Here is a 55,899-nt window from a genome sequence, read left to right on the forward strand (position 1 = left end):
ACGGCGACGGAGCGCTGACCGTCTCCGGCTTCGACTACGAGGTCTCGGCGACGGTGAGCGTGTCGGCCACCATCGCCGAGGGCGGGAAAGTCCTGGTCTCCGGCCGGTTGCTGGCCGACATCACGAAAGCCCTGCCTGACCAGCCGGTGGACATCACCGTCGACGGCGCCCGGGTCGGCATCACCTGCGGCAACGCCAGGTTCAGCCTGCCCACCATGCCGGTGGAGGACTACCCGCAGCTGCCCGCCCAGCCACAGTTCGTCGGCGAGCTCGACGGGCACGCGTTCGGCGAGGCCGTGGCGCAAGTCGCGGTCGCATCCGGCAAGGACGACACGCTGCCGATGCTGACCGGCATCCGGCTGGAGATCTCCGGCGAGACGCTGACCATGGTCGCCACCGACCGGTTCCGGCTGGCGCTGAAGGAGTTCACCTGGAAGCCGGCCGACGGCGTCACCGGCGCGGCCGTGCTGGTGCCTGCGAAGAACCTGGCCGACGCGGCCCGGTCGCTCGGCGCAGCGGGTTCGACCGTGCGACTCGGGCTGTCCAGCGGCGAGGGCATGCTCGGGCTGTCCGGCCCGGACCGGCACACCACGACCCGGCTGCTGGACGCCGAGTTCCCGCCGTATCGCAAGCTGCTGCCTTCGCAGTACACCTCGCGTGCCGTGCTGGACGTGCCCGCGGTCACCGAGGCGATCCGGCGCGTGTCACTGGTCGCCGAGCGCGGCACCCAGGTGCGGCTGGAGTTCACCGAGGGGTCGTTGCGACTCGCCGCGGGCGGGGACGACGAGGGCTCGGCCGAGGAAGAGCTGCCGGTGACCTACGAAGGCGAGCCGGTGGTGATCGCGTTCAACCCGAACTACCTGCTCGACGGCCTGACCGCGCTGCCGACCGACCAGGCCGAGCTCACCTTCACCACGCCGAACCGTCCGGCGTTGATCAAGCCGCTGGACGACGAGGGCAAAGTCGCCGCCGGGTACTTGTACCTGCTGATGCCGGTTCGCCTGCCGGGCTGACCGGCGTCCGCCACCGCCGGGCTAGGGTCGGGGCTGACCGGCCACGAACGGAGGTTCACATGGTGCAGCTGGGCATGATCGGCCTCGGCAAGATGGGTTCCGGGATGCGTGCGCGGCTGGAAGCCGCCGGGCATCAGGTCATCGGCTACGACCGCGATCAGTCGGTGTCGGACACCTCGTCGCTGGCGGACCTGGTGGCGTCGCTGGACCGGCCGCGGTTCGTGTGGGTGATGGTTCCCGCCGGGGACGCCACCCGCCAGACGATCGCCGAGCTGGCTGATCTGCTGGACGAGGGCGACCTGGTCATCGAGGGCGGCAACTCCCGGTTCACCGACGATGCGGCGCACGCCGAGAAGCTGGCCGCAGGAGGCGTCGGCTACATCGACGCGGGCGTCTCCGGGGGCATCTGGGGTGAGAAGAACGGCTACGCCCTGATGGTCGGCGGCCTGCCCGAGGACGTCGAGCGCGCGATGCCGATCTTCGACGCGCTGCGCCCGGAGGGGCCGCGCGAGGAAGGGTTCGTGCACGCCGGCGGCGTCGGCGCGGGCCACTTCGCCAAGATGGTGCACAACGGCATCGAGTACGGCCTGATGCAGGCCTACGCCGAGGGCTACGAACTGCTGCGCGCGGCCGACCTGGTCACCGACGTGCCGGGGGTGCTCAAGGCGTGGAAACGCGGCACGGTGGTGCGATCGTGGCTGCTCGACCTGCTGGTCAGGGCGCTGGAGGAGGACCCGGAGCTGGCGCAGCTGAAGGGGTACGTCAACGACTCCGGCGAAGGTCGCTGGACGGTCGAGGAGGCGATCAACCACGCGGTGCCCGCACCGGTGATCTCGGCCGCGCTGTTCGCCCGGTTCGCCTCGCGGCAGGACGATTCGCCCGCCATGAAGGCGGTCGCGGCGTTGCGCAACCAGTTCGGCGGGCACGCCGTCAGCAAAGCGGGGGAGTGACGCCGGGCGCGGGGCACGGAGCCTGCTGAGCCGATGTATCTCAGACACCTGCAGGTCGAGGACTTCCGGTCGTGGAAGCACGCCGACCTGGCGCTCACCCCGGGTGCCACGGTGCTGGTCGGCCGCAACGGGCGCGGCAAGACCAACCTGCTGGAGGCGGTCGGCTATTTGGCCACCCTCGGATCGCATCGGGTGGCCACCGACGCTCCACTGATCAGGCAGGGGTGCGACCGGGCGATCGTGCGGGCCGCGGTGGTCAACGGCGACCGTGAGCTGACCGTCGAACTGGAGATCAACGCAGGCCGGGCCAATCGGGCACGGGTCAACCGCGGCCAGCCCGGCCCGCCGCGGTCGGTGCTGGGAATCTTGCGCACGGTGCTGTTCGCGCCGGAGGACCTGGCGCTGGTCAAGGGTGACCCGGCCGAGCGGCGCCGGTTCCTCGACGAGCTGCTGGTGCAGCGTGCCCCGCGGTTCGCCGGCGTGCGAGCCGACTACGACAAGGCCTTGCGGCAGCGCAACGCCCTGTTGAAGACCGCGGGTAAGCGCGGCAGGAGCGGACGCGAAGACCCGTACGCGCTCAGCACGCTGGATGTGTGGGACGCGCAGCTGGCGGATGCGGGAGCCCGTCTTCTGGCCGGCCGGCTGGATCTGATCGCTGCGCTCACCCCGCACGCCGTCGCCGCGTACTCCGCGGTGGCGGGATCTGCGGCGGTGGGCCGGGAAGCGTCACTCGTCTACCGATCGAGCCTCGGTGACGCGCTGCCGGAAGGATTCGGCATGCCGGAAGGCCGGGAGGCCGACAACGAACCGGGAGTCGCGCAGCTGCGCGACGTCCTGCTCGATGCGCTCGGGCGGGCGCGCGACGTCGACTTGGAACGGGGCGTCAGCACCGTCGGCCCGCACCGCGACGAACTCGAGTTGCGGCTCGGTGAAGCGCCGGCGCGTGGTTATGCCAGCCATGGCGAATCGTGGTCGCTGGCGTTGGCACTCCGGCTCGGCGCCTATGAACTGTTGCGTGCGGAGGCGGGCGAACCGGTGCTGATGCTGGACGACGTCTTCGCCGAGCTCGACCGCGATCGGCGTGCCCGGCTGGCCGAGGTCGCCGCGCAGGCCGAGCAGGTGCTGATCACCGCAGCGGTCGACGAGGACGTGCCGAGCAAGCTGACGGGTACCCGATTCCGTGTCGCCGAGGGGGAGGTTTCCCGTGAAACATGAGCCGCACGACGCTCGGCCGACCGGGCTACCCGGGGTGACACCTGGGGAGAATCAGGGTCACCCGCCTGGGGATAAAACTGTGGATAGTGTGGATAACTCGAGGTCTCGCCCCGCCTCGTCGGCCAATTTCGAACGCGGAGAGCGACCTTCTCCCCCTGCCGGGGGTGAACTATCCACAGGCAACAAGCCACAGAACGCGGGTGCTTCCGGCCGGGATCTGGCGTTCGCGGCGCTGGACGCGGCGCGGCAGGCCGCGGGGCGGCGTGGTGCGCAACGGCCGGGCTGGCGGCCGCCCGGGGTCAGCCCCCGCGAGCTGCGCAGCAGGCGCCGGAGATGGTCCGGCCCGGGGCCCGACGATCGCGACCCCCAGCCGCTCGGCCGGGTGCTGGAACGGCTGACCAGGGAGCGCGGCTGGCGGTCCCGGCTGGCCAACGGCACGGTGTTCGGCGAATGGGCCAGCCTGGTCGGCGCGGAGATCGCCGAACACGCCCGGCCGGTGTCGCTGCGCAACGGCGAACTGACCGTGCAGGCGGACTCGACGGCATGGGCCACCCAGCTGCGGCTGCTGCAAGGCCAGCTCATCGGCAAGATCGCCGCGGGCGTCGGCGCCGGGGTGGTCAAGCGGATCCGGATCAACGGGCCGGTCCGGCCGGATTGGCGGCACGGCCGCAGATACATCGCCGGGCGCGGGCCCAGGGACACCTACGGCTGATCGCCGAACGTGGGCCAGGGCCCCGTACGCCGCGAGTGGAGCCAGGGGTGCGGTTCCCTCCCGTCCTGGGTCGAATTCGGCGCTCTGTGACGCCGTGAGGGGTGTCCTTGCCGCCCGTTCGCATAAGCAGGCAAGTAGACTTGCAGTAGTGCGTCGGGCGCTTGCGTGCGATGACCCGCGCCCGTGAACATTCCGCCGCGTTCACCGCTGCGGCGACGACCCAGGGAGACACCGGAGCAGGTGGCAGCCAAGAAGAACGAGTACAGCGCATCGTCCATCACCGTCCTGGAAGGCCTCGAGGCCGTCCGCAAGCGGCCCGGCATGTACATCGGCTCTACCGGTGAACGCGGCCTGCACCACTTGATTTGGGAGGTCGTCGACAACGCGGTCGACGAGGCGATGGCCGGGTACGCCACCCGGGTCGAGGTCACACTGCTGGCCGACGGTGGCGTCCGCGTGGAGGACGACGGCCGGGGTTTCCCGGTCGACGAGCACCCGACGATGAAGAAGCCGGGCGTCGAGGTCGCACTGACGGTGCTGCACGCCGGCGGCAAGTTCGACAGCAAGTCGTACGCGGTGTCCGGCGGTTTGCACGGCGTCGGCGTGTCGGTGGTGAACGCCCTGTCCAAGCGCCTGGAGGTGGAGATCCACCGCGGCGGCGTGATCTGGACACAGAAATATGTCAACTCCGAGCCCGGCCCGCTGCAGAAGGAAGGCACCACCGACCGCACCGGCACCATCCTGTCGTTCTGGCCGGACGAGACCATCTTCGAGACGACGTACTTCAACACCGAGACGGTCGCCCGCAGGCTGCAGGAGATGGCGTTCCTCAACAAGGGGCTGACCATGGTGCTGCGGGACGAGCGCAAGCAGGAGGACGCCGAGGACGCCGAAGGCGAGGAGGCCGCGCTCACCGAGCGCACCTACTACTACCCGGGCGGCCTGGTGGACTTCGTCAAGCACATCAACGCCAGCCGGGACACCGTGCACGACAAGGTCATCTCGTTCGAGGCCAAGGGCGACGGCATGCAGGTCGAGGTGGCCATGCAGTGGAACACCGGCTACACGCCGTCGGTGTACACGTTCGCCAACACGATCAACACCCACGAGGGCGGCACCCACGAGGAAGGCTTCCGCGCGGCGCTGACCAGGGTGGTCAACGCCTATGCCAGGGACAAGAAGCTGCTGAAGGACAAGGACGCCAACCTCACCGGCGACGACGTCCGGGAGGGGCTGGCGGCGATCGTGTCGGTCAAGCTGGCCGAGCCGCAGTTCGAGGGGCAGACCAAGACGAAGCTGGGCAACTCGGAGGCCAAGTCGTTCGTCCAGACCACCACCAACGAGTGGCTGGCGGACTGGTTCGAGCGCAACCCCAGCGAGGCCAAGCTGATCATCTCCAAGGCGATCTCCAGCGCCCAGGCCAGGCTGGCCGCGCGCAAGGCGCGCGAGCTGGTCCGCCGCAAGGGCGCGCTGGACATCGGCGGCCTGCCGGGCAAGCTGAAGGACTGCCGGTCCACCAACCCGGAGGAGTGCGAGCTCTACATCGTGGAGGGCGACTCGGCCGGTGGCTCGGCCAAGGAGGGGCGGGACTCCCGCTACCAGGCGATCCTGCCGATCCGCGGCAAGATCATCAACGTCGAGAAGGCCCGCATCGACAAGGTGCTGAAGAACGCCGAGGTGCAGTCGCTGATCACCGCGCTGGGCACCGGCATCCACGAAGAGTTCGACATCAGCAAGCTGCGCTATCACAAGATCGTGCTGATGGCCGACGCGGACGTCGACGGCAAGCACATCACCACGCTGCTGCTCACCTTGTTGTTCCGGTTCATGACGCCGCTGATCGAGCACGGGCACGTGTACCTGGCGCAGCCGCCGCTGTACAAGATCAAGTGGCAACGGGCCGAGCCGGAGTACGCCTACTCCGACCGGGAGCGGGACGGCCTGCTCGAGCGCGGCCTGGCGGCCGGCAAGAAGATCAACAAGGACGACGGCATCCAGCGGTACAAGGGTCTCGGCGAGATGAACGCCGACGAGCTGTGGGAAACCACCATGGACCCGGCCAACCGCATCCTGTTGCAGGTGACGCTGGACGACGCGGCCACCGCCGACGAGCTGTTCAGCGTGCTGATGGGCGACGACGTGGAGTCGCGACGCGCCTTCATCACTCGCAATGCCCGCGAAGCCGGACTGCTCGACATCTGACCCAGCCGCCTGACGTGCGCATCACTGGACACAAAGGAACGTTTTCGTGACTGAGACGCCGGAACGCAGCCGCATCGAACCTGTTGACATCCAGCAGGAGATGCAGAGCTCCTACATCAACTACGCGATGAGTGTCATCGTGTCGCGAGCTCTGCCGGATGTCCGCGACGGTCTCAAACCGGTCCACCGCCGGGTCCTGTACTCGATGTACGACAGCGGCCTGCGACCGGAGCGCAGCTACACCAAGTGCTCGCGCATCGTCGGCGACGTCATGGGGAACTACCACCCGCACGGCGACTCGGCGATCTACGACACGTTGGTCCGGCTGGCGCAGCCGTGGGTGATGCGCTACCCGCTGGTCGACGGCCAGGGCAACTTCGGCTCGCCGGGCAACGATCCCGCGGCGGCCATGCGGTACACCGAGGCCAAGCTCACCCCGCTGGCCATGGAGATGCTGCGGGAGATCGAAGAGGACACCGTCGACTTCGTCGCCAACTACGACGGCAAGACGCAAGAGCCGACGGTGCTGCCGTCGCGGATCCCGAACCTGCTGGTCAACGGCGGCTCCGGGATCGCGGTGGGGATGGCGACGAACATCCCGCCGCACAATCTGCGCGAGGTGGCCGAGGCGGTCTACTGGGCGCTGGACAACTGGGACGCCTCGGACGAGGAGACCCTGGCCGCGGTGATGCAGCGGATCAAGGGCCCGGACTTCCCGACCAAGGCACTGATCCTGGGCACGTCCGGCATCGAGGAGGCCTACCGCACCGGGCGCGGGTCGATCCGGATGCGGGCCGTGGTCGAGGTGGAGGAGGACTCCAAGGGCAGGCAGGCCCTGGTGGTGTCCGAGCTGCCGTACCAGGTCAACCCGGACAACCTGATCGAGAGCATCGCGACGCTGGTGCGCGAGGGCAAGATCAGCGGCATCGCCGACATCGCCGACGAGTCCAACAAGCGCAGCGGCATGCGGATCGTGATCTCGCTGAAGCGGGACGCGGTGCCGAAGGTGGTGCTGAACAACCTCTATAAGCACACCCAGCTGCAGCACAACTTCGGCGTGAACATGCTGGCGATCGTCGACGGCGTGCCGCGCACGCTGCGGCTGGACCAGATCATCCGGCACTACGTCAAGCACCAGGTCGACGTCATCGTCCGGCGCACCCGGTACCGGTTGCGCAAGGCCGAGGAGCGGGCGCACATCCTGCGTGGCCTGGTCAAAGCGCTGGACATGCTGGACGAGGTGATCGCCTTGATCCGGCGGTCGCCGAACACCGAGGAGGCCCGCACCGGCCTGATGCAGCTGCTGGACGTGGACGAGGTGCAGGCCACCGCGATCCTGGACATGCAGCTGCGCAGGCTGTCGGCGTTGGAGCGGCAGAAGATCATCGACGAGCTGGCCGAGATCGAGCGCACCATCGCCGACCTGGAGGACATCCTGGCGCGGCCGGAGCGGCAGCGTCGGATCGTCGGCGACGAGCTGCGGGAGATCGTCGACAAGTACGGCGACGACCGCCGGTCGAAGATCATCCCGTACGACGGCGACGTGACGGTGGAGGACCTGATCGCCGTCGAGGACGTCGTGGTGACCATCACCCGCACCGGGTACGCCAAGCGCACCAAGACCGACCTGTACCGGGCGCAGAAACGAGGCGGCAAGGGCGTGCAGGGGGCGGCGCTGAAGCAGGACGACATCGTCCAGCACTTCTTCGTCTGCTCCACGCACGACTGGATCCTGTTCTTCACCAACAAGGGTCGGGTGTACCGGGCCAAGGCCTACGAGCTGCCCGAGGCGAACCGCAACGCTCGCGGTCAGCACGTAGCCAACCTGCTGGCGTTCCAGCCGGACGAGGAGATCGCCCAGGTCATCGAGATCCCCAACTACGAGGTCGCGCCCTATCTGGTGCTGGCGACCAAGGGCGGGCTGGTCAAGAAGTCCCGGCTGAGCGACTTCGACTCCAACCGGTCCGGCGGCCTGATCGGCATCAACCTGCGCGACGGCGACGAGCTGGTCGGTGCCCAGCTGGCCGGCCCGGAGGATGACCTGCTGCTGGTGTCGGCGAACGGGCAGTCCATCCGGTTCCACGCCAACGACGAGGTGCTGCGCCCGATGGGCCGGGCCACCTCCGGTGTGCTGGGCATGCGGTTCAACGAGGGCGACGAGCTGCTCGCGATGGCCGTGGTCCGGCCGGGCACGTATCTGCTGGTGGCCACCTCCGGCGGGTACGCCAAGCGCACCCCGATCGAGGACTATCCGGTGCAGGGTCGCGGCGGCAAGGGCGTGTTGACCATTCAGCACGACGACCGTCGCGGGAAGCTGGTGGCAGCACTTATCGTGGACGTCGAGGACGAGTTGTTCGCCATCACGTCCAGTGGTGGTGTCATCCGCACCGCCGCCAAGCAGGTCCGCAAGGCGGGCAGGCAGACCAAGGGCGTGCGGTTGATGAACCTCGACCAGGGAACGACACTGCTGGCAGTGGCGCGCAATGCCGACGAGCCCAACGGCAACGGGCAGGGCGAGACCGCTGACGCGACGAAAGCGACCGACGGAGAAGCATGACTGGCCCGGACAAACCCAGCGGAGGAACCCCCACCCACCAATCGGAGGCCTACCCAGGCGGTGAGGGAGCTGCGGGCGGGGAAGCCGGCTCTCCGCCGTGGCAGCGGGTGACCCAGGAGGGTGGATCCGACGGATTCGGCGGCGGTGAGCTGTCGCCGCACACCGGGAACATCCCCAGGGTCGACGGGGCCGCGGGGCAGGGCGGCGCTCCGAACGGCCTTTCCAACGCCGAGCAGCGCACCGACTACCTCCCGCAGCCGGAGCGGGACAAGCCGCCGCGGGACGTCGAGGGGGTCACGTTGAGCACTCGAGGCCGGGCGTCGTCCTCGTCCGCGCCGTCGGCGCTGCGCCGGCCGGGTCGGGGCCCGCGGCGGGCCAGCCTGATGGTCAAGCGCATCGACCCGTGGTCGGTGCTGAAGCTGAGCCTGGTGCTCGGCGTGGCGATGTTCTTGGTGTGGATGGTCGCCGTCGGCCTGCTCTACATCGTGCTGGACGGCATGGGGGTGTGGGACAAGCTGAACGGCACCTACACCTCGCTGGTGTCCGGCGCGAACGCGGACGCCGTGGCGGAACCGCTGATCAGCGCGGGCCGGGTGTTCGGCGTGGCGGCCATCATCGGCATGGTGAACATCGTGCTGCTGTCGGCGCTGGCGACGGTCTCGGCGTTCATCTACAACGTCTCGGCCGATCTGGCCGGCGGGCTGGAGATCACGCTGTCCGAACGGGATTAGGCCGGCGGTGCGGAGCGGGCCCCCGGGCGCAAGGGCCGTCCACCGGTGCGGTACGCTCTCATACGTCGCGAGGGCCTATAGCTCAGGCGGTTAGAGCGCTTCGCTGATAACGAAGAGGTCCCAGGTTCAAGTCCTGGTAGGCCCACCCAGAACGGACAACCCCCTGACCGGCGGGTCAGGGGGTTGTCCGTTCTCGGAAGCCACAAGGCCGCCACATCCGGGCAAGCTTCCCGGCGTCACGAACGGCCGCGGACTATCCGGCCGAGATCACTGGGAGTGCGTTCAGCAGCTGGCGCACCTTTTCTGCGCGGCTACGGCCGTTGATGAAGTAACTGGGGTAGTGCTTCTTGACGGCATCGATGCTCGGCGCGCCAACCAGAAGGACGTCCACGTTCGAAGGGCCGTGATGGCGACGATCGGTGAACCGCTCTTCCGCTTCGTTCAGCGCTGCGACCGCCATGGTCTGATCGGTGAACTCGCGGATGTCGGTCCGGCCCTCGTTCTTGTGGTTGACGAGGAGGTACCACCGGTTACCTACTGTCACGGTGCGAGCCTCCTTCCTCGTCAAGCCATGCGACCACCTCGGCAGCCGAAGCCTCGAGTGGTGCACGGTCCATCTCCGATTCTGCTACGCCGTCATCCCGTAGGCAGAGATACCGACTTAGTTCACGAAGGTAACGAAGGAGTGGTTCAGGACCTGTCTCGTGCTTGAGGTCGGTACCGAAGGCAGTGTCGAACTGTTCGACGGTGTCGGCCCAGCGCTGCTGACGTTGCGTCCTCAGCTGCACCTCGACCTTGAAGCCGTCTTGGCGGCACCAGAGGTGAAGCGCTCGATAACCCCCAGATTGCTGGCTTGGCGTTGTAATCGCGCACGCGTTCGATCTGCAGTGCACCAGCCAGCTCGAGATGCTCCTTGACCCGCACCACGTGCTGACGTGTCGGGAGAATTGCGCGACAACCGGCAGTGTCTTCCATCTCCGCCAGTCGCGACCGCTCGCGGACGAGCTTGGCGACGATGCTTTCCCATCGCTTCAGTCGCCGGACAACGGGGGAGACAGGCGAACATACCCCTGTCAATGCTGCTTCGAGGGCTGCGCAAGCCCTGGCGAGAGGCATGCTGTGTGCAGAGCGCCACCGCTCTACCAGGACCTCGTCGTGTGCTGCTTGTTCGGCGTCGATCTCCAGCTCGCCGGTTGCGCGCTTGCGGATGCGGCGTCCGGCGGTGTTGAGCTGATTCTTGGAAGGAAGGGACCAGCCGTCGTCCCTGTCATCGGCGCCATGTGTGGAGCCATTGGTTACTTGTACCCGGTAGGTCTCCGGCGCCGGTGCTCGGGGCATCTGCAGATGTTCAGGGAGGACCGTCGGCAGGTTCGACATGGCGCGAGCCCGTGTGCGCAGCACCGAGACAGATGTGTCCGTGAGGTTGGTTTCACGTGAAGCAAACGGGGTTGTTGCCCAACGCCGATCGCGGTACAGGTAGCATCGTGACGGTTGTGAGGCGTTGAGGAGGCATACGGGGATGAAGAAGCTTTTGGCCATCGCAGCCGTGGTGGGTGTCCTGTTCGCGATCAAGCGGAGCCGGGACGCCAAGGCCGACGCTGACCTGTGGCGCGAGGCCACCGCGCCGTCCGGTACCTCCGGCGCGGGCAGCGCTAACGGTTCGACGCCGGCGACCGCGACCCACGGTTCGGCCAGCAAGAACTGACCGACGTCCACGCGGGTCCGCCCGCGTTCCGGGGCCGTAGCTCAATTGGTAGAGCGCTGCTTTTGCAAGGCAGAGGTCAGGGGTTCGATTCCCCTCGGCTCCACTTCGTGACCCGCCGCGTGCGGCGGATCGGATGCACTCCTCGGGCGGCGTGTACCGCGCTGTCTCCTTGACGCCTCATCGAGCCTGCGGCAGCGCCGCTCGACTTGGATTTCTGGCGGCTCTGGCGCTCGGTAGCGACCGTCGACAGCGGGAAATCACCGAGAGTATCCGCGGCCCGTGTCGGCGCGACGAGGCCTTACGTCCCGTTCCTGCGGCCCCTACGGCACGGAGTCCGCCTCTTTCTGCCGTGTGGTGTCGCCCTGAGCGCGATAGCGTCCGGGGGTGACGCCGAAGTGCCGCTTGAAGGCGTGCGAGAAGGCGAACGGCGAGCTGTACCCGACCTGGCGGGCGACAGCTGCCAGCGGCCGGTCCGTGGTGCGCAGGAGTCCCGCAGCGGTCGTCATGCGCCACCAGGTCAGGTACGCCATCGGTGACTGTCCGGTGAGCGCGGTGAACTTTCGCGCCAGGGTGGCGCGGGAGACGCCGACGTGCGCGGCCAGATCCTCCACCCGCCAGGGCGCGTCCGGTTTGTCGTGCAGTGCCGCGAGTGCGGCGGCGACGTAGCGGTTGCGGAGCGCCCGCGGCCATCCGTCGTGGTCGTTGTCGTCCAGCCACGCGCGGATCAGATAGGTCAGCAGCAGGTCGAGCAGGCCGGTGATCACGGCTTCCCGGCCGGGTCGTGCTTCGGCGAGCTCGATGGTGAGCAGTTCGATGGCCGAACTCAGTTGACCATGACGCCGGGCGCGCGCCGGCACGTGGACGACGTCGGGAAGCTCCGCCAGCGCGGGATGCATGCGCGTGTGGTCGAGCCGGTACTTGCCACACAGGAACTCCGTGTCGCCGAGCGGGTCGTCGCTGACGCGTGAATCGAACGGTACGGAGTTGTCCGCGCGCGGGGTGTCGGACAGGACGTGTGCGGTGCCTCGGGGCAACAGCACGATGTCGCCGCTTGCCAGGTAGGTCGGCTCACCGTCGTCCAGGACGAGCCACCCGGTGCCGTGCAGGAGAACGTGGAATCCGGCGCCGTCGTAGCGGTCGAAGCGATAGCACCACGGCGAGTTCACCCGCAGCCGGCTCGACGACGGGCGGCCCGTTCGCATGGCGGCGATGGCGTCGCTCAGCACGTCCACAGCGTCAGCCTATACGAGCTTGAGACGATCGCGTATCAAACTGCGCCATTTCAACATTGGAACGCTCACGCTTTGCTCGTAGGTTGCTTGTGTGGACACAGTGCAGCTCGGTGACGTCGAAGTGACCAAGGTGGTGGAGTGGCAGGGCGAGTTCGGCCGCGCACGGGACGCGATCCCGGACAGTCCGCCGGAGGTGTGGCGGGACAACGCGTCGTGGCTCGACCCCGAGCACTGGAACGCAGAAACCGACGGCTGCCGCGCCGCCGTTCAGACGTGGGTGTTACGCAGCGAGGGCAAGACCATCCTGGTGGACACCGGCATCGGCAACGACCGGGACCGGCCCCAGATGCCGCTGTTCGATCACCTCGGCACCGACTTCCTGGACCGGCTCGCGCGGGCCGGAGTGCAGCCGGACGACGTGGACATCGTGGTCAACACGCATGTCCACTACGACCACGTCGGATGGAACACCCACCTCGTCGACGGCGAGTGGGTTCCGACATTTCCGAACGCCACCTACCTGATCCCCGCCGCCGACCAGGTGTACTTCGACCCACGCAACGAACACCGCCGCCCTGCGCCGGTGAACGAATACGAGCAGCTGCGGCGCAAGGGAAGCCACATCGTCTACGCCGACAGCATCGCCCCGGTGCTGGACCGAGCCGTGCTGTGGGAGGACGACTACCGCATCGACGCAAACCTGAGCCTGGAACCTGCGCCCGGACACACACCCGGCTCGTCAGTCGTTCGCCTGGAATCCGGACGAGACCGGACGGTGTTCGTCGCCGACGTGCTGCACAGTCCGGTGCAGATCCTCGCGCCGCACTGCAACAGCCGCTTCTGTGAGCACCCCGGGCAGGCCGCCGACACCCGCCGACGGGTGCTCGAGCGGGCGGCGGACAACAACGAGCTGGTCATCCCCGCGCACTTCGCGGGGTCCGGCGCGGTGGAGATCCAGCGGGACGGAAGCCGCTTCGCCATCCGCCGGTGGGTGCCATGACGGGAACCGTTCGAACGTCCGCTTTCCCGGCGGCCGGGCACACCAGCGCCCTGCGTCGTCCGGGAAGCCAGGGCGCCGGCACGCGCGGTGACAGCCGTCGTAACAAGACCGCGGATGCAGCGACAATCTGGCGATGAGATCGATCCTGATGGTGCCCGTGCTGCTGCTCGCCCTTGTGCTGGCAGCGTGCACCGCTGGGCAACCTGTGCGGGAATCGGATCCGAGCCGGACGAGTGGTTCGGCCGCGTCGCCGACGACGGCGGCCCCCACGCCAACGACCACCACGACCACCACGAGGACGGCCGCCACCAAGCCGACAACGTCGGCTCGGGCGGTGGTCGAGCAACCATCCAAGGCCCGCCCCACCGAGCAGACCCCGGTTCAGCCCAGATACTCCTGCGAGCCGGGCGCGCCACCCAAGTTCGACGATCCGGCCAACCCGAACATCATCACCAACAGGGACTGCCCGGAGCTCGACGCCGAGAAGGAACGCTCGCACCGCGAGTTCATCAACTGCGAGCCCAGCGGTGGCACCTGGGACATCGACCGGCAACGGTGCGTCTACGGGCAGGACCGGCAGGAGCCCCCGGGGTGATCCAGCCGACGGTGCGATGGTGATTCCGGACCACTCCTGGCAGGGCGGAGCTGGGCCGACTGGGAGGCACGGCGGGGCGCAGGGCGGGCGGGCCGGTAGGTGTGCGAGGTGGGGGTGCGCTGCTTGGTGTGCGGGGCGGGGTCGCGCGGGTCGAGGTCGCGCTGGTCGGGACGCACGGCGGGGCTGGGCCGGTTCGGACCCCGGGCAAAGCCGGGTCGGGGCGCACTCGGGCAGGCCTGGTCCGTGCGCACTCAGGGCAAGGCTGGGCCGCTTCGGCGCGGCCGGGTCACCGGTTCGATCGACGGCCTACCATCGCCATGTGATCCAGCGATCGGCCCTTCATGCCTGACATCGTCGAACGGCTTGTCGAGCGGCTTCGAGCCGCCGGATGTGTCTTCGCCGAGGACGAGGCGCGGATCCTGCTTGACGCGGCACGGCGGCCGGACGAGCTGGAAACCATGGTCGCCCGCCGGGTCGCCGGGGAGCCGCTGGAGCACGTCGTCGGCTGGGCGGAGTTCTGCGGGCTGCGGATCACCGTCGCCCCGGGCGTGTTCGTGCCGCGGCGACGCACCGAGTTCCTGGTCGCGCAGGCGCTCCTGCTGGCACCGGCATCGGCCGTGATCGCCGACCTGTGCTGCGGTTCCGGCGCCATCGGTGTCGCGCTGTCCGCGCGATTGCCGGACGCACAGCTGCACGCCGCGGACATCGACCTCGCCGCGGTGCGGTGCGTCCGGGTCAATGTCGGCGATCGCGGCACGGTGTATCAGGGCGACCTGTTCGATCCGCTGCCCGCTCGGCTACGGCAACGTGTCGACCTGCTGACGGTCAATGTGCCGTATGTGCCCACGGCTGAGCTCGACCTGCTCCCGGTCGAAGCTCGCCGGCACGAGCCACGCGCGGCGCTGGACGGCGGCCACGACGGCCTGGACGTGCTGCGCCGGGTGGCCGGGGAAGCACCGGCTTGGCTCACCGACGGCGGCCACCTGCTGTGCGAAGTCGCCGAGCACCAGGCCACCGCAGCCGTCGCCGTGGTGGCCGCTCATGGCCTGCAGGGTCGCACGGTCACCGACGGGGAAGCGACCGTCCTGATCGCAACACGCTGATCGTCGCCGTCACCGCGATGGCAGGACGGCCTGAGTCTGCGTCACCTGGGCGACCCGCCGCTCCTGCTCGTCGAACAGGTCGGTCTGCGCCACGATCGTCATCTTGCCCACGTGCAGCGGCTTGCTGACGGCGATCACCGCGGAGTCCTTCACGGCGCGGAACAGGTTGGTTTTCGACTCCAGCGTTGCGGTCGACGCGCCTTCCGGCAGGTTCAAGAACGCGCACACGGCGCCAACGGTGTCGGCGAACGCCATCAACGCGCCGCCGTGCAGGATGCCGCCCACGGTGCAGTTTCCGGGATTCCACGGCAGCCGGGCGCGGACCTCGGTGGGTGACGCCTCCGTCAGTTCGATGCCCAGCGCCGCGGCGAACGGCATGGCCGAGACCAGCTGGGCGAGATCGTCAGTGCGCTGGCTCATGAACGCACACTAAACAACCCGTCCGGCTCCGGCCCAGCCCTCTACTTCGTGCCGGTGGCCTCCACCTCCGCCATCAGGTCGCGCACCCGCGCCTGGATGATCTCGTCGGACCAGTGATCGTCCTCCCGCAGCAGGCCGGTCAGTGCGAGGCCGCGCAGGGTGATCAGCAGCGCCTCGAAGGCCGAACGCACACCGGTGCTGGCCGTGCCGGTGGACCGGCTGAACACTTCCCACAGCTCTTTGCCGATCCGCCGCTCCGACGGGACGAGCGCGGCCCGCAGCCTGGGATCGGTCCTGGCCGCCATCCACAGTTCCAGGCCGGCCAGGAAGTTCGGCCCGGACATCGCCTTGCGCAGCACTTCCACCAACCCGGGCACCGCCTGCTTGCCCGGCGCCATCTGCTCCGCCGCGGCTTTGATCTGCTCCAGGTGCAGCTCGGCGATGTGCCCGATGGCGGCGACGAACAGCTGCTCCTTGGACCCGAAGTGGTGCAGGAGCGCGCCACGGGAGACACCGGCGCGGTCCTGGATGCGCTGCGTCGTCGTGCCCGCGTAGCCGTACTCGACCAGGCAGTCCACGGTGGTGTCGAGCAGGTGCTTCCTCGTCTGATCGCGTTGTTGCTGTCTGGTTGTGGGTGGCACGGACCCAGCCTAAACCTCGGCCGTCATCACCCAGTCGGAACATTGACAGTCCGGACGGTCTGTGAAAATGTGCTGTGCCGTGCGAGGAGTGGATTTGGTGCGACGCGGTGCAGCGCGGCACCGCGACAGGATCGCTGTGGTGGCGGGCGACCGGGCCATGACGTACCGCGAGGTCGACGGCATGGCGAACCGGATCGCGAACGTCCTGCTCGGCATGGGTTACGGGCGTGGCTCACGCGTCGGCTTGCTGCTCAACAACGAGATCTGGTCGATGCCGATCGACTTCGCATGCCTGAAGGCCGGGGTGGCGCGGGTGCCGTTGAACTCCCGGCTGGCGCAGGCCGAGCAGGCGAAGATGCTGGCCGAGACCGGCGTCCGGCTGCTCATTCACGGTGCGGACCTGACCGAGCGGGCACTCGCACTCGCCGAGGAGCTCGACGGGCTGACCCTGCTCGGTCTCGGCGAACCGCAACGGGCGGGCGACCGCAACCTGTTCGCCGAGGCCGACCGGGCGCAACCCACCGATCCGCAGGTTCCGGTGGAACCCGACGACGTGATGCTCGTGCTCTACACCTCGGGCACCACCGGCACGCTCAAGGCCGCTCAGCACACGCAGGCCAGCTGGGCCGCGATCGCGCGCAACATCCTCACCAACCTCATCTCGCCGGGCCGTGGCGACGCGATGGTGCACGCCGCGTCGCTCATCCACGCGAGCGGAACGTTCGTGCTGCCGTTCTGGCTGGCCGGTGGCCGGTCGATCATCCTGCCCGGTTTCGACCCGGAGCAGTTCGTGGCGACCATCGAACGGGAACGGGCCACCGCCATCAACCTGGTGCCCACCATGCTCGGCATGCTGCTGGCCAGCGGTGTGGTCGAGCGTGCCGACACCAGCAGCCTGGACACCATCATCTACGGCGCCAGCCCGATGCCACGGCCGCTGCTCGAGCAGGGCATGGCGACGTTCGGCAACAAGTTCGTCCAGTACTACGGGCAGACCGAGGCGCCGCTGTGCCAGACGGTGCTGACCAAGGACGATCACGCCGAGGGCGGCGACCTGCTCGGCTCGTGCGGATACCCGTCGGTCGACGCGGAGATCATGATCACCGACGACGACGGCAACCCGGTCGAGCAGGGCGAGATCGGCGAGATCCGCGTCCGCGCCCCGTTCACCATGGCCGGCTACTTCAACGCCGACGAGCTCAACGCGCAGACCATCACCCCGGACGGCTGGATCCGTACCCGGGACATGGCGCGCGCCGACGACCGCGGCTACCTCTACTTGGTCGACCGGGCCAGCGACATGATCATCACCGGCGGATACAACGTCTATCCCCGGGAAGTCGAAGACGCTTTGCTGGCCCATCCCGCGGTGGCCGAATGCGCCGTGGTCGGCGCACCCGACCCGAAGTGGGTGGAAGCGGTCACCGCGTTCGTGGTGTTCCGTCCCGGCGCCTCGGCGTCCACCGAGGAACTGCGCGATTTCGTGCGTGGCCGGCTGGCCGGCTACAAGGTGCCGAAGCAGGTCCACGTGGTCGATGCCATTCCCAAGTCGCCGGTCGGAAAGGTCTTGCGCCGCAAACTGCGCGATCCATTGTGGGAAAGGTGACAGGTCGATGACGAATCGCGATTCCGCAAAGAAGCGGACTCGGTCACTGGTGCGCCGAATGGCGACCGGGGTGACGCTGGCCGCCGCATTGTGCATGTCGATGGCGTCGCCGGCCGTGGCCGAACCGGCGGCACAAAACGACACAGCGAACGTGGAGTGCCGCGACGTGCGCGTACCGGTGACGTTCATCGGCGGCTCGGGCCACATCGCGGGTACGTTGTGCGTGCCGCAGGGGGCCAAGACCGTCCAGCTGCTGGTGCACGGCTACAGCTACGCGCGCTACTACTGGGATTTCCCGTATCAGCCGGAGACCTACTCGTACGTGCGCCGCGCCAACGAGGCCGGGTACGCCACGCTGGCGATCGACCGGATCGGCGACGGCGAATCGACCCATCCACCAGGGGCGACGCTGACCTGGGACACCGCGGCCCGTACCGTGCAGCAGGTCGTCACGGCGCTGCGTGACGGCAGCCTTGGCCGGTCGTTCGACAAGGTCGTCCTGGTCGGCCACAGCTACGGTTCGGTGACCAGCTACCTGGTGGCGGGCCGCTACCACGACGTGGACGCGATGATCGTCACGGGCATCGCGCACCGGGTGAACCTCGCGGACCTCACCGCACGGCTGATCGCGCAGTCACCGCCTGCGGTGCTCGACCCGAAGTTCGCCAAGTCCGGCTACGACCCGCTCTACGTCACGACCAGGAAGGGCGCGCGCAGCCTGTTCTACAACACCGACAACGCCGACCCGAAAGTCGTCGAAATCGACGAGGAATTGAAGCAGACCGCCGGGGTGCTGGAAATTCCGACCGCCGCGGTGTACCTGCTGAACGACGTGTCGAAAACGACGAACATTCCGGTGCTGACCGTCAACGGGGACGCGGACACGTTCTTCTGCGGGCCGCTGGCTGCCGATTGTTCGTCGGACGAGGCCTTGGCTGCGTTCGAGCGCCCGTTCTACGGGCCGAACGCGAAGGTCGAGGCGATGGTGATCCCCAACGGGGGCCACGACATCAACCTGGAGCTGACGGCGCCGCAGGCGTACGACCGCATGATCGAGTTCGCCGACAAGTACGTCGGTGCCTGATCGGTCGCCGATCGCTGCGACATCGCCCATCCGACGGACCGGGCCCGGCGCATCGCCGGCCGTGCCATGGCGCATCGGCCGACGAGCCGGGTCCGGTCTTCCGTGTGCCAGGCTTGCTCGTGACGCACGGCCGGGCCGGAGGTCGCCGAGGGCACCCGACCGGTGAGAGAGGAACGCATGACACAGCAGTACGAGTCGATCCGCGTCGAGAAGCGCGACCGCGTGACAACCGTCGTGCTCAGCCGCCCGGAACGGCGCAACGCGGTGGACGGACCGATGGCCCGCGAACTGGCGAGTGCCTTCCGCGCGTTCGACGCCGACGAGGAGTCCGACGTCGCGGTGCTGTGGGGCGAAGGCGGTACGTTCTGCGCGGGCGCCGATCTGAAGGCGATCGGCACCGACCGGGGCAACGAGGTGTCGCACAGCGGCGACGGCCCGATGGGTCCGACCAGGATGATGCTGCGCAAGCCGGTCATCGCCGCGGTGGAAGGTTATGCCGTGGCGGGCGGCCTGGAGCTGGCGCTGTGGTGCGACTTGCGGGTGGCGGCATCCGACGCCACGTTCGGTGTCTTCTGCCGCCGGTGGGGTGTCCCACTGGTGGACGGGGGCACGGTGCGCCTGCCCCGGCTGATCGGCATGAGCCGGGCCATGGACATGATCCTCACCGGCCGTCCGGTGGACGCGCAGGAAGCGCTGTCGTTCGGCTTGGTCAACCAAGTGGTGGACCCGGGCGCTGCGCGGGAGGAAGCGGAAGCGCTCGCTCGCCGGCTGACCTCGTTCCCGCAGACCTGCATGCGCAACGACCGCTGGTCCGCCTATCAGCAGGCCGGAATGTCGGAGGAGCAGGCGCTGCGGTTCGAGACGAGCATCGGGCTGGAGTCGCTGCGCTCCGACGCCGTCGCGGGTGCGGCCAGGTTCTCCGCCGGGGAGGGCCGCCACGGGAGCTTCGGCTGAGCGTTCACGAGCCGGCTTCGCCGGCACCCGCGGCGGGCGATCACCTCCGCCACCGGTACCGGACCGCTCTCCGGAGGTCGGACGGCCGCTGGGCCCGGCGGGGTCAGGCGTTCAGGCGAGCAGGCCGGCTTCGTGCAGGGCCCGCACATGGCTGCTGATCTGCGGACCGAGCGCGCGCAGCGCGTCCATGTCGCCCGACACCAGCGGCCCGGTCACCATGGCGCTGGTTGCTGCCACGACCATCTGACATGCGAGGCGCCCCTGTGCGGTCTGTACGCCGAACACCTCGGCGATCGCGTCGACGAACCAGGTCTGCTGCGCCAGCCGCGCCTCGATGGCTTCCCGCCCCGCGGCGTGCACTTCGACCAAGAACAGCCGCGCGAACGTCGCGTGCGTGGCCAGCGCATCCAGGTAGGCCTCGAAGAGGGCCGAGAATCGCTCCACCGGATCATCGGCTGCCCGGCCGGCTTCCGCACGTGCCGAGATGTGGCTGATCAACAGCTCGCCCGCGCGCCGGAACGCCGCCATGAAGCAGTCCTGCTTCGAGCGGAACATCCGGTAGAACGTCTCCCGGGACACCCCGGCCCGCTTGACGATGTCCTCGACGACCGTGCGCGCGTAGCCCTTCTCGGACATGGCGGACGCGGCGGCCAGCAGCAGGCGATCCCGCTGTGACCGCTCCACTTCCTCGCGCGACAAGCCGTGCCTGCCGTGCGGGAGGCGCCCGGGGATGGACGTCGACATGTCGTCACCGTATGGCAGGAGCGGGCCGGGTGATCACCCGGGCTCACCCGGCGGCGACGACCGCGGCCCAGCCCGCCCTGGCGTCCGGGTAGCGCGGCGACCACGACGCGGTCTGCCGGAAACGCCGGTTGCTGACGCGCTGCGAGCGGGTGAGGGCCGCCGTGTTGCGCCCACCGAGCGACGTCAGCCGTCCCGGGCCGCGCAGCCACGGGCGACGGCCCACCGCGGCGGCGATGGCGTCGGTGAACTCCCGAGCCGTCAGCGGCTCGTCGTCGCACACGTTGTAGGTGCCCGACGGAACGTCCAGCGCCGCCACGACCGCGGACGCGGCATCCTCCAGGTGAATCGCCGGCTGGTAGGCCCCCGGCCTGCCCAGCTGCACGCCGAACCGCTTGCGGGCGAAGCTGAGCATTTCGTCGCTGTGGCTGGAGCCCGGCCCGTAGAACAGCCCGAAGCGCAGGACGACACCGGCCCCGTGCTGCTCACCGAACTCGCGCGTGTTGCGCTCGGCCACCAGGTTCGCTTCCAGGATGGGGAAGACGTCCGGCTCGACGGTCTCGTCGATCCATTCGTCACCGCGATCCGGGTACAGGAACACCACGGATTCCTGAATCAGCCTTCCGACACCGGCGGACCGCGCGGCCTCGGCCACGGCCGTCGACCCTTCGGTGCGGATGCGGTCGTTGGCCCGCCAGGCGCGCCGGAACGCATAGCGCGCCGTCGAGGGGATCGCGGTGGCGAGGTTGATCACCGCGTCGTGGCCCGCGAACGCCGCCGCCAGGGCTTCGGCGTCGAACAACGACACCTGCACCGGCGTGGCGCCCTGCCGCTGCAGGCCGTCGGCCTTCTCCGGGCTGCGGGCAAGGGCGCTGACCTCGTGTCCGGCCTCGACGAGTTTCGGCACCAGGTGCCTGCCGATCGCCCCGGTGCCGCCGGTGAGGAAGACCTTCATGCGATGACCACCTCGTCGTGTTCGCTTGACGTGACTCGGCCCCGACTCTCGGCGCCGGACCCGTGCCAGGGCAAGTGACCCGGGTCGCTTTCGATCAACGGTCGCTCTGCATCGACGAGCGGATCTCGTGATCACACTTCCCGGTCAACTCGCCGCTCCGCACGTTTTCAACGTCCGGCCCCCGAGGGCAGTATCCGGCGCTGTGAGTGGCCAGGCACGGCGTTCTGCGGAGAGCAGCGGCGGGTTGACCCGCGTGCTCGTCCGTGCATGTGCCGTGCTCGGTGGCACGATCGCCGGAACCGCGGTCGCCTGGGCGCTCGCCTCCGGAACCGCATCGGCCGAGGACGACCGGGTCGTCGAGCCGTCGATGCCCGTGACCGACGCGGTGCACGTGGTCGAACACGGCGGTGACCGGCTCACCGAAGCGGCGGACCGGGTAGCCCCGCGGCTGTCCGGCGCCGACCAGGTCGTCACCGAGGTGGCCGCCCCGCATCAGGTGGGGGTTCCGGCCGTCCAACCGGCCGAGGCGATGGCGATCGAGTCACTGGTACCCGACCGGTTTCCGCTGCCGGATACCGTCCAGTGGTCCGCCGATCACAGCCGCGACGTGAGCGAGCTGGGGGCGGACCGGGCAGGCACTCACCGTGCCGACAGCGACCGTGCCGAGGTCGCTGACCCGACGCGGCAGGCGGACGACACGGCAACGTCCGGCACGAAGCTGCAATCCGCACCCGGCACCGATGTCCCGGAAGACCGGACGGGTGAGCAGGCAGTGCACCACCCGGAGTCCGTTCCGGCTGTGCCGTCTTCGCCGGTCACGTCGTGCCCGGCGGCCGCCACGTGCGGCGGCTCGGCCGGACACCTGTCGATGCCCGCTTTCGTCGGCACGATTCCCGCGGCCACGACGTACCACGGTGACCACGTCCTGGTGGTGACGAACACGCCACACGGCCGCACTGTCAGCACGGGCGATCAGCCCGGCACTTCCCCCGACTAGCACCAGCCAAGGCCCGCGGTCCCTCGCTCGGGCATGTCGGCGCATGCCGGCGCCCGGGCGGGTACGCGGGCCTTGCTTGTGCCCTTTTCCAGCAATTCGACCGGAACAAGCGAAGGAGAACCATGCAGCAGAGGACCCGTCGCGGCATCCAGGCCGCGGTCGTCACCGGTGGCCTGTGGATGATGGGGGCCGGTTTCGCCGCGGCCGATCACGGCATCGTGCCGACCGACGGCGTGCTACCGCCCGTCGACACCACGGTGCCCGCGGCCGTCGATCCCACCACACTTGATCTTGAGCAACCCGCGTTGATCGACAGCGAGGACACGAACGTGGCAGCAACACTTCCGCGCGAGCTCTCCGACGGCGGGCGGCCCGAGGGGCTCGGGGAAGCGGTCCGGGGAACCGAACCGCTGGGCGTTCCGGCGCAGGGTCGCGCGCATCCCGAGCTGGAGCAGGTGCCTGCGCGGCTCGGTGCGGCGGTGCAGCAGGCCGTTCCCGGCAGCGGCGAGCGGGCGGCGAAGCGTCCGGCGGACCACGTCATCCCGTTCGTCGGGCCGCTCGACGACCTGCTGGCGGCCGACGAGGTGGCGGAGCCGGAGGACTTCGACCCGTTCGCGCTGAACCCATCCGACTACTTGCTGCCCGCAACCGGGGTGCCGGCGTTGCCCGTCGACGGCGTCGTCGCGCCGCCGTCGGTGCGGTCGGACATCCCGGCGGCCGACCTCGTGGAAGACACCGTCCTGCTGCCCGCCGTGGGGCAGCTCGACCTGGCCGGGCCTGCCGTTCTGCCCGCGGCCGACCTGCCGGAGGCCGACGTTCCGGAGTTGCCCGGCGCCGACCTGCCCGACCTGCCGGAAACCGACGTTCCAGAGCTGCTCGGCGCCGACCTGCCGGAGCTTCCCGAGGCCGAACTTCCCGAGTTTCCCGAAGCCGAACTGCCCGACCTGCCCGGCGCCGAGCTGCCGACCATGGAGTACCCGGGCCTGACCGACGCGCTGGCCGCGCTGGAGCAGGGCATGCCCGCCCGGGCGGAGCGTGACCTGCCGACGACGCAGTTCCACGTTCCGGAACTGACCGAGGCCACGTCCAACAAGCACGTCCAGATCCCGCTGGACCGTGAACTGCAGACGGACAAGCTCGGCCGCACCCGGTCGGATGCGGAAGCGTTCCGCGGCACGTCGACGGACCCGGTGGAGCCGTCCCAGGTCGGTTCGATGAGCGGTTACCTGCCGCTGGACGAGCTGTACGGTGCCGAGGAAGCGATCGACGAACTGCCGACGACCGGCGTCGGCGCGCACCGGCCCGACACGGCCGGACTCGTTAGCGTCGCTACCGGTCAGCGGATCATTTGACGGTAGCGCACGCAGTCAACGGCGACATGGAAACCCCGAGCATCGGCGCTGCTCGGGCGTGCATTACCGTGTGGCGCATCTTGATCACCCCCAGTACTTAGGTGAAAGGCAGTACCCGTGACGACTTTGAAGTCTGCCCTGCTGGACTCGTCCACTCGTCCTTCCGTGGTGTCCGACCTGAACCAGCTGGTCGACACCGAAGTTGACAAGAAGGGCATTGCCATCAAGAGCAGCTACGGGCTGGTCAAGAAGATCAAGCCGGGCATCATCGAGGCAGCGATCGACTCGCTGCTGGACGACTTCGTCGAGCGGCTGGAGCCGTTCTACGCCGAGTACGCCCAGTCGGGTGGCGGGTCGTTCGGCGAGTACTTGGCCGGCCGCGCCGACGAGGTGTCCGACGCGATGCTGTCGGTGACCGACGCGCGCGCGGAGAAGTCGCAGCGCGAGACGATCAAGAAGGTGTACAACAAGCTGCGCCCGCAGGGGAAGAAGAACGTGGAGGAGGCCCTTCCCGCGCTGGGTACGGTGATCGAGAAGTACACCAGCTGACCCGAGCCTCAGCACGGAAACGGCCCGCCGAGCACGCGCTCGACGGGCCGTTTTCCTGTACCTGGCCTCGCTCCGGGTGATCGCCCTGCGCCGGTTCGTCCGGCGGCTCCACTCCTCCGGCGACCAGCCCTGCCCAGCGCCGGTCAGGCGGTGCCGGACGTGTCGTCCTTCGCGGAGTGCTTGCCCGAGCTGGACTTGGACTTCGCCGACTGCGTGCCGCCCGACGAGTCGGCGTTCTTGCCGGAGCCGCCGGCATCCGCTTGCGACTCCGCGGTCGGCGGGGCGTCCTCGGCGGCGGATGCGGCCTTGCCGGTGTCCGCCGTCCCGCTGGACGCCGTGCCGCTCGTGCCGGACTTGCCGGAGGCACCGGAACTCGGCTCACCCGACGGGTTCGCCGTGGTCGGCTTCGGCGCGGGCGGAGGTGGCGGTGTGGCCGCCGACTGCTGCTCCTGCTTGGACCGCATCGCGTACGCCACGGCGCCGACGATCAGCCCGAGGCCGATCAGCTTCGGCAAGCGCCGCTTCTTCTTTTTCTGCACCGGCGCCGCCGCGCGCTCCGCGGCCTTGGTCTGCTTGCCCGCGGCCTTCGCCGCGCTCTTGGCCTTCTTCGACGCCTGCGCGGCCGACCGGAACTCCTCGGCGGCCTGACGGATGGTGTCCCGTGCCTCCTTCTTGGCCGCCTTGCGGGCCTTCCGGTCGGCCTCCAGCTTGCTCAGCTGCTCCCTGGTCTGCATGACCGTGTTGCGGAACTCCTCCCGACGACGAGCCACCTCCTGCTTGGCCGCTTTGCGGCTCGCCTTGGCGCCGCGGGCGATGTCCTTGCGCGCCCGTTTGGCCGTCTTCTCCGCCTTCTTGCGGGCGCGGCGGGACTGTTTGGCCACCTCCTCGGCGCCGCTGCTGAGCGTGTCGGCCAGTTTCTCTGCGGCCGTCGTCATGGCCTTCACCTCGTATTCGGATAGTTCGACGGTGCAAGGGATCTTGTCAACAGGTCTGTCACCCATCCTGCCCCTTGCCGCTGTTCTTCGCTCGTGATGGCACGATGTATCGGGTGACTGACAGTAGAAGTACCCCAACCCGTGCGACCTTGCACACCAACTTCGGGGACATCCGGCTGACCCTGTGGCCGGAGCTGGCCCCGCAGACGGTGGCGAACTTCGTCGGCCTGGCGCAGGGCACCAAGGAGTACACCCGGCCGAACGCCAAGGGATCGGTGTCCGGGCCGTTCTACGACGGCTGTATCTTCCACCGGGTCATCGACGGTTTCATGATCCAGGGCGGGGACCCGACCGGCACCGGTCGGGGTGGCCCCGGGTATCAGTTCCCGGACGAGATCCACGAGAAGAACAGCTACGACCGGCCGTACCTGATCGGTATGGCCAACGCGGGCCCGAACTCCAACGGCTCGCAGTTCTTCATCACGCTCGGCCCCCAGCCGCACCTGAACGACCTCCACACGATCTTCGGTGAGGTGTCCGACGCGGAGTCGCGCGAAGTGGTGGACAAGATCGGCGCGGTGCCCACCCGGCCGCCCGCCGACCGGCCCATCGAAGACGTGGTGATCGAGCGAGTGACGGTGGGTTGACGGCCCGCCATGTGGGGTGAGTGGTGACCGAACCGCAACCCGGAAGTCCCCAGGCCGCGCCTGCGACCTGCTGGTGGCACCCGGACCGGCCCACCGGGCTGCGCTGCGTGCGGTGTGAGCGATCCGCCTGCCCGGACTGCCTGCGCGAGGCGGCCGTCGGTTATCAGTGCATCGACTGCGTGGCGGCGGCCCGCCGGGAGGAGAAGGCCCGCGCGGCGCTGACCCGCAGCCGGGGATTCGGCCCGCGTACGGTGGCCGGCGCGCGGGTGACCGACCGCGTGGTGATCACGCCGCTGCTGATCGCCCTCAACGGGCTGGTCTACGTCGCCACCGCGGCCGAGGCCAGCGACGTGATGAACAACCAGTCGTCCGGCCTGTTCCTCGAGGGTGCGCTGTGGCCGCCGCTGATCGCCGCCGGGGAGTGGTGGCGGATGATCACCTCGGCGTTCCTGCACATCGGCCCGTTCCACCTGCTGATGAACATGGTGGCGCTGTGGTTTCTGGGCAGGGACCTCGAGCAGCTGCTCGGCAAGGCCAGGTTCGTCGCGCTGTACGTGGTGTCGCTGCTGGGCGGGAGCGTCGCGGTGTACCTGTTCGAGGACATCCGGCAGTGGACCGCGGGCGCTTCCGGGGCCATCTACGGGCTGCTCGGCGCGATCCTGGTCGCGGCGATCCGGTTGCGGCTGGATCTGACCTTCATCGTGGTGATCATCGGGATCAACCTGGTGATCAGCTTCCGGGTGCAGGGCATCTCCTGGCTCGGCCACCTGGGCGGGTTCGCGGTCGGCGCGCTGGTGACCATTGCGTTGGTCTACGCCCCGGCGAGGGTCCGCACTCCGGTTCAGGTCGGCACCGTCGTGGCGGTGACGGTGGCGCTGGTCGCTTTGTTCCTGGTGCGGGACGCGCAGCTGGCCGCGCAGCTCGCGCCGTTGCTCTGAGGCCCGGTCGTCACGACGAGCGCAGCCGGTTGAGGTCTGCCAGGACGTCGTCCGGTTCGGCACCGAGCTCGAACTGCCCGAGCACCACCAACTCGGGGTCGGCCATCACGTCGTCGGCGTCGGCCAGCTCGAGCTCGAGCGTGCGGGTGTCCCGGCCCAGGCGCCTTGTCGTGGTCACCCTGGCCTCGACGTGCCGCCATTCGGCCGACCGCACGCCTTTCATGGTGCGCACTTCCACCCCGACCTCGTTGGCGAACAGACGAGGGTTGAGCAGCGAGCCGTACGCGGTGACGGCGACGAACACCAGGGCGCCCAGCCACAGCAGCAGCGCGCCCAGCCGGTCGCCGTCGCGTCCGTAGAGCGTCGCGCCGATCGCGCACCCGATCCCCACCAGGCCGAGTGTCACGATCACCGAGCGGCGAGGGCCCCAGGTCATCCCCAGGTTGTCCACAGGGCGGCCGCTGTCCGAGAGGTTATCCACAGGAGTTGTCCCCAATGGGGATCGGTTACAGGGGTGTAATTCCGCGTGTTCGCGGGGTCACCGCCACCGCATGGTCATCAGCAGGCCGGCGATGAGCAGCGCGAAGCCGATGGCGAAGTTCCAGTTGCCCAGCTCGGCCATGAAGCCGATCTTGTCGCCTGCCAGGTAGTTGACCACCAGCCAGGCCAGTCCGAGCAGCATGAGCCCGAACATGACGGCCTTGTACAGCGGATGCGACGGCCCCTGCGCCTTGACCTTGACCGGTGTGGTCCGGTTGGACGGCGGCGTGTACGCGGTCTTCTTGCGGACCTTGGATTTCGGCATGGTTCGGACCCTCTCACCACTGCGCTGTCGCGGTTGCAGTTCGGCATCTGTGCAGGCCGGAGCCGTCACGAGCCGTCTGCTCCCACGTTAACGTAACGACCGCCGCTGATGTACCGGGATCCCGGGGGTGCCAGGTGGGCCGACCGTCGCTCGGGGTGTGGTATCGCGTCCTGCGTACCGTCGGCGAGCTGCTGATCACCGCGGGCGTAGTGGTGCTGCTGTTCGTGGTCTACGCCCTCTACGTCACCGGCTTCCAGACGGCCGAGCGGCAGCGCAGCGCCGAAGCGGAGCTGGACCGGGCATTCGCGGCCGCCGCGGCACAGCGGCAGCGCCCCGCGTTGATCCGCGGCAAGCCGTTCGCCCGGCTCTACGTTCCCGCTTTCGGCACGGACTACCGGTTCGCTGTGGTGGAGGGCGTGGGCAGGGACGAGCTGGCCGTCGGGCCCGGGCACTACCCGCATTCGGCCCTGCCTGGCGAGCCGGGCAACGTGGCGATCGCCGGGCACCGGGTAGGCCGGGGCGCGCCGTTCCGGTGGGTGGACGAGCTGCGTTCGTGCGATGCGATCGTGCTGGAGACCAGCCGGGACTTCCTGGTCTACCGGGTACTGCCGATGGCGGGCGAGCACGCGAGCTGGGAGCAGCGCAGGCGGACGGATCCGCACTGCGCTCAGGTACCGTCGCTGGCCGACGACCGCGAGTACCGGCAAGTCCTCGGCCGGAAGGTGGTGGCGCCGGACCGCTCGGACGCCGTGGCGGCGGTTCCGTATCGGGCGGACTCCACGCTGCCGATCGCGCAGCGGAAGGCGTTGCTGACGCTGACCACGAGCCATCCGGAGTACGACAACAGTCAGCGGTTGGTCATCCACGCCGTGCTGACCAATCAGTTCTCGAAGGATGTGGCCGACCGGGACGACCAGCACGGCCCGGCCGGCTATCCGAGGGTGCTGCGGCAGATCGGAGGACGCTGAATGGGCGCCTGGACCAGGCGGCAGCCGACCGCCGCGACCGGGCGGCGGTGGACGCCGCCATCCGGTCCGCCGTCACCCGCTCGAGCCGATCGGAGGGGCTGAATGTACGCGTGGATCTGGCGGCACCTGCCCGGACCGTTCGCCGTGCGGCTGATCCTGGCGGTCGTGCTCGCCGCTGCCGCCGTGGCCGTGCTGATGCTGATCGTCTTCCCTTGGCTGGAGCCGATGCTGCCGTTCAACGACGTCCTGGTGGGCAGCGTCGCAACCGCGACGGCGGTCAGCGGCGCGGCCGGCTGGGCGGATGCGCAGGCGGCTTCTCCAGCACCGTGAAGCTGATCCCGGCCTTGCGCAGCCGCTCGATGAGTGCATCGCCCATGGCGACGGCGGTGGTGACCTGGCCGGCCGTCGGCGGGAGGTCGTCGAAGGCCAGGCACAGCGCGGACTCGCTGAGCATCTTGGCGGTCTCCTCGTAGCCGGGATCGCGGTCGCCCGACACCTCGGTGATCACGCTGCGGCCGTTCGCCACCCCGTGGAACCGTGCGGTGAACCAGCCCCTGGCGCGAGTGTCCGGATCGGGGCCGTCGCCGGGCTCGCGCAGCTTGCCCAGCAGCTTCCTGGCCTGCGGAATCTGCGCCACCGCGGCCACCAGCGCCGTGCCTGCGGCGGTGCCGACCGCGACCGGCAGACGACGGAAGGCCGCGTAGTGGCTGTAGGTGAAGCGCGGCCCGTACTGTTCGAGCACCGCGGCCGACCTGGCGACGATCTGCGGATCGATGGTGGGCATCGGCAACACCCACGCCTGCGCCACGCTGTTGCGGTGCGGCTTGCCCGCCACCACACGCACGGTCCGGTCACGCGGCTTCTCCTCGGCACGGCGGCGAGCCCTGGCCACCGCCTGGGCCTGCCGGAGCCTGCCCATCGCGCCCAGCGCGGACGCCACCGTCCCGCCGGACGGCGCGCCTCCCGCACGGATGAAGCCGTCGACGTGGATCGGCTGGTCGTCGGGCAGCTGCCGGACGGTGAAGTACACCCCGAGGTCGTACGGGATCGAGTCGAACCCGCACGCGTGCACCAGGCGTGCGCCGGACTTCTTGGCCTGCTCGTGGTAGCGCAGGTACATCGTGTCGACGAACTCCGGCTCACCGGTCAGGTCGACGTAGTCGGTGCCTGCGGCGGCGCACGCCGCCACCAGCGGCTCGCCGTAGGTCAGGTAGGGGCCGACGGTGGTGATCACGACCCGAGCGGATTCGGCGATCCCGGTCAGGGTGTGCGGTGCGGTGACGTCGGCGGTGAGCAGTTCGAGCCGTGCGCAGGCCGGGTTGATCGAGGCCAGGCGGTCACGGACCGCCTCGAGCTTGGCGCGGTTCCGTCCGGCCAGCGCCCAGCGCGCCTGCCCAGGGGCGTTGCGAGCCAGGTACTCCGCGGTCAGCTGCCCGGTGAACCCGGTCGCTCCGAACAGCACGATGTCGAACCGTCGATCGGCCATGCGCCCCACTGTAGACGCATTCGCCTACCGTCGGTATGCGGCGCGAGCCGGGTGCCGCCTGCCGGATTCCCGGCCGCGCACAAGGATCGCTGGGCGGCGCCGGATAGCCTTGATGCATGCGCGTCCTGGTCGTCGACAACTACGACAGCTTCGTCTACAACCTGGTGCAGTACCTGGCGCAACTCGGTGCCGACTGCACGGTGCAGCGCAACGACGCGGTCGATCTGGCCGCGCTCGATCGATACGACGGCGTCCTGATCTCCCCGGGGCCTGGCACGCCGGAGCGCGCGGGCAGCAGCATCGAGGTCATCCGTCGCTGCGCTCAGGCGGCGCAACCGGTGCTCGGCGTGTGCCTCGGCCACCAGGCGATGGCCGTTGCCTGGGGCGGCACCGTCGACCGCGCCCCGGAACTGCTGCACGGCAAGACGTCCGAGGTGCACCACGAAGGCAAGGGCGTGTTCGCCGGCCTACCCAGCCCGTTCACCGCGACCAGGTACCACTCGCTGGCGGTGCTGCCGGACACGGTGCCGGAGGAATTCGAGGTGACCGCGCGCACCGAGTCCGGGGTGATCATGGCGATGCGGCACCGTGAGCTGCCGGTGGAGGGCGTGCAGTTCCACCCGGAGTCGGTGCTGACCGAGTACGGGCACCGCATGCTGGCGAACTGGCTGGCCATCGCCGGTCACCCGGTGCCGGACGAGAAGGTGAACGAGCTGGTCAACGCCACCCGGGCCCTGCAGGAAGCCGCGTTGCACTGAGTTCGGGCCGCGAATCACCAGGCGGCCGATCCCGCCGCCCGTCGTCGGCCCAGCCCGTCAGGATCAGTCCCACCCGGACAGGGCGGCCGTGTCCGAGCGATGTTTGTCGACAAATCGACTTCTCATGCCGAAGTCGTGCTTGCCTCGGTGCCGCCGAGCCCGTGGCAACGAACGAGCGGCAGCGACCACGGCCTACGGCGCGATCGCTGCCGCCCGTCGACGCCGCTCGCTGCTCGGCGCCCTGGCTACTGCCCTGGCGGGCAGGCTGGCTGCAACGGTCCGCCACAGTCGGAGTCGTCACCACCGCCACCGTCGTCGTCTCCGCCGCCGTTGCCCGGATCCTGATACCGGTAGACGTGCAGCACGACCTTGTCCGACGCCTTGAGTTTCGAACGTTCGCCGGGCTCGGTGGAGGCGACTCGGCCGTCCTTGTTCGGGTCGTCGGTGGCTTCCTCGACCACCTCGACACTGCCCTTGTGCCCGGCTTCGGCGAGTTTCGCCTTGGCCTCGTTCACCGTCAGGTCGACCAGGTACGGCATCTCGATCTCGGCGTTCGCGCCGTTGGACACCTCGAGCGTGACCACCGAGCCCTTGACCACCTCGCCGCTGCTCGGCGACTGGCCGACCACGGTGCCTTCCGGCTCGTCCGAGTCGACGTCCCGGCGCTCGACCTTCAGGCCGAGGGCCTCCAACCCGGCCTTGGCCTCCTCGAACATCTTGCCGGTGTAGTCGGTGACGGTGACCATCTCCGGCTGGGCGTAGATCTTCAGCGTCACCTCGGAGCCCTCGAGGACCTTCGTGCCCGCGGGCGGGTCCTGCTCGGCGATCCGGCCCGCCTTGTCCGGATCGTCGTTGGGCACTTCCTCCATCTCCGGGTTGACCAGCAGATTCTTCTCCTGCAGCCGCTTGATCGCCTCGTCCTTGGTGCGATCGGTCACCGTCGGCATGGTGACTTCGTCCGGAAGCACGCCGTAGCGCACCGAGATCGGGTCGTTCTTGGCGATCTGCACCCCGTGCCGGGGATCGGTGGACAGGACCTTGAGCTTGTCCTGCTCCTTGTCGCAGGCCGGCTTGGCGCCCCACTCGGTGGCGATGCACTTCACCGGCTGCCACTTGATGTTGGTGAACCCGGCCTCGCGCAGCGTCATCTCGGCCGACGGCTTCTGCTGACCGATGATGTTCGGCACCGCGATGCGTTCCTCGCCGGAATCGAACAAGCCACCCAGCCACAGCGCGAGGAACACGCCGATGACGCCGAGCGCGGCCAGCGCCACCACCAGCTTGCGGCGACCGCGCTTGCGGTCTTCCTCGTCTTCCTCGTCGTACTCGTCCGTCGGCCGGGCGGCGCTGAGCACCTGGGTGCGCTCTTCGTCCGACATCACCATCGGCGCGGCCGGGCGCTGGTTGGACAGCACCCGGATCAGGTCCGAGCGCATTTCGGCGGCCGACTGGTAACGGTTGGCCGGGCCCTTGGTCAGTGCCTTGAGCACCACCGCGTCCAGCTCGGGGCTGACCGCCGGGTTCAGCGTCGACGGCGGGACCGGATCCTCCCGCACGTGCTGATAGGCCACCGAGACCGGGGAGTCACCCGTGAACGGTGGCTGGCCGGTGACCAGCTCGAACAGCACGCAGCCCGCCGCGTAGACGTCCGACCGAGCGTCCACGGACTCGCCGCGCGCTTGCTCCGGCGACAGGTACTGGGCGGTTCCGATCACCGCCGCGGTCTGGGTCATCGCCGCCTGGCCGTCGTGAATGGCCCTGGCGATGCCGAAGTCCATCACCTTGACCGCCCCGGTCCGGGAGATCATCACGTTGGCCGGCTTGACGTCGCGGTGGATGATGCCGTGCCGGTGCGAGAAGTCCAGCGCCGCGCAGACGTCGGCCATGATCTCCATGGCCCGCCGCTGGTCCATCGGGCCCTCGGTCTTGATGATGTCGCGCAGGGTCCGGCCCTCGACGTACTCCATCACGATGTAGGGCAGCGGCCCGTACTCGGTCTGCGTCTCGCCGGTGTCGTACACCGCGACGATCGCCGGGTGGTTCAGCGCTGCCGAGTTCTGCGCCTCGCGCCGGAAACGCTCCTGGAAGACGGCGTCACGGGCCAAGTCGGCGCGCAGGATCTTGATCGCCACCTCGCGGCCCAGCCGCACGTCGTGCCCGCGGTGCACCTCGGACATGCCGCCGTAGCCGAGCGTCTCGCCCAGCTCGTAGCGGTTGGAGAGCAGGTTAGGGGCACTCATTGCAGTGTCGTCCTCTTCATCAGGCGCCTACCACCCCTCAACGGGTTGACGCACGTGGTCACCGCCCAGGTTGGCTCCGAAGCCGGCATCCGGCGCGTCGTACGGCGCCGCCGGGTTCTCCTGCTCGGCAGGGGGCTGGCTCGGTTGCTCCTGGGGCTGCTCATTCTCGTCCTGATCGGGCTTGCCGGCGTCCGGCGCGGGCGACGTGGCCGGGGCCTGCCGGGCCGGGGGCTGCTGCGGGTTCGGCTCGGGCGCCATCCCCGGCCCCTGGTCGTGCGGCACCTGCTGGCTGGACGGCGTGGCGCCGTCGCCAGGGCGGGGATCGCCGTCGGAGTCCTCCGACAGCAGCTGCGGGAGCAGCACCGCCGCCACGACGACCAGTGTGACGCCGACGACGGCCAAGACCACCCAAGGCCACACCGCGCGTTTGACACCTTGCGGCTGATACGCCGGGGCGCCGGGGGTCGGTGTGGGCGGTCCGGGGGCGGACACCGGCATCATTGCAGGATGGGACGGTGGTCCCAGCGGGCCACCCGCGACCGGCAGGCCGCTCGGCGGGGTGCGGGTGACGCCGACCGGAGCAGGGGGCATGTGCCCGGCCCGCACCATCGCCACCGCGTTCGCGAACTCGCCTCCGTTGGCATACCGCTGTGCGGGGTCCTTCACCAACGTCGATTCGATCAGCGCGCGGACCGAGGGCGGCACGTCGGGCGGCAACGCCGGAGGGGTGTCCCGGATGTGCATCATGGCCACGGTCACCGCGCTGTCCGACACGAACGGACGGCGCCCGGCCAGGCACTCGTACCCGCACACGGCCAGCGAGTAGACGTCGCTGGCCGGCGTCGCCTCGTGGCCCATGGCCTGCTCGGGCGCGATGTAGTGCGCCGTGCCCATCACCATGCCGTTACGGGTCACCGGCGCCGCGTCGGCCGCCTTCGCGATGCCGAAGTCGGTGATCTTGACCGTCTCGGAACCGTCCGCCTCGCGGACCACCAGGATGTTGCCCGGCTTGACGTCCCGGTGCACCAAGCCGCGTTCGTGCGCGGCGTTCAACGCGCGCGCCGCCTGCTCCAGGATGGGCAGCAGCCGCTCCGGCGCGATCCGGCCCTCCCTGGCCAGGATGCCTGCCAGCGGCTCGCCGCTGACCATCTCCATCACCAGGTACGCCAGGTCGTTGCCCGGCTCGGTGCCGGGCACGCCGGATGACGCCTCGCCGTAGTCGTGCACCGCGGCGATCCCCGGATGGTTCAGCGACGCCGTGGTGCGGGCCTCGGTACGGAACCGGTGCAGGAACTCCGCGTCCCCGGACAGCTCGGCCTTGAGGATCTTGACCGCCACGGTGCGATCCAGCCGGGTGTCCGAGGCCTGCCACACCTCGCCCATGCCGCCCACCGCGATGCGGGTGTCCAGGCGGTAGCGGTCGGCGAGCAGCTGGCCGGCGGAGAGCGTCACTGGTCACCCTCCAATACCGCGGCCATGGTGATGCGGCCGATCTCCGAGGCCAGCGCGCCACCGGTGGCGGCCAGGTCACCGTGCTTGCCGCCGCTTTCCACGATCACCGCGACGGCCACTTTCGGGTCGTCGTACGGGGCGAACGCGGTGTACCAGGCGTGCGGCGGCGTCTCCTTCGGCCGCGCGCCGTGCTCGGCGGTCCCGGTCTTGGACGCGATCTTCAGGTGGGAGTAGGCGCCAGCGCCCCGCGTGTTCTGCTCGGACTTGATCATCATGTCGCGCAGTACCTCGGCATTCTCCGCGCTCAGCGCGGGCTCGCCGGTCAGCTCCTCCGGTTCGAACTCGTCCAGGCTGGACAGGGCCGGCGCCAGCAGTTCCCGCACCAACTGCGGCCGCATCGCCATGCCACGGTTGGCGATGGTCGCCGACAGCAACGCGTCCTGCAAGGGCGTCAGGCGAACGTCACGCTGCCCGATGGCCGCCTGGTACAGCTCGGCATCCGAGGCCAGCTCCCCGAGGTGCGACGGCACCACGCTCATCGGGATCTCCAGGTCGTCGATGCCGATGCCGAAGTTCTCCGCGGTCTCCCGCAGCTTGTCCGCGCCCAGTTCGGCGGCCAGTTTGGAGAAGGCGGTGTTGCACGAGTGGGCAAGCGCCGCTTCCAGCGTCGAGCCCGGGCACGGCGTGCCCGCGAAGTTCGACAGCGACGTCCTGGTGCCGGGCAGCACCACGCTGGCCGCCGACTCCACCTTGGTGTCCTTGGTCGCGCCGTTCTCCAGGGCCGCGGCGGCGACCACCAGCTTGAACGTCGACCCGGGCGGGTAGAACTCCTGGATCGCCCGGTTGCGCATCGGGTTGCCGTGCTCCCGGCAGCCGGAGTCGCTGTCCGGATCGCAGTTCCACCTGATCCACGCGCGTTCCTGCTTGCGGCCGTCGTGCGAGGCGAGCTGGTTCGGGTCGTAGCTCGGCACCGAGACCATGGCCAGGATCTCGCCGGTGTCCGGCCGCAGCGCCACCACCGCGCCGCGGTGGCCGCGCTCCACCATGGCCCGGTAGGCGGCCTCCTGCGCCCGCGGGTCGATGGTCAGTCGGACGTGGCCGCCCCGTGGGTCACGGCCGGTGAACATGTCCGACAGCCGCCGCACCAGCAGCCGGGGGTCGTTGCCCGCCAGGATCTCGTTCTCCGCGTGCTCCATGCCGCCGGAGCCGTAGCGCAGCGAGTAGTACCCGGTCACCGGCGCGAACATCGGGCCGTTCGGGTAGCGGCGCTGGTACTCGTACCGGCCGCCGGTGGCCCTGCTGTGCGCCAGGATCTTGCCGTCCCGCGCGATGATCTGCCCACGCTGCCGCGAGTACTCCTCCAGCAGCACGCGCTGGTTGCGCGGGTCGTCGCGGTAGTCGTCGGCATCGACCACCTGGATGTAGGTCGCGTTGGCCAGCAGCAGCGCGACCATCGCCAGCATGGCCAACCCGACGCGACGCAGCGGCGTGTTCATGACTTACCACCCGGCCCGTCCGGTGCCTGCACCATGACGGTGTGCTGCTCGGCGATCGCCGGCTGCTGCGGGCGCGGCTTCTGCGGCTTGCGTGGCCTGCGCGCCGCGTCGGAGATGCGGAGCAGCAACGCCACCAGTATGTAGTTCGCCAGCAGGGACGACCCGCCGTAGGACAAGAACGGCGTGGTGATACCGGTCATCGGGATGAGCTTGGTGACGCCGCCGACGATGATGAACACCTGCAGCGCGATGGCGAACGCCAGCCCGCCGCCGAGCAGCTTGCCGAACGTGTCGCGCACCGCGAGCGCGCCGCGCAGCCCGCGCATGGCCAGCAGCAGGTAGATCATCAGCACCGCGGCCAGCCCGACGAAGCCGAGCTCCTCGCCGATCGCGGCGGTGATGAAGTCGGTGTTGGCCGCGGGCACCGTCTCCGGCCTGCCGGAACCCAGCCCGGTGCCGAACACCCCACCGGTGCCCAGCCCGAACAGGCCCTGGGCGATCTGGTAGCCGCCGCCCGGCTGGTCGTAGGTGGCCAGCGGGTCGATCCAGTTCGCCACCCGCTGCTGCACGTGGGTGAAGAGCGAATACGCGATCACGCACCCGACGCTGAACAGGGTCAGGCCGAGCAGTACCCAGATGAACCGCTCGGTGGCCACGTACAGCAGCACCAGCACCACGCCGAAGAACAGCAGCGCGGGCCCGAGGTCCTTCTGCAGCACGAAGATGCCCAGGCACACCCCGGCGGCGATGACGATCGGCCCCATGTCCCGCGCCCTGGGCAGCTCCATGCCGAGCACCCGCTTCCCGGCGGACATGAACAGGTCCCGCTTGGAGACCAGGAACGCCGCGAAGAAGATCATCAGCAGGATCTTGGCGAACTCGCCGGGCTGGATGCTGAAGAAGCCGAGCTTGATCCACACCTTGGCGCCGTTGATCTCGGACAGCGACCGCGGCAGCAGCGCGGGAAGCGCCAGCGCGACGAGGCCGACCAGGCCGCACGTGTAGCCGTACCTGGTCAGGGTGCGGTGGTCCTTGATCAGGATGAGCACGGCGAGGAACAGGGCGAGCGCGATCGCCGTCCAGATCACCTGCTTCGGGGCGTCGCCGGTGTGTGTGGTGCCGATCTGTTCGGCTTTCGCCGCCAGCGCCAGGTCGATGCGGTAGATCATCACCAGGCCGAGCCCGTTGAGCACCGCCACGGACGGCAGGATCAGCGGATCGGCGTACGGCGCCCAGCGTCGCACCGCGACGTGCGCGATGAGGAAGACGCCGAAGTAGGCCAGGCCGTACCAGACGATGGCCCAGGTGAGCTCCTGCTCCTGGTTGGCTTCCACCAGCACCAGGGCGGACGTCATGATGACCGCGGCGAACCCGAGCAGCCAGGCCTCGGTGCCGCGACGTGTTGCGGGCTTACCGAGCGGGCCGATACCTGGGCTGGTGGCTGACCCGTCGCTCCTTCCACCCGCCAACCCGACCGGCCGGCTCATCAGCCACCGCCGCCGTCATCGGGACAACGTTGCGTGGGTGCCGCAGGCGCTTGCGTTTGGCCGTTGGCGTGGTTGCGGCCGCCGTCGCTGCCCTTCTGGCCGCTGTCACCGGGGGCATTGGTGGCGCTGTCGGGGGGCTTGATGCCACTGCCGCTCGGATCGCCGGTGCCGTCCTCGGGGGGTACGCAGTCCTTGACGAACTTGGTGCGCAGCGTGTGGATGTAGGTGCGGGCCTCGTCCAGGCTTTGCCGTTTCACTCCGCTGCGCAGCAGGTCCTGCACGTTCTCCTCGAGGTCGGCGGCCATCAGCGGCTCGCAGGCCGGGCCGTCCGCCGGGCCGCACGAGCGCTGCTCCAGGCTGCTCAGCTCGACGCCGAGGATGTCGCCCTGGATGCCGCGAAAAATCGACACCTCGCCGTCGTGGATCCCCACGTAGTACTGCTGGATGACGAAGTACCGCGTGGTGATCGCGGCCGCCGCCAGCACGACGATCGCGGTGGCCAGGCCGAACAGGAGCTTCCAGCGCTTGCGGCGCTTGGCGCGTGGGTCCGGGGGTTCCTCCAGCTGCAGCGGCTGCGGCGGAGGTGGCGGGGGCGAGGTGAGCGCGTGTGCCCGCGCCGCAGGCGAGTCGAGGCGGGGAGCCTCGTCCGTGCCGTCACCGGCGGCGCCGCCCACGATGGGCGCGTCGTCGCCGTAGTCGACGTCGACCACGTCGGCGACGATGACCGTCACGTTGTCCGTGCCGCCGCCCTTGAGCGCGAGCTCGATCATGCGATCGGCGCACTCCTGCGGGTCCGGGATCTGGATCGCCTCTTCCAGCGTCTCCTTCGAGACCATCCCGGACAGGCCGTCCGAGCAGAGCAGGTAGCGATCGCCCGCGCGCGCCTCCCGGATCGTCAGGCTCGGCTCCACCTCGTGTCCGGTGAGCGCCTTGAGCAGCAGCGACTTCTGCGGGTGGGACTCGGCTTCCTCTTCGGTGATGCGGCCTTCGTCCTGCAGCTTCTGCACGAACGAGTCGTCGTGCGTCATCTGGGTCAGCTTGCCGTCCCGCCACAGGTAGGCCCGTGAGTCGCCGATGTGCAGCAGGCCCAGCCGGTTGCCGGAGAACAGGATCGCGGTGAGCGTGGTGCCCATGCCCTCCAGCTCGGAGTCGGCGGCCACCAGCTCGGCGATGGCGCTGTTGCCGCCTGCGACGGACTCCCGCAGCTGGCCGAGCAGGTCGTCGCCCGGTTCGTCGTCGTCCAACGGCGCCAGGGCGGCGATGACCACCTTGCTGGCCACCTCGCCTGCCGCGTGCCCGCCCATGCCGTCCGCGACGGCGAGCAGGCGTGGTCCGGCGTACACCGAGTCCTGGTTGTTGGACCGCACCAGGCCCCGGTCACTGCGGGCCGCGTAACGAAGCACAAGGGTCATGGGCGAAGCTCGATCACCGTCTTGCCGATCCGGATGGGTACCCCAAGTGGCACTCGGAGTGGTGCTGTGACCTTAGCCCGGTCGAGGTAGGTGCCGTTGGTCGAACCCAAATCTTCCACGTACCAGTCGGTTCCGCGCAGCGACAACCGGGCGTGTCGGGTGGATGCGTAGTCGTCGTCGAGCACCAGTGTGGAGTCGTCCGCCCTGCCGATGAGGATGGGACGGCCGTCCAGCGCGATGCGGGTGCCTGCCAGTGCGCCGTGCGTGACGACCAGCTGGCGGGCGGTCTTGCGGCCGCCGATCGGCCGCTTGGCCTGCTTGTCCCGCCGTCCCGGCAACTCGACCCGCAGTCCGGACGCGGCGTAGAGGTCGGACCGGACCACCCGCAACGCCGCGAAGACGAACAACCAGAGCAAGGCGAGGAAGCCCGCTCTGGTCAGCTGCACGACGAGCTCTGGCATCGCAGTTGGTCCGCTTCCACTTCCGAGCCGGTAGGGGTGTATTCACGAGTATGCCCATGCCTGGTCGGCGGGTGTGCACCACCAGCAGAAAACAGGTCCGTGCCGGCATGCCACGAGGCATGTCGGAGGAAGGGCCGCGGTCACCGAGGGGGCGACCACGACACGGTGGACCAGCCGCTGCGGAGCGCCGCCGACCGGTGCCTCCCGCCAGGGGCAGGCTCAGCTGGGCGTCGTGCGGAAGGTCAACGACGAGTGACCGACCCGGATGACGTCGCCGTCCGCCAGCTGCCACGTCTGCACCGGGGTGCCGTTCACGGTCGTGCCGTTGGTCGACCCGATGTCGGCGAGCGTGGCGCTCTGGCCGTCCCAGGTGATTTCCAGGTGACGACGGGACACACCGGTGTCGGGCAGGCGGAAGTCGGCGTCCTGGCCGCGCCCGATGACGTTGCCGCCCTGCTTGAGGTTGTAGGTGCGGTTGGAACCGTCCTCCAGGTGCAGGGTGGCGGTCAACTGACGGCTGGTCTGGGTGGCCGGCGGCTGGTATCCGCCCTGGTCGTACCCGCCTTGGTCGTAGCCGGGCTGGCCGTACCCACCCTGGTCGTACCCGGGCTGGCCGTAGCCGCCCTGGTCGTACCCGCCTTGGTCGTAGCCGGGCTGGCCGTAGCCGCCCTGGTCGTAGCCGGGCTGGCCGTAGCCGCCTTGGTCGTAGCCGGGCTGGCCGTACCCACCCTGGTCGTACCCGGGCTGGCCGTAGCCGCCCTGCTGGTAACCACCTTGGTCGTACCCGGGCTGGGAGTAGCCGCCCTGGTCGTACCCGCCTTGGTCGTAGCCGGGCTGGCCGTAGCCGCCCTGGTCGTACCCGGGCTGGCTCTGTCCGTAGCCGTACTGGCCATGCTGGCCGTACGGGTCGGCCGGGTCGTATTGGCCGTAGCCGGGGGGCTGACTCATTACTCGGTCTCCTGCGTTGCCGGGTCTAGCTGACTGTGCTGACTGTCCCTCGTTCTTCCTCTGCACGTCGGGGTTCACGGAGGAACGTGTCCGGAACTGACCGGTGTGCAGCGCGTCATCGCGTTCAAGCGAGACTACGACCTCACCATAAGTGTCCCAACCGTGCTCCGCGAGATGCTCCGCGACGGCATTGGCCAGCGCGGTCGTGACACGCTGCTCATCACCTGCCATCTGGTCGTGATCGGAGGGGCCCAAGGACACAATGTAATGATTCGGCGCGAGTTGTCGACCGCCCGCGAGCTCGCGGATGTTGTCCTCGGCCTCTCGCTCCAGCGCGTGGGCAACCTCCTGGGTGACGACTCTTCCGCCGAACAGCCGGGCGAAGGTGTTTCCGACGAGGCGCTCAAGTCGCCGGTCAAAGCGCTCGACGCGGCCCACCGACTAGCCCTCCTTCACACCTTCTCCTCAACCACCTGATGGTATCCGTCGTCCCGGTCACCGGCAGCCGACGTGGGAAAACTTCACGCCTCCAGTGACCCGTACGGCCGGGGTCCTCGCCCCCGCCGACGGTGCCTGGACCTTGCCCGGGCATCGGCCTGGACCAGGCGAGGGACGGTCCTCACACCACTATGACCGCCCCGCTGTGCGGGGCCGAAACGGCACCGGTTAAGCTATGCAGGCATTCGTTGCTCGGGCGAGTGGCGGAATGGCAGACGCGCACGGTTCAGGTCCGTGTGTCCGAAAGGACGTGAGGGTTCAACTCCCTCCTCGCCCACCACAGAGGCCGAGGAACCCGGTACAGGTGCTGTACCGGGTTTTTTCGTGCCCGAAGGGCCGGGGTCGTGCGGGACCAGGGCGGCTCACCTCAGCTGTCCACGATGTCGTGCCCGATGGACCGGGTCGCGCCGTGATGATTGTCACCGCGACTGAGACCGTGGTCCGTGGCACGTCCGCTGCGGGTGCCTGGTGCTCCGGGGGGGGCAGCGCGCTTTCGTCCCCTGTCCGCGTTTGATCAGGGTGGCCGTACTCGCATCGGCCACCCGCGTTAATGCGAGTGGAGCCGGACGTGCGCTCGGACGGCCTCTTGTGACGGCAATGGCTCCATTCGGTTCGGGTGCGGCTTCCCGTCGCTGCTGATGTGGGCGAAGATCGCCGCGGTAAGTTGCCCCGCCGATCAGTGGAGGAGCTGCCCATGGCCACCAGCGGACGTCGCATCGAGATCACCACCGCCGACGGCACCGCCGAGGCATACCTGTCCCATCCGGAAGGCGGGACGTACCCGGGGGTGATCCTCTTCATGGACGCCATCGGTCTCCGGCCGCAGATCGAGTCGATGGCCGACCGCATCGCCGGTTGGGGGTACGTGGTGCTCGCGCCCAATGTCTTCTATCGGCACGGGCGGGCGGCCGATCTGGCCCCAAAGGGCGACCTTCGCCGGCCGGGCGAGCGCGAGCGGTTCATGCCTGCCGCGCTTCGGCTGGTCGAGCAGCACACGCCGGACAGGGCGGCGCGGGATTTCGAGGCGTATCTGGCAGCGCTTCGCGACGTCGAGCACGTCCGGCCCGGTCCCATCGGAACGGTCGGATACTGCATGGGCGGCCGGTTGGCGCTGCGCGCCGCAGCGCAGGCTCCGGACGATGTGGCCGCAGTCGGCATGTTTCACGTCGGTGGTCTGGTGACCGACGACGAGGACAGCGCCCATCTGTGCATCCCGCACGTGCGCGCCGAGGTGCTCGCGGGGTATGCCGACCAGGACGGGTCCATGCCGCAGGAGGCGATCGAGAAGGTCGCGGCCGACATGGCGGCGGCCGGAGTCCGCTATTCCGGTGCGGTCTACTCGGGCGCTCGGCACGGCTTCACCATGGCCGACACGTCGGTGTACGACGAGGCAGCGGCGGAACGCCACTACGAGGAATTGCAGGCGCTGTTCCGGCGGACACTCGGCTGACATCGGTACGGGCGATGCTCGCGGTCATCGCTGTCGCCGCGACCTGTCGCTCGGAGTTGCCGGTGCCCGTCGCTGTGGCCTTCGCCGATGGTGCGCACGATGACGACTCCACACCGAGCCGGAGCGGTGCGCGGACCCTGGTGTCGGACCGGAGCGTACGACCGGCACCACGCCGTCGGGCCGGAAGCGGGACGGGCACTGCTGTTGGACCGTCACCGTGTCAGTTCCCAGGTCAGTTCCGAGGCCAGTTCCCAGGTCAGTTCCGAGGCCAGTTCCCAGGTCAGTTCCGAGGCCAGTTCCCAGGTCAGTTCCGAGGTCAGTTCCGAGCAGGAGCGGTGTGGGGACCCTGGTGTCGGGCTGAGTGCAGGGCGGACACCACTGCCGGGCCGGGGGGCAGGGCGGGCGCTGCTGCTGGGCCGAAGCGCTGGACCGTGACTTCGGCTGCACGCTCACCCGTCCCACGGTCTTGCTCCGACGACGTCGCCGCCGGCGCCCGGTCCGACTGGTCCAACTGACAGTTGAGCCGCCGCACAACCGCCGGGCCGAGCGCTGGAAGGCCAGTGCGCCATTGCCGAGCCGAGTGCAGGCTTCCGAGTTCGATCACGTCGTGCACGACGGTCCTTGGTCGAGCGGCCGATGCGCCGTGGCCTGCTCACCGACATCGGTTTTGGGGCGACGGGCGGGACCGTCCCACTTCCGAGCCGGGGTGCAGGTCGACGCCACGCCAGGCCCGAGCGCTGGACCGCCGACGCTGCCGGGTCCGGGTGTTGGGCCGTCGCCGCCACTTCGGGCCCGGGCGCTGGGCCGTCAGTCCGCTCGCTGGGTGATGGCCTCGTGCAGCGCAAGGATGCGGCGCGCGTTGTCGACGTGCAGGTTCTCGATCATCCGCCCGTCGACTGTCACGACACCCTTGCCCTCGGCCTGCGCGGCTTCGAAGGCGGCGATGACTTTCCTGGAGTACTCGACTTCCTCCTCCGACGGTGCGAACGCCTCGTTGCACGGTTCGATCTGCGACGGGTGGATCAGCGTCTTGCCGTCGAACCCCATCTGCCTGCCCTGCCGGCACTCCGCGGCGAATCCCTCGGCGTCCTTCACGTCGTTGAAGACGCCGTCCAGGATGGCCTTCCCGGTGGCCCTGGCCGCCAGGACGGCCGTGGACAGCGCGCCGAGCAGCGGTCCCCGGCCGGGCACGAACTCGGCGTGCAGCTCCTTGGCCAGGTCGTTGGTGCCCATCACCAGCACGGTGAGCCGGGGCGACGCGGCGGCGATCTCCTCGGCGTGCAGCACCGCGACCGGGGTCTCCAGCATCGCCCAGATCGTGGTGTGCTCCGGCGCCCCGTTCAGCTCCAGCGCCCGCTCGATGTTGTGCACCTGGGCGGCCGAGTTGATCTTCGGCACCACGATGCCGTGCGGGCCGGCCTTGGCGGCCTCGCGCAGGTCGGCCTCGTGCCACTCGGTGTCCAACCCGTTGACCCGGATGGTGACCTCACGGGACCCGTACTCGCCGGAGGCAGCCGCGGCGCACACTCGCTCCCGCGCCTCTTCCTTGGCGTCCGGCGCCACCGCGTCTTCCAAGTCGAGGATCAGGGCATCCGCGGGCAGCGTCTTGGCCTTCTCCAGCGCACGCGCGTTGGCACCCGGCATGTAGAGCACCGACCGGCGCGGGCGGATCGACTGTCCGCTGTTTCGCTCCGCATCCCCGGTCTGCACCGGCTGCCCCGTCGTCCTCTCCGTCGCTTCGGTCACTGCCCCAGTGCCTCCTTGGTCGCCGCGTCGTAAGCGGCCTTCAGTTCCGGATCCCGTGCGGCCAGCTGGTCGGCCAGATCGGCGACCACCTTGCACTGCTTGAACGTGGCGTCGTCCTGCATCTTGCCGTCGATCATCACCGCCCCGGTGCCGTCCCCCATGGCGGCGATGACCCGGCGCGCCCATGCCACGTCCTTGGGATCCGGGGAGAACACCTTCTTGGCGATTTCGATCTGCACCGGGTGCAGGCTCCACGCCCCGACGCAGCCGAGCAGGAAGGCGTTGCGGAACTGGTCTTCACAGCCGACGACGTCCCGGATGTCCCCGTACGGACCGTAGTACGGCAGGATCCCGTGCATCGCACAGGCATCGACCATGCGCGCCACGGTGTAGTGCCAGAGATCCTGCTGGGCGGTGGTGCGGCCCTCGTGCAAGTCGTCCGACACCGGGTCGGTGCGCACCAGGTAGCCGGGGTGCCCGCCGCCGACCCGGGTGGTCTTCATCCGGCGGCTGGCGGCCAGGTCCGCCGGGCCGAGCGAGATGCCCTGCATGCGGGGGCTGGCGCCGGCGATCTCCTCGACGTTGGCCACCCCGCTGGCGGTCTCCAGGATCGCGTGCACCAGCAGCGGCTTGGTCAGTCCGGCGCGCGCCTCCAGCTGGGCCAGCAGCCGGTCCACGTAGTGGATGTCCTGCGGACCCTCCACCTTCGGGACCATGATCACGTCGAGCTTGTCGCCGATCTCGGTCACCAGCGTGATCAGGTCGTCCAGTACCCACGGCGAGTCGAGGCTGTTCACCCTGGTCCACAGCTGGGTCCCGCCCATGTCGGTCGACTTGGCCACCTCGACCAGGCCCGCCCGCGCGGCCTCCTTCCGGTCCGCCGCGACCGCGTCCTCCAGGTTGCCGAGCAGGACGTCCACCTTCGGTACCAGGTCCGGGACCTTGGCCCGCATCTTCTCGTTGCTCGGGTCGAAGAAGTGGATCATGCGGGAGGGCCGGAACGGGATCTCCCGCAGCGGCTCGGGGGCTCCGATGGCCAGGGGAGCGAAGAAGTCCTTCGGCGAACGCAATGCGACCTCCATGTCTGTGGCTTCGCCGGCCGGGCCGGGCGTGACCACCATAAGTCCGGCCGAGCCCGACGACCGAGAGTTCGGCGGCCAGGGGTGACAAACGCCTCGTATGCGCCTGATCGATCCAGAAAGCGCTGGTGGGGCACGGCGGAAGCTGGCGGAGAACCGCAGCGGCGGTCGCGGGTTTGGAGCGGAGGGTGGAGGGGGCTGTGGAGGCGGCAGGCTCTGAGGGGCTGCTGTGGACATTGAGGGCCCTGGGCGAGGCCGTGGACGCGGGGCGGGTCAGGCGGGAGATGCCGTCCGGAGGGCAGGCGAGAGATGCGGTCCGGAGGGCAGCGCGGCGCCGACGCGGGCCGGGCCGTCGCGACAAGCGCCGCCGGCCTACCGGATCGTGTCGGCACCCCGCTCGACGTGGGTGAGTGGCAAGTCCCGGATCGTGCCGACTGCCGGTCATCGCTGGTGACGGAGCGTGTCGGTTGTCCTCCCTTCACCGTGGTGCTCACCCTTACGGCCGCACCGTTGGACCGAAGATTTTCTGCCGTCCGTCGACCGGTTACCGACGCATCGATGCCGTCAATCGCACGCGTGCGGCTGGAGGGCAGACGAGCACGGGGCGGGCTTGGTACCCAAGGTGCTGGGTCGCTTTCACGGCGGCGCCACGAACATCACCGGGAGTAACCCGGGCCCGGCGCGAACGTCGGGAGGGCACGTTCGTACAGAGAGGTGGCCTCGTGCAGGTTCCCCAGGGACGCACCAGTTCAGACCCGCAAGAGCTTGCCGCGCGTCGTCGCCGTCGGCCCGCGCCGATCGGCGCCCCTGGGCCGCTGCCGACCGAACGCATCGATCTTGCCGCGGCCGCCGCCGAGCAGCTCGGCTGGGACGGTGTGGTGCTGCCGGAAGCCAACCTGTTCGGCCGCCGCGTCCACCTCATTGCCCGGCTGCGCACCGACGTGCACGCCGAACGCATCGCCACGGGCGTCGGCCCGGTCACCGACCGCGCCACCGTGGCGACCTGGATCTGGCCGGAGCTCGAGCGCACCGCGCCCGCGCCCGCGGTGGACGTCGTCGGCGCCGTCGCGGTGGCCCGGCACTGGCGGACGGCGCTGGCCTGGACGGTGCCGCTCACCCGCTACTTCCCGACCGCCGTCGTGCTGCCCTCCGCGACGCTGATGACTCACGACTACGTGAACAACTGCCTGCCGCGCGCCCGGGCGTACGGGATCGCGGTGCTGTCGGTCGACGAGTCCGCCGAGGTGCACCGGGACCTGGCGGGCGACAGCGGCCGGATCGTGCCGGCCAGCGACGCCAACAGCAGGTGGATCGACGAGGTGGCCTACGACCAGTTGTTGACCACCGCCGAAGTCTCTGCTTGCGTGAAGTAGTGCGTGTAGTCATTGCCGGCGGGCACGGAAAAATCGCCCGCAAGCTGTCAGCTTTGCTTGTCGCCCGCGGGGACGAGGCCGTGGGCATCATCCGTAATCCCGATCACGCCGACGATCTGTCCGGCGCGCAGCCGGTGGTGCTCGACCTGGAGGCGGCGTCGGTGGAAGACGTGGCCGACGCGGTGCGTGGCGCGGACGCGGCGGTGTTCGCCGCGGGAGCAGGCCCGGGAAGCGGCGCCGCGCGCAAGGACACCGTGGATCGAGCCGCCGCGGTGCTGTTCGCCGAGGCGTGCGAGCTCGCCGGGGTGCGGCGACACGTACAAATCAGTGCGATGGGCCTGGAGCGTGCCAGCCAACCGGACGTGGTCGGAGAGGTCTTCGCCGCGTATCTGACGGCCAAGGCGGCCGCGGAGGAGGACCTGCGCTCCCGCGATCTGGACTGGACGATCCTGCGCCCGGGCAGGCTCACCGACGACGAACCGATCGGAAAAGTGCACCTCGCCGAGTCCGTCGACTACGGCACCATTCCGCGCGCCGACGTCGCGGCGCTGCTGCTGGAGCTGCTGGACGAGCCGGGCACCACGCGGCAGACGCTGGAAGTGATCAGCGGTGATGTCGCCATCCCGCAGGCCGTGGCGGCGGTGGCGCGGGTCTGACCAGGCGACGACCTGGCCAATGATTGCTCGATCGAGCATCGAACGCCCTCCTCAGCGGGCCGGGAACTGCCTGATCCGCCGAAGCGCCGCAGTGCGTGCAGTTGGACCCGGCCGTCATCCAGGAGCGCGTTTGGTGATCTGGCCGGGAAAGCGGTAGCCGGGCGGGTGTCGCGCCGGGCAGCGAAGCATCGCAGCACCGGACGGAGCCGCTCGGCACCGCTGGCCAGCTCGGGCGGCGCCGCGGTCAGCCGAGCACTCGCTCCAGGTAGGCGTTGCCGAAGCGACGTTCCGGGTCGAGGGCGTCCCGCACCGCGAGGAAGTCGTCGAACCTCGGATACCGGCTGCGCAGCATCGCGGCGTCCAGGCTGTGCATCTTCCCCCAGTGTGGCCGGCCACCGACGCTGTTCACGATCGATTCGAAGACCGCGAAGTACTCGTCGTACGGCATGCCCTGGAACTGGTGCACGGCGATGTAGCCGCTGGCCCGCTGGTATCCGGTCGACAGCCAGATGTCGTCCGGTGCCGCCACCCGAATCTCCACCGGGAACGCAACGGGGGTGGACAGTTTCGCCACCGCCTTCCGCAGCTCGGTGATCACGCCGACGACTTCCTCGCGCGGCACGGCGTATTCGGACTCGACGAAGCGCACGTCGCGCCTGGTCACGAAGACCCGGTGCGACACGTCGCTGTACCGGCGCTCGGACAGCACGTTCGTCATCACCCGCTGCGCCGGCTTGGTCAGCTTCGGAACCGCCCGCAGCGTCCGGCACACCGCGCCGAACAGCTGGTTCTCGATCAGGCCGTACTCGACGTACTGCCTGGCCTTGTTCAACGGCCGCGGCTGTTCGCCGGCGGGCAGCCGGTTGTTCCGCTTGATCAGCGTCTTGTCGCTGTGCGGAAACCAGTAGAACTCGAAGTGGTCGTTCGACCTGATCTCGTCGTCGAACCGCTCCAGCACGGCATCCAGGCGGTCCGGCGCCTCCTGGGCAGCCAGCGCGAACGCAGGAACGCAGGTGATCGTGACCGTGCTGATGATGCCGAACGCGCCGAGGCCGACCCTGGCCGCGGCGAACAGCTCCGGGCGCTCGCTGGGTGAGCAGCGGACCACCGACCCGTCGGCGGTGACCAGCTCCAGCGCGGCGATCTGGGTGGCCAGCCCGCCGAACTTCGCGCCGGTGCCGTGAGTGCCGGTGGAGATCGCCCCGGAGATGGTCTGCTTGTCGATGTCGCCCATGTTCTCCATGGCCAGCCCCAGGGCGTCCAGGATGCGGTTCAGCTGGCGCAACGTCGTGCCCGCGCGCACGGTCACCTGCCGGGAGGCCATGTCGACGTCGACCACACCGGTGTACCGGCTCAGGTCCACCGCGTGGTCGTCGGTCGCGGCGATCGGCGTGAAGGAATGCCCGCTGCCCAACGGGCGGATGCGGCGCCCGGCGTTGGCGGCCGCTTTCACCGCGGTGACGATGCCGTCGAGATCCGATGGCCGGTGAACCACGCATGGCGCGGCCACGGCGGTCCCTGCCCAGTTCGACCACTGCCTCATGGCTGTCCGCCTGCCTTCGGTGTCGGAGTGCACAGCCGGATCATACGCGAAAACCTTTCATGTATGGCCGTTCGAGCGGGTACGCTTTCGTCCATGGTGAGCCCTCCGACCAGCGCTGCCCAGGTGTCCGACCGCTCTGCCCTGCGGCGGGCATACGACGCCGCGACCGCCGCAGTGGAGGCCCCGCTGGCCATCGTCGACCTGCGGGCGTTCGACGACAACCTCGCGACGCTGGCCGCTCGGGCGCACGGCAGGCCGATCCGGGTGGCCAGCAAGTCCGTGCGCTGCCGGTTTCTGCTGGATCGTGCGCTCAGCCACCCGGCGACCGAGGGCGTCATGGCGTATTCGCTGGCCGAGGCGCTCTGGCTGCACCGCAACGCCGTCTCCGACGACATCCTGGTCGGCTATCCCACGGTCGATGCCGCCGCGCTGCGTGCGCTGGCCGCGAGCCCGGAGGCGTGCTCGGCCATCACGTTGATGGTCGACTCCACCGACCACCTCGACCTGATCGAGAACGTGCTCGGCCGGAACCACCCGCCGTTGCGGGTGTGCATCGAACTGGACGTGTCCTGGCGGCCGCTGCCCGGCGTGCACATCGGGACACGGCGGTCGCCGGTGTTCACCGCGGTGCAAGCGGCCGCGCTGGCCCGCGCGGTGGTGGCCAGGGACGGATTCCAGCTGGTCGGGCTGATGGGCTACGAAGGCCAGATCGCCGGGGTCGGCGACAAAGCGGGCAATCCGATGAAGTCCGCGCTGATGCGGTCGATCCAGCGCCGGTCGGCTGCCGAGCTGACCGAGCGGCGCGGCGCCGCGGTCCGTGCCGTGCGGGCGGTCGCCGACCTGGAGTTCGTCAACGGCGGCGGCACCGGCAGCCTGGAGACCACCACGGCGGATCCGTCGGTCACCGAGGTCACCGCCGGGTCCGGGCTGATCGGCCCGACGTTGTTCGACCAGTACTCCCGGTTCCGTCCGCAACCGGCGGTGGTGTTCGCCCTGCCCGTGGTGCGCAAACCGGCGCCGGACGTGGCGACCCTGTTCGCCGGCGGCTACATCGCCTCGGGCCCGCCGGGGCCGGACCGGCAGCCTGCGCCTTACCTGCCGGACGGGTTGAAGCTCACCGCGCTCGAGGGCGCGGGCGAAGTGCAGACGCCGGTGGTGGGGTCGGCGGCGCGTCAGCTGGCCGTCGGTGACCGAGTGTGGATGCGGCACGCCAAGGCAGGCGAGCTCGCCGAACGGTTCGACGCCTACCACGTGGTCGTGGGCGACAAGGTGGAGGAGGTCGTGCCGACCTATCGCGGCGAGGGTGTGAACTTCGGCTGACAGCAGGCACCGCAGCCGTCGCTGATCAATTCGGTTGCCGTGGGGTGGCCGGTCGGGTAAGGGTCGGGGTATGCCCAAGCCGCCCGAGAACTGGCTCCGGGCGTGGCGGATGGACGACGCGCCGATGCTGCTTGCCGCCGCCCAGGAGCCGTCCCTGCAGCAGCAGTTCGTCCAGCCGATCTCATCACTGGACGAGGCCGAGAAGTGGATCCAGGATCGTGGCGCGGACAGCGCCGCGGGCACCGCACACGCGTGGGCGATTTGCGGCGAGAACGACGAGGCGCTCGGCCTGGTGACCGTCTCGCACATCGAGCCGCGCCACTCCACCGGATGGGTCGCCTACTGGTTGCTGCCGCAGGCGCGCGGCAAGGGACTGGCGGTGCGCAGCGTGCGCGCGATCTCCCGATGGGCGTTCGACGAGCTCGGCCTGTTCCGCCTCGAGCTGGGACACCGGGTGGACAACACCGCTTCGTGCCGGGTCGCGCGCGCCGCCGGATACGCCGCCGAAGGGATCGAGCGGTCCCGGCTGCGCTACGGCGACAAACGCTACGACGTCGAGCGGCACGCGCGCCTGGCCACGGACCCGGAGCCGGGCGAGGTCACTGGCCGAAACGGCTTTCCAGGTAGATCTTGATCAGGTGCTTGGTCTCCTCGATGACGGCCGGATCGCCCTTCGGGTCGGCCCGGAACGCGTACTTCAACAGCGCGTCCGCGACCTCCACCGCCACCTTGATCGGCGCCACCACCTGCTCCGGCGGTAGGTCGATCCGCCCGGTGAGCAGCTCCATCAGCGCCTCGGCGACCACGTCGTTGTTGGTGCGGCTGCCGTCCAGCAACCGGGGGTCCACCGCGTCCCCGAAGTGGATGCGGGAGAAGCCGGGCGTCTCGTGGTGCATCTCCAGGTAGATGTCCAGCAGCCCGTCCACCACGTCCCACCAGTGCTGGTGATCGACCGCCGCCAGCCGTTCGGCGGCCAGCGACATGAAGCGCTCCAGGTTGCGCTGGGTCAGCGCCTGCACCACGGCCCGCTTGTCCGGGAAGAACTGGTACAGCGAGCCCACCGCGACACCTGCTCGCTTGGCGATCGCCGTGGTGGTGAGCCGTTCGTAGCCGACTTCGTCGAGCAGCTCGGCCGCGGCGTCCAGCATGCGCGCCACGCGCAACGCGCTGCGCTGCTGCACCGGTTGCCGCCGAAGCGACGTGAGCTGCTCTCCTACCACGCGGTTCCACCCCCAACGTTCGGGCTCTCCTGCGCCCAACTCTAGAGCAGCGCGCACGACACGAATGGGGTAGCGCAGCTGGTAAGACGACGAACGGGACACATGCCTCGACCACACGGGTCCACGGGCCGGTGCCGGTCGGGGGAGAGGTGCACTGCGGCACCGGCCCGTGGATGTCGGGGTAAGGGGCGGGGAGGGAACATGCCGGCCGTCAGCGGAGTCCGTCCGCGGGGGCGGTGGACGGTCGCTGCGGGGGAACCGGCCGGCGATGCGATCAGCCGGAATGCAATCCGGCGGTGGACACACCGGCGCGCAGGGCACGTCGTCCGGGGTGGACGGCGGGTCGGGGCTGGTGCTGCGCTGACCGGTGGTCGCGCTGGTGCGGCGGGTGCGGGGCCAGACCGCCGGCGACCAGGTGCTCGTGCGCGGCCTGCCACACCGAGCACGGCGCCTTGCACCGGCGCCAGCGGGTCGAGCAGGTCGGACAGTCGCCGCGCTCGTCGGGCTCGTGGGACCGGAGAATCGCCTTCCACGCCTCGGTCAGCCGGGGAAGTTCGGAACGGGCGACCGAGACCAGCGACGGGGCGTCGGCGCGCTCGGCCAGATCGGAGAGCATGTCCAGCCGCTCCCAGACGGCATTGCGGAGCACCTGCCCCAGGATCGTGTCCACTGCTGTCGTCACCTCTCCGCAAGTCTGGCCGCTTCGTGCAACACGGCCGCGAGCTGACCGACCTGGCTCGGCGTCATCCGCGCCGTCTCGCCCGGTGGCCCGCTGACCACGACCTGATCGCCGTCGACGAACACGGTCACGCACCGGTCGCGGCCGATCATGTCGCCGCACGCGATGCGCCAGACGACGTGACCGTTCTCCACCTCACGGATGACGTCACCGGCGCCGGTCCGTGTCCCTGGCGACCCGGTGCCTGCCGCCGGGGCGGGCCTGCGGGCCGGAGCGGCGTGTGGGGCCGGGCCGGTGCGCGGCAGCGGGTGCACCCGGCTCGGCCGGGGACCAACGGGGCTCGTACGCCGGGTTGCCGTACCGCCGACCAAGTCCACTGATGTCACTCCGCTCTCGCCTTGCCTTCGGTTGCTGTCCGGCTCGGTGCGCCGCCGTCGCGGATGCGCACGGTGCCTGCCGTCGCTGTGTGTGGCCGGCCGTGCACACCGGGCCCGAATTCAAGAGTGCGATGCCGCACTCGCCCCGCGTGGGCGACAAGCGCTGGGCGGTACCAGGGCGCCGACGAGCGGTCGATCGAGTTCGGCTGGCCCGATCAGAGTGGAGTTCGGGCTGTTCGCGTGGTCGAATGGAGCTGCTTACGCTGCTTGTCAGTCCCACGACGAGGATGCCTGTCCATGGATGCCAGCGAGGAAAAGGTCGCCAACCTGGTCTCCGAGAAGGTCTGGGAGACCAAGGAAATGCGGGAAGCGCTAGCGGCACGGGACATCAGCAAGGTGTACCTGTTGCTGCGCAAGGAAGGCATTTCCCAGCGCCAGATCGCCGCGGCGACCGGTCAGTCGCAGTCCGAGGTGTCGGAAATCCTCAAGGGTCGTCAGGTGATGGCCTACGACGTGCTGGTGCGCATCGCCGAGGGCCTCGGCATCCCCAGGGGCTACATGGGGCTGGCCTACGACGAGGCCACCCAGATCACGGTCGTCGGTGCGGCCGACGAGCAGCAGGCTGAGGAGGACGAGGCGGTGAAACGACGGAGGTTTCTCGCGCACGCCGCACAGGTCACCATGGGGGCCACGGTGTTCGCTGCGGACTCCGGGTCGTGGACTGCGCCCCGACCGGCGGTGACGCCGGCCCCGAACCGCATCGGGATGGCCGACGTCCGTCAGGTCGAAGCAGCGACGCGAGCGCTGCGCGCGCTCGACTACCAGTACGGCGGCGGCTTCTGCCGGGACGCCGTGATCGCCCAGCTGGGCTGGGGCCAGCAGATGCTCAACGCCTCCGCGACCGAGCAGGTGAAATCGCGGCTCTACGTGGCGCTCGCCGACCTGCACAACCTGGCGGGCTGGACCTCGTTCGACACCGGCCTGGTCGACTCGGCGCGCTCGCACTTCGCCAAGGCGCTCGAGCTGGCCAAGGAAGGCGGCAGCCACCAGTTGGTGGCCAACATCCTGTACCGGATGGGCCGGGTGTACTTGCACTACGAGTCGCCGGACGACGCGCTGAAGATGTTCCAGCTGGGGCAGATCGCCGCGCAGGAGTCCGGCTCGCAGTTGTCGGTCGCCGTGCTGTGCGCCAACGAGGCGTGGGCGTACGCGATGATGGGCAACGAGGAGCAGGCGCTGAAGCTGCTCGGCATGACCAAGGACACGTTCGCCCGGGCCTCCGGGGAAGACGTCCCGGCGTGGGCGCAGTTCTTCAACCAGACCGACGTGCACGCGATGATCGGCACGGTGCACACGGTGCTGGCCCAGCACCCCGGCAAGACCGAGCACACCAAGTACGCCATCCCCGCGCTGACCAGGGCGATCGAGAACTACGGCGACGACATGGCGCGGAGCAAGGCGTTCAACCTGAGCGCGCTGGCCACCAACCACCTGCTGGAGGGCGACATCGACCACGGCGCCAAGGTGGGCAGGGCGGCGCTGGAATGCGCGGAGAGCCTCAAGTCGGCCCGCGTCAAGGACCGGATGAAGCCGCTCAAGCGGGAGGCGGAGCGGCGGATGAACAACCCGGACGCACGGGACCTCGCCGAGCGCATCAACGCATTCTTCGCGGCGTGACCTTCCGGCGTCCCTGGGTGGGGGAGCGACCGCATGCAGCGGGAACCGCGCTTCACGCCGGACAAGTTGCAGGCCGCGCTGCGCGCGGTGTGCCAGCGGCTGGGCGTCGACCATCACGGGGCGCGGCTGCTGCGGTTCACCAACAACGCGGTGTACGCGCTGGCCTCGATCCCCGCCGTGGTGCGCATCGTCGGCTCCCGGACGTTGATGCACCGGGCCGCCAAAGTGGTGCGGCTGGCCGAACACCTCGAGCGGCACGGGGTGCCCGCGGTGCGGCTGTACCCGGGCGTTTCCCAGCCGGTGCTCGGCGACGACCCGGTGTTCACCGCCACCGTGTGGCAGTGGGTGGAACCGGCCGGGCGCAGCGCCACCCCGGTCGAGCTGGCCGAGCTGCTGAAACGACTGCACGCGGTGCCGCTGCCGGACATCGGGCCGTGGACGCCGCTGGCGGACGTGCAGGCCCGGCTGCAGGACGCCGAGGAACTGGATCCGGACGACCGGGCGTTCTTGCTGCGCGAGTGCGCACGGATCGAGCGGCGGCTGGCCGAGCTGCAGTTCCCGCTCGGTGACGCGGTGGTGCACGGCGACGCCCACCTGGGCAACGTGCTGGTCGGCCCGGACGGGCCGGTGTTGTGCGACTTCGACTCGGCAGGCATCGGCCCACGGATCTGGGACCTGGTCCCGGTGGCGGTGGGCGGGCAGCGGTTCGGCGAGCCGGCAGCGGTGCATCGTGCGCTGGCCGACGCCTATGGGTTCGACGTGCTCAGCTGGCCCGGGTACCCGGTGCTGCGGGCGGTGCGCGAACTGAAGCTCACCACCAGCGTGCTGCCGACGCTGCGCAGCAACCCTCAGGTGCGGCCGGAGCTGTACCGGCGGCTGGCCGACTTGCGGGCTGGCCGCTCGCAGACGGTGTGGACCCGCTATCGCTAGCCACACGCGTTTTCATCCGTACTCCAAACGGGTTCATTCACCGATGGATTCGTGCCGCTCACCGCTCGCCGGAAACGGTGCCTCGATGAGGTGAATGTTCGGCCCGGCTAGTCACCCCGGGTGGCCCTGGCGCGATGTCTCCGGGAAGGTGACCGCTCGTCCGGAGAGGGCCGTCAGGAGACCGGGGAGCGGGCCAGCACCACGGCAAGGCCGAACGCCACACCCATGACGGCCACTTCGGCGGCGGCCCAGGCCACGAACGCCGACTTCTTGTGGGCGGCGATGGCGGGCAGCAGCCACCACCGCATGCGGGCGCCGAACACGCCCAGCCCGGCCATGCACAGCAGCTTGCCGATCACCAACAGGCCGTACGGGGTGGTGAACAGGGCTTCCCAGAACTGCATGAACGGCTGGCTGAGCAGTTCCACCAGTGCGTTGAACAGCCCGGTGCCCGCCACCACGAACAGGCACACCCCCGCCAGCTTGGAGAACCGCGGCAGCGCGGTGGCCAGCAAGCCACGGTTGCCTGCCAACAGCACGGCCAGCACCGCCAGTCCGCCGGTCCACGCCGCGGCGGCCATCACGTGCAGCTCGATCGAGATGGTGGTGTAGTCGTGGTACTCCCACGACGACGAGTGACCGGTGATCGGCAGCGGCAGCAGCGCGAACAGAGCCAGCCCGATGCGTGCTTCGGCGGGGATGCGTTCGCCGCGCCGCACCGCCAGCACGTCCAGCACACAGTGCGCGAAGGCGAGCCCGGCCACGATGAGCAGCGCCTTGCCCGCCCCGACTTCGGAGACGTAGCCGGCCACCTCGTCCATCCCCAGGGCACCGGCCGAGCCGCGGTATTCCGCGGTCTGCAGCAGCAACGCCACCAGCGCGCTCACCGACCACACCAGGGCGGCGGCGACCGCGGTGCTGCGGGCCGGGCGCAGCACCGGCTCGGTGAGGTCCGGCCGGTCGTAGCCGAGCAGTATCGGCAGCAGGCAGACGCCGATCGTGGT

54 protein-coding genes and 3 tRNA genes (1 of these 57 only partly in view) are annotated in these 55,899 nt (G+C 69.5%); 32 read left to right on the forward strand and 25 right to left on the reverse strand.

Annotation, left to right across the window (positions count from 1 at the left end):
* The 8 genes from dnaN to CXP56_RS16675 all read left to right on the forward strand — a co-directional run.
* Nucleotides 1-1,013: DNA polymerase III subunit beta (gene dnaN / locus CXP56_RS16640; protein WP_286901855.1), on the forward strand; the 1,013-nt coding region annotated here is incomplete at its 5' end.
* Entirely contained in the window at nucleotides 1,010-1,963 is a 954-nt protein-coding gene (gnd, locus tag CXP56_RS16645; RefSeq protein ID WP_281168981.1) for a phosphogluconate dehydrogenase (NAD(+)-dependent, decarboxylating), read from the forward strand. The genes dnaN and gnd, both read left to right, overlap by 4 nt.
* Before the next feature lie 33 nt (nucleotides 1,964-1,996).
* Nucleotides 1,997-3,178 carry a DNA replication/repair protein RecF gene (gene recF, locus CXP56_RS16650; RefSeq protein ID WP_028847419.1) on the forward strand — a complete coding sequence of 394 codons (1,182 nt, stop codon included), beginning with the start codon at nucleotides 1,997-1,999 and terminating at the stop codon, nucleotides 3,176-3,178.
* Between the two features lie 88 nt (nucleotides 3,179-3,266).
* Nucleotides 3,267-3,890, forward strand: a complete 624-nt coding sequence (locus CXP56_RS16655; protein ID WP_084609143.1) for a DciA family protein — start codon at nucleotides 3,267-3,269, stop codon at nucleotides 3,888-3,890.
* A gap of 240 nt (nucleotides 3,891-4,130) precedes the next feature.
* The gene (gene gyrB, locus CXP56_RS16660) at nucleotides 4,131-6,092 is read left to right on the forward strand and encodes a DNA topoisomerase (ATP-hydrolyzing) subunit B (RefSeq protein ID WP_028847417.1); all 1,962 of its coding nucleotides are present in this window, start codon (nucleotides 4,131-4,133) and stop codon (nucleotides 6,090-6,092) included.
* A 46-nt stretch (nucleotides 6,093-6,138) separates the two neighbouring features.
* Nucleotides 6,139-8,649, forward strand: coding sequence for a DNA gyrase subunit A (gene gyrA, locus CXP56_RS16665; RefSeq protein WP_286901857.1), 2,511 nt, complete (start codon nucleotides 6,139-6,141; stop codon nucleotides 8,647-8,649).
* Nucleotides 8,646-9,380 carry a DUF3566 domain-containing protein gene (locus CXP56_RS16670; protein ID WP_028847415.1) on the forward strand — a complete coding sequence of 245 codons (735 nt, stop codon included), beginning with the start codon at nucleotides 8,646-8,648 and terminating at the stop codon, nucleotides 9,378-9,380. The genes gyrA and CXP56_RS16670 overlap by 4 nt, the downstream gene beginning before the upstream one ends.
* A 71-nt stretch (nucleotides 9,381-9,451) precedes the next feature.
* Nucleotides 9,452-9,525, forward strand: a tRNA-Ile gene (locus tag CXP56_RS16675).
* Between the two features lie 108 nt (nucleotides 9,526-9,633).
* Here the strand turns inward: CXP56_RS16675 and CXP56_RS16680 are convergent.
* A complete protein-coding gene (locus tag CXP56_RS16680; protein WP_028847414.1) occupies nucleotides 9,634-9,924 on the reverse strand; it encodes a hypothetical protein in 291 nt (96 codons plus the stop codon).
* A gap of 146 nt (nucleotides 9,925-10,070) precedes the next feature.
* Complete coding sequence (locus tag CXP56_RS19110) at nucleotides 10,071-10,919, reverse strand: RelA/SpoT-related domain-containing protein (RefSeq protein ID WP_156899172.1); 849 nt, start codon at nucleotides 10,917-10,919, stop codon at nucleotides 10,071-10,073.
* Between CXP56_RS19110 and CXP56_RS16685 the strand changes: the two genes are divergently transcribed.
* Nucleotides 10,900-11,085, forward strand: coding sequence for a DLW-39 family protein (locus CXP56_RS16685; protein WP_028847413.1), 186 nt, complete (start codon nucleotides 10,900-10,902; stop codon nucleotides 11,083-11,085). The genes CXP56_RS19110 and CXP56_RS16685 overlap by 20 nt on opposite strands.
* A gap of 30 nt (nucleotides 11,086-11,115) precedes the next feature.
* Nucleotides 11,116-11,188 (forward strand) — tRNA-Ala (locus CXP56_RS16690).
* Nucleotides 11,189-11,405: 217 nt separating this feature from the next.
* On the opposite strand, the gene CXP56_RS16695 is transcribed toward CXP56_RS16690, so the two are convergent.
* Nucleotides 11,406-12,317 carry an AraC family transcriptional regulator gene (locus tag CXP56_RS16695; RefSeq protein ID WP_286901858.1) on the reverse strand — a complete coding sequence of 304 codons (912 nt, stop codon included), beginning with the start codon at nucleotides 12,315-12,317 and terminating at the stop codon, nucleotides 11,406-11,408.
* Nucleotides 12,318-12,408: 91 nt separating this feature from the next.
* Between CXP56_RS16695 and CXP56_RS16700 the strand changes: the two genes are divergently transcribed.
* The 3 genes from CXP56_RS16700 (at nucleotide 12,409) to CXP56_RS16710 (ending at nucleotide 15,015) form a co-directional block, all read left to right on the forward strand.
* Nucleotides 12,409-13,317, forward strand: coding sequence for an MBL fold metallo-hydrolase (locus CXP56_RS16700; RefSeq protein WP_038044904.1), 909 nt, complete (start codon nucleotides 12,409-12,411; stop codon nucleotides 13,315-13,317).
* A 334-nt stretch (nucleotides 13,318-13,651) separates the two neighbouring features.
* A complete protein-coding gene (locus CXP56_RS16705) occupies nucleotides 13,652-13,912 on the forward strand; it encodes a hypothetical protein (RefSeq protein ID WP_286901860.1) in 261 nt (86 codons plus the stop codon).
* A gap of 341 nt (nucleotides 13,913-14,253) precedes the next feature.
* Nucleotides 14,254-15,015, forward strand: coding sequence for a putative protein N(5)-glutamine methyltransferase (locus CXP56_RS16710; protein ID WP_028847410.1), 762 nt, complete (start codon nucleotides 14,254-14,256; stop codon nucleotides 15,013-15,015).
* Nucleotides 15,016-15,024: 9 nt separating this feature from the next.
* Here CXP56_RS16710 and CXP56_RS16715 read toward each other — a convergent pair whose 3' ends face one another.
* Nucleotides 15,025-15,435, reverse strand: a complete 411-nt coding sequence (locus CXP56_RS16715) for a PaaI family thioesterase (protein WP_028847409.1) — start codon at nucleotides 15,433-15,435, stop codon at nucleotides 15,025-15,027.
* 41 nt (nucleotides 15,436-15,476) lie between these two features.
* Complete coding sequence (locus CXP56_RS16720) at nucleotides 15,477-16,076, reverse strand: TetR/AcrR family transcriptional regulator (RefSeq protein ID WP_286901862.1); 600 nt, start codon at nucleotides 16,074-16,076, stop codon at nucleotides 15,477-15,479.
* 97 nt (nucleotides 16,077-16,173) lie between these two features.
* Here CXP56_RS16720 and CXP56_RS16725 point away from each other — a divergent pair, with 97 nt between their 5' ends.
* The 3 genes from CXP56_RS16725 (at nucleotide 16,174) to CXP56_RS16735 (ending at nucleotide 19,720) form a co-directional block, all read left to right on the forward strand.
* Nucleotides 16,174-17,682, forward strand: a complete 1,509-nt coding sequence (locus CXP56_RS16725; RefSeq protein ID WP_286901863.1) for an AMP-binding protein — start codon at nucleotides 16,174-16,176, stop codon at nucleotides 17,680-17,682.
* Nucleotides 17,683-17,689: 7 nt separating this feature from the next.
* A complete protein-coding gene (locus CXP56_RS16730; protein WP_169725234.1) occupies nucleotides 17,690-18,766 on the forward strand; it encodes an alpha/beta hydrolase in 1,077 nt (358 codons plus the stop codon).
* A gap of 177 nt (nucleotides 18,767-18,943) precedes the next feature.
* Nucleotides 18,944-19,720 (forward strand): crotonase/enoyl-CoA hydratase family protein, encoded by a 777-nt coding sequence (locus tag CXP56_RS16735; protein ID WP_028847407.1) that lies wholly within the window; start codon nucleotides 18,944-18,946, stop codon nucleotides 19,718-19,720.
* A gap of 111 nt (nucleotides 19,721-19,831) precedes the next feature.
* On the opposite strand, the gene CXP56_RS16740 is transcribed toward CXP56_RS16735, so the two are convergent.
* Together CXP56_RS16740 and CXP56_RS16745 are read right to left on the reverse strand one after the other, a co-directional pair.
* Nucleotides 19,832-20,464, reverse strand: coding sequence for a TetR/AcrR family transcriptional regulator (locus CXP56_RS16740; protein WP_286901865.1), 633 nt, complete (start codon nucleotides 20,462-20,464; stop codon nucleotides 19,832-19,834).
* 43 nt (nucleotides 20,465-20,507) lie between these two features.
* On the reverse strand, nucleotides 20,508-21,416 hold the full coding sequence (locus CXP56_RS16745; protein WP_028847405.1) for an NAD-dependent epimerase/dehydratase family protein: 909 nt from the start codon (nucleotides 21,414-21,416) through the stop codon (nucleotides 20,508-20,510).
* Between the two features lie 202 nt (nucleotides 21,417-21,618).
* Here CXP56_RS16745 and CXP56_RS16750 point away from each other — a divergent pair, with 202 nt between their 5' ends.
* The 3 genes from CXP56_RS16750 to CXP56_RS16760 all read left to right on the forward strand — a co-directional run bounded on the left by CXP56_RS16750 (nucleotide 21,619) and on the right by CXP56_RS16760 (nucleotide 24,314).
* Nucleotides 21,619-22,413: a hypothetical protein gene (locus CXP56_RS16750; RefSeq protein ID WP_286901867.1), complete on the forward strand. Its 795-nt coding sequence runs from the start codon at nucleotides 21,619-21,621 to the stop codon at nucleotides 22,411-22,413.
* A gap of 122 nt (nucleotides 22,414-22,535) precedes the next feature.
* Entirely contained in the window at nucleotides 22,536-23,765 is a 1,230-nt protein-coding gene (locus tag CXP56_RS16755) for a hypothetical protein (protein ID WP_286901868.1), read from the forward strand.
* Between the two features lie 117 nt (nucleotides 23,766-23,882).
* Nucleotides 23,883-24,314: a DUF6918 family protein gene (locus CXP56_RS16760; RefSeq protein WP_028847402.1), complete on the forward strand. Its 432-nt coding sequence runs from the start codon at nucleotides 23,883-23,885 to the stop codon at nucleotides 24,312-24,314.
* Between the two features lie 143 nt (nucleotides 24,315-24,457).
* Here the strand turns inward: CXP56_RS16760 and CXP56_RS16765 are convergent, their stop codons facing one another.
* On the reverse strand, nucleotides 24,458-25,249 hold the full coding sequence (locus CXP56_RS16765; RefSeq protein WP_156899168.1) for a hypothetical protein: 792 nt from the start codon (nucleotides 25,247-25,249) through the stop codon (nucleotides 24,458-24,460).
* A gap of 104 nt (nucleotides 25,250-25,353) precedes the next feature.
* Between CXP56_RS16765 and CXP56_RS16770 the strand changes: the two genes are divergently transcribed.
* Nucleotides 25,354-25,896: a peptidylprolyl isomerase gene (locus tag CXP56_RS16770; protein ID WP_286901870.1), complete on the forward strand. Its 543-nt coding sequence runs from the start codon at nucleotides 25,354-25,356 to the stop codon at nucleotides 25,894-25,896.
* Nucleotides 25,897-25,919: 23 nt separating this feature from the next.
* The gene (locus CXP56_RS16775) at nucleotides 25,920-26,834 is read left to right on the forward strand and encodes a rhomboid family intramembrane serine protease (protein WP_286901872.1); all 915 of its coding nucleotides are present in this window, start codon (nucleotides 25,920-25,922) and stop codon (nucleotides 26,832-26,834) included.
* 10 nt (nucleotides 26,835-26,844) lie between these two features.
* Here CXP56_RS16775 and CXP56_RS16780 read toward each other — a convergent pair whose 3' ends face one another.
* Both CXP56_RS16780 and crgA read right to left on the reverse strand, forming a co-directional pair.
* The gene (locus tag CXP56_RS16780) at nucleotides 26,845-27,270 is read right to left on the reverse strand and encodes a PH domain-containing protein (protein ID WP_286901873.1); all 426 of its coding nucleotides are present in this window, start codon (nucleotides 27,268-27,270) and stop codon (nucleotides 26,845-26,847) included.
* A gap of 102 nt (nucleotides 27,271-27,372) precedes the next feature.
* On the reverse strand, nucleotides 27,373-27,639 hold the full coding sequence (gene crgA, locus CXP56_RS16785) for a cell division protein CrgA (protein WP_028847479.1): 267 nt from the start codon (nucleotides 27,637-27,639) through the stop codon (nucleotides 27,373-27,375).
* 134 nt (nucleotides 27,640-27,773) lie between these two features.
* Between crgA and CXP56_RS16790 the strand changes: the two genes are divergently transcribed.
* Both CXP56_RS16790 and CXP56_RS16795 read left to right on the forward strand, forming a co-directional pair.
* Nucleotides 27,774-28,607: a class E sortase gene (locus CXP56_RS16790; protein ID WP_038044901.1), complete on the forward strand. Its 834-nt coding sequence runs from the start codon at nucleotides 27,774-27,776 to the stop codon at nucleotides 28,605-28,607.
* 102 nt (nucleotides 28,608-28,709) lie between these two features.
* Nucleotides 28,710-28,937 carry a hypothetical protein gene (locus tag CXP56_RS16795; protein ID WP_038044900.1) on the forward strand — a complete coding sequence of 76 codons (228 nt, stop codon included), beginning with the start codon at nucleotides 28,710-28,712 and terminating at the stop codon, nucleotides 28,935-28,937.
* Here CXP56_RS16795 and CXP56_RS16800 read toward each other — a convergent pair.
* On the reverse strand, nucleotides 28,885-30,093 hold the full coding sequence (locus CXP56_RS16800) for a saccharopine dehydrogenase family protein (RefSeq protein WP_038044899.1): 1,209 nt from the start codon (nucleotides 30,091-30,093) through the stop codon (nucleotides 28,885-28,887). The two genes, CXP56_RS16795 and CXP56_RS16800, sit on opposite strands and share 53 nt — an antisense overlap.
* Before the next feature lie 116 nt (nucleotides 30,094-30,209).
* Here CXP56_RS16800 and CXP56_RS16805 point away from each other — a divergent pair, with 116 nt between their 5' ends.
* Nucleotides 30,210-30,851, forward strand: coding sequence for an aminodeoxychorismate/anthranilate synthase component II (locus CXP56_RS16805; RefSeq protein ID WP_028847397.1), 642 nt, complete (start codon nucleotides 30,210-30,212; stop codon nucleotides 30,849-30,851).
* A 245-nt stretch (nucleotides 30,852-31,096) separates the two neighbouring features.
* On the opposite strand, the gene pknB is transcribed toward CXP56_RS16805, so the two are convergent.
* The 7 genes from pknB to CXP56_RS16840 all read right to left on the reverse strand — a co-directional run bounded on the left by pknB (nucleotide 31,097) and on the right by CXP56_RS16840 (nucleotide 40,785).
* Nucleotides 31,097-33,091 carry a Stk1 family PASTA domain-containing Ser/Thr kinase gene (pknB, locus tag CXP56_RS16810; RefSeq protein ID WP_286901877.1) on the reverse strand — a complete coding sequence of 665 codons (1,995 nt, stop codon included), beginning with the start codon at nucleotides 33,089-33,091 and terminating at the stop codon, nucleotides 31,097-31,099.
* Between the two features lie 27 nt (nucleotides 33,092-33,118).
* Nucleotides 33,119-34,543 (reverse strand): protein kinase domain-containing protein, encoded by a 1,425-nt coding sequence (locus tag CXP56_RS16815; protein ID WP_084609141.1) that lies wholly within the window; start codon nucleotides 34,541-34,543, stop codon nucleotides 33,119-33,121.
* Nucleotides 34,540-36,039: a peptidoglycan D,D-transpeptidase FtsI family protein gene (locus CXP56_RS16820; protein ID WP_286901879.1), complete on the reverse strand. Its 1,500-nt coding sequence runs from the start codon at nucleotides 36,037-36,039 to the stop codon at nucleotides 34,540-34,542. Before CXP56_RS16820 ends, CXP56_RS16815 begins: the two co-directional genes overlap by 4 nt.
* Nucleotides 36,036-37,526: an FtsW/RodA/SpoVE family cell cycle protein gene (locus CXP56_RS16825; RefSeq protein WP_028847395.1), complete on the reverse strand. Its 1,491-nt coding sequence runs from the start codon at nucleotides 37,524-37,526 to the stop codon at nucleotides 36,036-36,038. The genes CXP56_RS16820 and CXP56_RS16825 overlap by 4 nt, the downstream gene beginning before the upstream one ends.
* Entirely contained in the window at nucleotides 37,526-38,938 is a 1,413-nt protein-coding gene (locus CXP56_RS16830; RefSeq protein ID WP_286901882.1) for a PP2C family protein-serine/threonine phosphatase, read from the reverse strand. Before CXP56_RS16830 ends, CXP56_RS16825 begins: the two co-directional genes overlap by 1 nt.
* Complete coding sequence (locus tag CXP56_RS16835; RefSeq protein WP_028847394.1) at nucleotides 38,935-39,399, reverse strand: FHA domain-containing protein FhaB/FipA; 465 nt, start codon at nucleotides 39,397-39,399, stop codon at nucleotides 38,935-38,937. The genes CXP56_RS16830 and CXP56_RS16835 overlap by 4 nt, the downstream gene beginning before the upstream one ends.
* Before the next feature lie 219 nt (nucleotides 39,400-39,618).
* Nucleotides 39,619-40,785: an FHA domain-containing protein gene (locus CXP56_RS16840; protein WP_286901884.1), complete on the reverse strand. Its 1,167-nt coding sequence runs from the start codon at nucleotides 40,783-40,785 to the stop codon at nucleotides 39,619-39,621.
* 254 nt (nucleotides 40,786-41,039) lie between these two features.
* Between CXP56_RS16840 and CXP56_RS16845 the strand changes: the two genes are divergently transcribed.
* Nucleotides 41,040-41,125: transfer RNA gene (locus tag CXP56_RS16845), tRNA-Leu, on the forward strand.
* Nucleotides 41,126-41,539: 414 nt separating this feature from the next.
* Nucleotides 41,540-42,295, forward strand: a complete 756-nt coding sequence (locus tag CXP56_RS16850; protein ID WP_286901886.1) for a dienelactone hydrolase family protein — start codon at nucleotides 41,540-41,542, stop codon at nucleotides 42,293-42,295.
* An 807-nt stretch (nucleotides 42,296-43,102) separates the two neighbouring features.
* Here CXP56_RS16850 and CXP56_RS16855 read toward each other — a convergent pair.
* Together CXP56_RS16855 and CXP56_RS16860 are read right to left on the reverse strand one after the other, a co-directional pair.
* Nucleotides 43,103-43,966, reverse strand: a complete 864-nt coding sequence (locus tag CXP56_RS16855; protein WP_028848240.1) for an HpcH/HpaI aldolase/citrate lyase family protein — start codon at nucleotides 43,964-43,966, stop codon at nucleotides 43,103-43,105.
* 71 nt (nucleotides 43,967-44,037) lie between these two features.
* Complete coding sequence (locus CXP56_RS16860) at nucleotides 44,038-45,111, reverse strand: HpcH/HpaI aldolase/citrate lyase family protein (protein ID WP_028848241.1); 1,074 nt, start codon at nucleotides 45,109-45,111, stop codon at nucleotides 44,038-44,040.
* 731 nt (nucleotides 45,112-45,842) lie between these two features.
* On the opposite strand from CXP56_RS16860, the gene CXP56_RS16865 reads away from it, so the two are divergent.
* A complete protein-coding gene (locus CXP56_RS16865) occupies nucleotides 45,843-46,493 on the forward strand; it encodes a hypothetical protein (RefSeq protein WP_051310296.1) in 651 nt (216 codons plus the stop codon).
* Nucleotides 46,493-47,149 (forward strand): SDR family oxidoreductase, encoded by a 657-nt coding sequence (locus tag CXP56_RS16870; protein ID WP_028848243.1) that lies wholly within the window; start codon nucleotides 46,493-46,495, stop codon nucleotides 47,147-47,149. The genes CXP56_RS16865 and CXP56_RS16870 overlap by 1 nt, the downstream gene beginning before the upstream one ends.
* Before the next feature lie 244 nt (nucleotides 47,150-47,393).
* On the opposite strand, the gene CXP56_RS16875 is transcribed toward CXP56_RS16870, so the two are convergent.
* Complete coding sequence (locus tag CXP56_RS16875) at nucleotides 47,394-48,692, reverse strand: D-arabinono-1,4-lactone oxidase (RefSeq protein ID WP_028848244.1); 1,299 nt, start codon at nucleotides 48,690-48,692, stop codon at nucleotides 47,394-47,396.
* A 93-nt stretch (nucleotides 48,693-48,785) separates the two neighbouring features.
* On the opposite strand from CXP56_RS16875, the gene CXP56_RS16880 reads away from it, so the two are divergent.
* Together CXP56_RS16880 and CXP56_RS16885 are read left to right on the forward strand one after the other, a co-directional pair.
* Nucleotides 48,786-50,012, forward strand: a complete 1,227-nt coding sequence (locus CXP56_RS16880) for an alanine racemase (RefSeq protein ID WP_051310297.1) — start codon at nucleotides 48,786-48,788, stop codon at nucleotides 50,010-50,012.
* 70 nt (nucleotides 50,013-50,082) lie between these two features.
* Nucleotides 50,083-50,646, forward strand: coding sequence for a GNAT family N-acetyltransferase (locus CXP56_RS16885; protein WP_051310298.1), 564 nt, complete (start codon nucleotides 50,083-50,085; stop codon nucleotides 50,644-50,646).
* Here the strand turns inward: CXP56_RS16885 and CXP56_RS16890 are convergent.
* The 3 genes from CXP56_RS16890 to CXP56_RS16900 form a co-directional block, all read right to left on the reverse strand.
* Nucleotides 50,612-51,232 (reverse strand): TetR/AcrR family transcriptional regulator, encoded by a 621-nt coding sequence (locus CXP56_RS16890; RefSeq protein WP_028848246.1) that lies wholly within the window; start codon nucleotides 51,230-51,232, stop codon nucleotides 50,612-50,614. The two genes, CXP56_RS16885 and CXP56_RS16890, sit on opposite strands and share 35 nt — an antisense overlap.
* Before the next feature lie 274 nt (nucleotides 51,233-51,506).
* Entirely contained in the window at nucleotides 51,507-51,902 is a 396-nt protein-coding gene (locus CXP56_RS16895; protein ID WP_028848247.1) for a hypothetical protein, read from the reverse strand.
* 8 nt (nucleotides 51,903-51,910) lie between these two features.
* On the reverse strand, nucleotides 51,911-52,105 hold the full coding sequence (locus tag CXP56_RS16900; protein WP_156899275.1) for a hypothetical protein: 195 nt from the start codon (nucleotides 52,103-52,105) through the stop codon (nucleotides 51,911-51,913).
* Between the two features lie 480 nt (nucleotides 52,106-52,585).
* Here CXP56_RS16900 and CXP56_RS16905 point away from each other — a divergent pair, with 480 nt between their 5' ends.
* Nucleotides 52,586-53,965, forward strand: coding sequence for a helix-turn-helix transcriptional regulator (locus tag CXP56_RS16905; protein WP_028848249.1), 1,380 nt, complete (start codon nucleotides 52,586-52,588; stop codon nucleotides 53,963-53,965).
* 33 nt (nucleotides 53,966-53,998) lie between these two features.
* Nucleotides 53,999-54,895 (forward strand): phosphotransferase enzyme family protein, encoded by an 897-nt coding sequence (locus CXP56_RS16910; RefSeq protein ID WP_028848250.1) that lies wholly within the window; start codon nucleotides 53,999-54,001, stop codon nucleotides 54,893-54,895.
* 173 nt (nucleotides 54,896-55,068) lie between these two features.
* Here the strand turns inward: CXP56_RS16910 and CXP56_RS16915 are convergent, their stop codons facing one another.
* Nucleotides 55,069-55,899, reverse strand: the 3' portion of a protein-coding gene (locus CXP56_RS16915) for a CopD family protein (protein ID WP_286901895.1). It continues 195 nt past the right edge of the window; only the last 831 of its 1,026 coding nucleotides appear in the window; its start codon lies beyond the right edge, outside the window; it ends in the stop codon at nucleotides 55,069-55,071.

The sequence above is a fragment of the Thermocrispum sp. genome, from assembly GCF_002919275.1.
Lineage (GTDB): Bacteria > Actinomycetota > Actinomycetes > Mycobacteriales > Pseudonocardiaceae > Thermocrispum > Thermocrispum agreste.

What these genes read in the sequence shown, in the direction of transcription:
- recF (WP_028847419.1), top strand. Translation starts at nt 1,997, where the DNA reads ATGTATCTCAGACACCTGCAGGTCGAGGACTTCCGGTCGTGGAAGCAC.
- CXP56_RS16670 (WP_028847415.1), top strand. Translation starts at nt 8,646, where the DNA reads ATGACTGGCCCGGACAAACCCAGCGGAGGAACCCCCACCCACCAATCG.
- CXP56_RS16685 (WP_028847413.1), top strand. Translation starts at nt 10,900, where the DNA reads ATGAAGAAGCTTTTGGCCATCGCAGCCGTGGTGGGTGTCCTGTTCGCG.
- CXP56_RS19110 (WP_156899172.1), bottom strand. Translation starts at nt 10,919, where the DNA reads ATGGCCAAAAGCTTCTTCATCCCCGTATGCCTCCTCAACGCCTCACAA.
- CXP56_RS16710 (WP_028847410.1), top strand. Translation starts at nt 14,254, where the DNA reads ATGCCTGACATCGTCGAACGGCTTGTCGAGCGGCTTCGAGCCGCCGGA.
- CXP56_RS16715 (WP_028847409.1), bottom strand. Translation starts at nt 15,435, where the DNA reads ATGAGCCAGCGCACTGACGATCTCGCCCAGCTGGTCTCGGCCATGCCG.
- CXP56_RS16730 (WP_169725234.1), top strand. Translation starts at nt 17,690, where the DNA reads ATGACGAATCGCGATTCCGCAAAGAAGCGGACTCGGTCACTGGTGCGC.
- CXP56_RS16735 (WP_028847407.1), top strand. Translation starts at nt 18,944, where the DNA reads ATGACACAGCAGTACGAGTCGATCCGCGTCGAGAAGCGCGACCGCGTG.
- CXP56_RS16740 (WP_286901865.1), bottom strand. Translation starts at nt 20,464, where the DNA reads ATGTCGACGTCCATCCCCGGGCGCCTCCCGCACGGCAGGCACGGCTTG.
- CXP56_RS16745 (WP_028847405.1), bottom strand. Translation starts at nt 21,416, where the DNA reads ATGAAGGTCTTCCTCACCGGCGGCACCGGGGCGATCGGCAGGCACCTG.
- CXP56_RS16755 (WP_286901868.1), top strand. Translation starts at nt 22,536, where the DNA reads ATGCAGCAGAGGACCCGTCGCGGCATCCAGGCCGCGGTCGTCACCGGT.
- CXP56_RS16765 (WP_156899168.1), bottom strand. Translation starts at nt 25,249, where the DNA reads ATGACGACGGCCGCAGAGAAACTGGCCGACACGCTCAGCAGCGGCGCC.
- CXP56_RS16770 (WP_286901870.1), top strand. Translation starts at nt 25,354, where the DNA reads ATGTATCGGGTGACTGACAGTAGAAGTACCCCAACCCGTGCGACCTTG.
- CXP56_RS16780 (WP_286901873.1), bottom strand. Translation starts at nt 27,270, where the DNA reads ATGACCTGGGGCCCTCGCCGCTCGGTGATCGTGACACTCGGCCTGGTG.
- crgA (WP_028847479.1), bottom strand. Translation starts at nt 27,639, where the DNA reads ATGCCGAAATCCAAGGTCCGCAAGAAGACCGCGTACACGCCGCCGTCC.
- CXP56_RS16795 (WP_038044900.1), top strand. Translation starts at nt 28,710, where the DNA reads ATGTACGCGTGGATCTGGCGGCACCTGCCCGGACCGTTCGCCGTGCGG.
- CXP56_RS16800 (WP_038044899.1), bottom strand. Translation starts at nt 30,093, where the DNA reads ATGGCCGATCGACGGTTCGACATCGTGCTGTTCGGAGCGACCGGGTTC.
- CXP56_RS16805 (WP_028847397.1), top strand. Translation starts at nt 30,210, where the DNA reads ATGCGCGTCCTGGTCGTCGACAACTACGACAGCTTCGTCTACAACCTG.
- pknB (WP_286901877.1), bottom strand. Translation starts at nt 33,091, where the DNA reads ATGAGTGCCCCTAACCTGCTCTCCAACCGCTACGAGCTGGGCGAGACG.
- CXP56_RS16820 (WP_286901879.1), bottom strand. Translation starts at nt 36,039, where the DNA reads ATGAACACGCCGCTGCGTCGCGTCGGGTTGGCCATGCTGGCGATGGTC.
- CXP56_RS16825 (WP_028847395.1), bottom strand. Translation starts at nt 37,526, where the DNA reads ATGAGCCGGCCGGTCGGGTTGGCGGGTGGAAGGAGCGACGGGTCAGCC.
- CXP56_RS16830 (WP_286901882.1), bottom strand. Translation starts at nt 38,938, where the DNA reads ATGACCCTTGTGCTTCGTTACGCGGCCCGCAGTGACCGGGGCCTGGTG.
- CXP56_RS16835 (WP_028847394.1), bottom strand. Translation starts at nt 39,399, where the DNA reads ATGCCAGAGCTCGTCGTGCAGCTGACCAGAGCGGGCTTCCTCGCCTTG.
- CXP56_RS16850 (WP_286901886.1), top strand. Translation starts at nt 41,540, where the DNA reads ATGGCCACCAGCGGACGTCGCATCGAGATCACCACCGCCGACGGCACC.
- CXP56_RS16875 (WP_028848244.1), bottom strand. Translation starts at nt 48,692, where the DNA reads ATGAGGCAGTGGTCGAACTGGGCAGGGACCGCCGTGGCCGCGCCATGC.
- CXP56_RS16880 (WP_051310297.1), top strand. Translation starts at nt 48,786, where the DNA reads ATGGTGAGCCCTCCGACCAGCGCTGCCCAGGTGTCCGACCGCTCTGCC.
- CXP56_RS16885 (WP_051310298.1), top strand. Translation starts at nt 50,083, where the DNA reads ATGCCCAAGCCGCCCGAGAACTGGCTCCGGGCGTGGCGGATGGACGAC.
- CXP56_RS16905 (WP_028848249.1), top strand. Translation starts at nt 52,586, where the DNA reads ATGGATGCCAGCGAGGAAAAGGTCGCCAACCTGGTCTCCGAGAAGGTC.
- CXP56_RS16910 (WP_028848250.1), top strand. Translation starts at nt 53,999, where the DNA reads ATGCAGCGGGAACCGCGCTTCACGCCGGACAAGTTGCAGGCCGCGCTG.